This window comes from Leptospirillum ferrooxidans C2-3 (assembly GCF_000284315.1).
In the GTDB taxonomy this organism is placed as follows: Bacteria; Nitrospirota; Leptospirillia; order Leptospirillales; family Leptospirillaceae; genus Leptospirillum; species Leptospirillum ferrooxidans.
Genome location: NC_017094.1, coordinates 2,475,552 through 2,530,521, shown reverse-complemented (window position 1 = coordinate 2,530,521; position 54,970 = coordinate 2,475,552). Strand labels below are relative to the sequence as shown.

Sequence of the window (54,970 nt, the reverse complement as noted above, 5' to 3'; positions counted from 1 at the left end):
ACTTTCTCCGGGGAGACATCCCGAACGGTCAGATGAGCCTCGTCATCCCCCGAAAAGCTGCATAGGGCAATCGTGAAGCAGTCGGTTCCACCGCGAATGATCTTGAGTGCGATATTTGAGTAATGGCAGTGAACGCCAACAAAAAGACAGACATCGATGGCGTTGTGCCAAATTGTGATATTGGGATGGTTCGGATTGATTTCCGATTCCGGGTTGATCTTGGGGTATTTGGGCCGATAGTCCGTCATCGGGATAATGTTCATGTTTCCTGCCTCGGCAAGCTTCCTGACGGCTTTGGCCATTTCCTGTGATTCCTTGCTCCAGTTCCAAATGACGAGAGGACCAGGAAAAAGGGTGGGATTCTTGGCTGCAAGTATTTTATCTGCCGCGATGATGAGAGCCTCTTCTTCGTTAAAAATGCTTCCCTGAACCAGAGACTCCCCTGGATCCGGAAGGATGACTCCCTCGATGGCAGCTGCTGGTGTCAGAAAAGAACTTTCACCGATGGGCATGTGATATCTGGACATAATCCCCTCCTTGTTGTCGCCAAATTGCTTGATGCTTCTGTTCATCTGAGTGTTCATTATAATGAACACTTGAATCTGTTGTCAAACAAGGCCACTGTTTGGGGAGGAAGAATGATTGAAGGGGATAATGATTAAGTATTATTGATTCATTTATTTTTTTATTTCTTGATCAATTCCGGAGTGTCCTGTGTCGGATATGTGTTTCTTTTAAAATACGAATGTGTCCGTTTTTATTATCAATTATTTTTGGAATAAAAATATGATCACATATTGAATTTTGCTTGCAGATCATCATGGGGCCATAACAGAGGCGACCTGAACCACATGATGCCGGTGAAAAGCGCATGTTTTGCGTGGAAATGTTCATTGGAAGGTTCTATTCCTTCAAAGATTCATAAAGAGGATTTTTGTCCATAAAAAGAGTGCTGGGGGAGTGGAATAACCGCCTATTTGTCTTCCGGGGATTGTCCATGATCAATTTTTTCTGTAACTTGAATCTGTTACCACTGATCATCTAGACTTCTTCCATGCAGAAAGTCAGTGAGAGAATCCGAAATCTTCGTTTGGAAAAAAAAATGACCCTGAGGGGGCTTGCGTTGGCCGCGGGCATTTCTCCCAGCGCCCTGTCCCAGATCGAGTCTTCACAGGTGTCTCCTTCCGTTGCCACCCTTGAAAAGATTACCGCGGCTCTTCATCTTCCCATCACCGTTCTTTTTGATGAACCGGATGAAGCGGGAGATCCGGTTCTGATGCCGGCACAGGACCGACGCCGTGTCTACAGCGCACCTTCACATGCCACTCTTGAGCCTCTGGCGAGAGGACTTTCCAAGAAAAAGATGCAGCCTTTCCTTTTAAGGCTTGATCCTGGGGGGGAGGTCGGAGATTATCCCTATTCGGGAAGCGAAGGTGAGGAGTTTGCCATTGTTCTGGAAGGGGAGATTCTTTTTGAACAGTCGAACAGGACCTATACCCTGAAGGACCTTGATGCGGTCTATTTTGACCCCACAAAGCCCCATAACTGGAAAAATACCGGAACAGGACCTGCCACGGTGCTTCTCGTTTCTTCCTCCTGAAAAACAACCAGAAGAAAAAGGGGTTTTGACCAAAAAGCCCACTAGCCCTTCCCGCTCCGAAGGGGGCCATTTTCCGGATGTTTCAGATGTTGTGCATCGGGGGTTGAGGACTGCCGCCCTTCCAGGGACCCAAACCAGCTGAGCCCCTGGGTTTGATCCGGCTGGTCAGCCATGTTGCAGGGTTTTCAGTCAGACGACGTCTTCTTCATCGTCGCTTTCCTTTCTCACCCAATATCTTGAAAATTCCTCAAGGTGGCAAAGGGTTGTCATGTCCTTCATCCGGTCGACAAAGAGCGTTCCCCGGAGATGGTCCGTCTCATGCTGCAAGATGACAGCCGGGAACCCTTCCCAGTCGAGAAGCATCTTTTTTCCATAACGGTCCAAAGCCTCAAGCTTTACTGCCCGGCTTCTGGTCACTTTTCCCCGAAGGTTGTCGACGGACAGGCATCCCTCCCATCCATACCGGGTCTCTTTAGACATATATTTGAAGACCGGATTGACGAGAACCAGAAGGCCGATGGAAGGGGCATCGGGATACCGCTCGTTTTCAATGGACTCCACAACGACGACCTGTTTCGAGACATGAACCTGGGGAGCGGCGAGCCCCAGACCGTCACCATCCCTCATTGTGTCGACAAGATCGTCGATAAAGCTCTGGAACGCGGGCGTTTCGATTTCTGCCAACGGAACCGCCTCGGCAATCTTTCGGAGGATAGGATTTCCCATACGGGCTATTTTCAAGAGGGCCATTAAAATTCGACTCCTTTCTGGGCCATGATCCCTTTTTCATAAGGGTGTTTGATGGCCTTCATCTCGGTCACCAGATCGGCCCGTTCAATCAATCGCGGATGGGCATTTCTTCCGGTCATGACAAGATGAAGGTCCGGAGGTTTTTCATCGATCAGGGCATCGACCTGTTCCATATCGATATAATGGTAACGCATGGCGATATTGATTTCATCGAGGATGACCATGTGGTATTTTCCGGAAAGAATCTCTTCCCTGACCCAGGCAAACGCCTTCTGGGCCACTTCCCGGTCCCGGACAGGGTCCTTGGTTTCCCAGGTAAATCCCTCACCCATCTGCCTGATGGTGAGAATCCCCTCGAATCGCTTGATGGCGTCAAGCTCCCCGTAATGCCAGGATCCCTTGATGAATTGGGCAATCAATACCGGCATTCCGTAACCCGCGGCCCGAAACGCCATTCCCAGGGCAGCGGTGGTTTTCCCTTTGCCGTCTCCCGTATGAACAATGACCAAACCTTTTTTGAGGGCTTCATCCGTCATAGGGTTTTCGACTTTGTCAGCCGGTCTCCTGTATGGATATTGTATTTTTTCTGATAGCCACGCGGGGTGACCATTTTTCCGGCGATGATCCTGGTCTGGGAGTTGCCCACGAGGATGGTGGTGAGCATGCCGATGGGGTGGGTGAGCATCTCCGAAAGGTTCGAGATGACAATGTTTTCCCCTTCCCTCATGGCACTTTTCACAATTCCAACCGGGGTATCATGATCCCGGACCTCCATCATGATTTCCCGGGCTTCCTCGATTTGACGAACCCGTTTTGATGATTTCGGGTTGTAGAGGGCGATGACAAAGTCCGCTTCAGCGGCGGCCCTGAGTCTTTTCCGGATCACTTCCCATGGGGTGAGGAGGTCGGAAAGGCTAATGGAGGCAAAATCATGCATCAGGGGAGCTCCCAGAATCGAAGCGCACGCCGAAAGGGCAGTGACGCCCGGTATGACCTCGACATCGATTTCGGTGCCGGTGTAACCCCGGTCGGCTAAAACCTCATAGGCCAGCCCGGCCATTCCATAGATCCCGACATCCCCGCTGGAGACGAGCGCTACGGTTTTTCCGGAAAAAGCAAGGTCAACCGCCTGGGAGGCACGTTCGATCTCCTCAGTCATCCCGGTCTGGATAATGGTCTTGTTCTGGATCAAAGGGCGGACAAGATCAATATAGGTGCGATAGCCAATGATGATCTCGGCATGCTCAATGGCCCATTTTGCCCGATGGGTCAGGTGTTCTTCCGATCCCGGCCCGAAGCCCACGAGGAGAAGGCTTCCCCGGGGGGATTCGGGGGTAAGGGGTGCGTTATTGGACATGATATGATCTTTTCCTTCCTGGAATGCATATGGAGTTTCCGTGGAGAATGATATGTTGGTGTTCCCTCTAAGGAGAAATCGGCATGGTGCGGACAGACTGCACACATGGGATATGATAAAGCCCGGGCGGGGCATACATCAACTGTCCCCCGATATGACCCCCAATCCTTTAATTTTCGGAGACAAACGTGTGGCAGGAGTTCTGGTTATCCTTTCTACCCCTTTTTGTAGCCATTGATCCACCAGGCATCCTTCCTCTGTTTATCGGGCTGACCGGAGAGCTGGAGGCGGGTCAACGAAAACAGATCGCAAGAACCGCGGTCCTCACCGCTTTCATGGCGAGTGTCCTTTTTGCCGTGGGTGGAAAAATCCTTCTGGATTTTCTGGGGCTTTCCATCTGGGACTTTTCAATCTCGGGGGGAATCCTCCTCCTGGTCCTGTCGATTTCCGATTTGCTGAAGAGCCAGAGTCAGGCGGCAGGATCTGCCCTGTCCTCCCCGCCGACGTTGCCAAAATCCTGGGGAGCGGTTCCCATGGGAATCCCACTGATCGCCGGTCCAGCGGTGCTCACCTCTTCTCTCATTCTTGCCAAGAGCCACGGAATCATTCTGGTTGTCGGGGCTCTTTTTTTCAATATGGCGATCCTGTACCCGCTTCTGTCCATGTCCGATGTGATCAATAAAAAGATCGGGGTGACCTCATCCGCGGTGGCGGGAAAGATTTTCTCCCTCCTCCTGGCGGCGATCGCCGTTCGACTCATCCACTTCGGGATCCTGGGACTGATCCGGACAACCCCCTGATCAGCTTTCGGACGTGGCTTCCCGGGCTTTCCATCTGGCGACGGCCATTGTGGCATTTTCCGATTTGACCTTCTCGATTGAAAGTTCTCCACTACCATCCGGAAAGGGCGCATGGAGACGGATTGCGAGAAGGGCAGCCGGTTCCGAGACTCCGGGCGTCCCGACATGAGACCGGACTACCTCCGATGGGTTGGGAGAATCGATTTGCGAGAGCTCTTCCCGGGTATAAATCTCCAGCGGACGATTGAAAAACCGGGCGGTCTCAAGGATCCCTTCCTCATCTTTTTTCAGGTCGATCGTGGCAAAACGGGCGATCGACGAAACGGACAGATTGGCTTTTTCCAGTGTCTGTTCAACAAGGGAAATGATTTCTTTGGCGGATGTTCCCCGATTGCAACCGATTCCGACGGCAAGGACCCTTGGGTGAATCGTGACATGAACCGGCAGGAGATCCGTCGGCGGGGCAGACGACGAAGAGATCACAATCGCGGCCCGGGCCAGTGGCATGGGATCCGGCCACTCCCCATGAAGAAGTATGTTGGGTTTGAGTGTTCCGGATAGCTGTGTGAACGGGATTTTTTCGGGGTTGAGCACCAAAACCCGGTCTCCGTCGACGATTGCGGAACTGACCCGTTTCAGGAGATCAAAAGGAGTGAGGTCGGCTCCGATCTCTTTTGCCATCATGTCAGGAGCGATGGTGTCCCTGACATCGGTCCCGGTGGTGATGACCGGTATGGCTCCCAGGATTTCTCCCGCTTCCCTCGCAAGAGCGTTGGCTCCTCCAAGGTGTCCTGAAAGGAGGCTGATGGCAAATCGGCCGGTGACGTCGATGACGACAATTCCCGGATCCTTTTTTTTATCCACGATCAGGGGGGCAATGGTTCTCACCACGATCCCAAGGGCCATGACAAGGATTATCCCGTCGTAGGAGTCGAAGAGCCCGGGCAGAAGATTCTTGACGACCCCGTCAAAAATGACTGCGCCTTCCGGCGCTTCGCCGGCATATCTCTCGGAGACGTAAAGTGTGGCATCAAGCCCCTTCAGGAGGGCGGCTGCTTTTTCAAGACCGGGTCGGGTGATGGTGATGATGGCGATTTTTTCTTTGGCAGTTGTCAGAACGGGTATGGATTCCATCAGGATTGTTCTCCGGCTATTTTTTAGGGGGTCTCGGGTTTCTTGGGTGAAAAGGAAATGATGACGACCGGATTCATGGCTTCGATCCTGTGAAGCCCCAGAATGGTTTTTCCTCTTCCTGTCTGGATCTGCCAGATTTCGGGAGAGATCCCCTTGTCCCGGGTCCAGTCGAGAACCTCGGAAATGTTTTCAAAGGTCGCAAGGTTGATGACCACTTTTCCGTCGGGGGGCAGGAGTTCTTGTGACAGGTCGAGAAGGTCTGCGAGCCTTCCTCCGGTTCCACCGATAAAAACCCTGTCCGGGCGGGGATCTCTGGGGAGTTTTTCAGGGGCCTTTCCATGGATCGTCCGGATGCGTTCCTCGAGTCCAAAGGTTGAAACATTTTTGATCAGGCAGTCAAAATCCTCCTGATCTTTTTCGATCGCGGTCACTGTGAGTGTCGGCACCAGGCGTGCGGCTTCAATTCCGACGGATCCGGAGCCCGCGCCGATATCCCACAGGTGCAGGCCGGGAGCGAGGTCCAGTCTGGAGAGGGAGAGAACCCGAATCTCCGTTTTGGTAATGAGTCCCTTTCTGGGAACCGTAAAATGAAAAGCTTCTTCTGGCAGGCCGAACAGGGTTTCCCGGCTCATGGGCGATCTCCTTTGATCCTTGTTTTGAGTGTTCAGTCGGAAGGATTGAGTGTCACGACGACGACATTGAGTGGGGCAAATGGTGTTTCGCGGAGCAAGTCCAATTTCTCGGGAGTGAATAGTCTGATGGTCTGGCCATCGAGTCCGATGTTTTCAAGGACGGTGAATTCGTTCAGCCTTTTTTTGAGAAAAGGATCCTTTTCGATCGCCAAAAGGACCTTACGGGGACCATCTGAGCCATCGGTATAGAAGGCCAGAAGATTGCCAAGCCCGGTATGGGGGATCTCCTCGGGGCTGTCCGGCCGATGGAAGGAAATCACTGTGGATTGTTCCCATGGAAGACCCAAAAGGGAAAAGGCTCTCTGGACGAGTGTCGGGGCGGGATAAAAAGCCAGGCTTTCCTTTCCGATTGCCCGGATGAGGGTCGATCCGATTCCATAATAGAGCGGGTCCCCGGAGGCCAGAATCACCGCGACCTCCGATGAGGATTGCTCCTGAAACGGACGGAGACGATCGATGATCGGCTCCATCTTCCCACGGATGGTGAGTCTTTCAATATCCGGAGGGAGTGGTCCGGTGAGCGTTTTCAACTGGCGGTCTCCACCGACGAGAAGAGAGCAGCGAGAGAAAAGTCCGGAAAATCGGAGATCTTCTGTCGAGAGCCCTTCCGGTTCCATTCCGATGACATGGATGCGGGCTTCCCGGTGAACGGGATTTTGGAGAGCCTCTTTTCCTAGCATGTTTTGTCTCCCTCATGGGAGAGGATGGTCCCATCGAAGTTGGTGAGGAGGACTTCGATGGGAAGCTCGTTCTTTACTGTTTTCTTCAATTGGCTGGTGACCCTTTTTCCCAGGAAGGAGAAAAAACCTGTGCATCCCGCCGACAAGGCGATTTCTCCGGCGTGTCTTGCGGTATTGGCGTGGGCGATCTCATTGCAGACAGCTTCCGGACACCCTGCCTCCCGGGCGACGGAGGAGAGAAATTCAAGATCCACCGATGAGCCTGCCGCATGCGTTTGGGTGACGCCTGCCGCCAGCTTGGAAAATTTCCCGAGAAAACCCGCCATGATCACCCGTCCCACCTTTTTCTTGACCGCCTCCCGAAGGGAGAATCCCGTGAAATCCCCGATCTGGATGAAGGCCTCTTCCGGGAGGTCCGAGCGGATCTTCTGGGCAAATTTTTCACTTTGCCCGCCCGTTGTAAACACAAGTGTAGAGATGTCCCGGGCCAGGGCGACATCGATCGCCTGGGAGATGCTGGCCCTGTAAGCGGATGTGCTGAAAGGAACGACTATGCCTTTTGTTCCCAGTATGGAAAGGCCGCCCAGTATCCCCAACCGTCCGTTCAGTGTCTTTTCTGCGAGAACTTCTCCATTGGGAATGGAGATGGTGACATCCATTCCCGGATCGCTCCATCCGTAATGTTTTGAGGTCCAGGCCTTCAGATCGTCCTGCCGCAGAAGAAACTCGTTTTTGATCATCTCTCTGGGAACAGGATTGATGGCGGGATCTCCGACAGCGAGGCCCAGTCCCGGCTTGGTGACGGTTCCAACCCCTTCTCCCGCAAAAAAGCGCACGCCGGGGACGCACGTGATCCGGACGGAAGTGATGATGGAGGCTCCATGGGTGACATCGGGATCATCGCCGGCATCCTTGACGATGGTTGCCGTTGCGCTGGGACGATCCTTGTCGGAATGGAGGTCCAGGCAAAAATCGGCGAGAGGAAAAACGGCTTTTCTGCCAATGGGAAGCCTGACAGCGATCTCTTGGGGGGGGGCTCCTTCCAGAAAGGCCACCAGACAGGCCGCCACACCGGCCTGGGAGCATGCGCCGGTGGAAAATCCTGTTCTTTGTCCTTTTGGTTTTTCCTTGTTTTCCACTTTGTCAGGGCTATCCCGGTGTTCTGTTTGGACGCAGGAACCGTCCATGGGTTTTGAAAGAAGGGAGGTCATCGGTTTGGTTCAGATCACTTATCCTAGAACGCCATAGCCTCCTTCTTCAAGTCTTGGGACTATTGTGAGGTTGGGGGAGGAGATTGTCGGGAATCGGAAGGGATGAAAACCCGGCTTCCCAAAGGGGGGTCTCACCAAAGGTCCAAATGGCGGAAATCTCTTTCATCTTCTGCCGGTGGTCCGGGGTCAGTCTCGTCAGGAGGGTGTTGAAGGACTCTCCATGGTTGGGATGAAGCATGTGGCACAGTTCATGAACAATCACCAGATCCAGAATCTCTTCGGTCATCTGTGCCAGCCTGAGCGACAGGGACATGACCCCATGACGGTTCATCGATCCCCATTGCCTTTTTGTATTCCGGATCACAACTTTTTTGGGGTAAAGATTAAGTTGCTGTGAGCGATGTTTCAGGATTCCGGAAGTTCTCCGGATCATTTCCGAAAGAAAAAACTCCCTGATGGCCAAAGCCGCTTCATGATCGGAAAGATCTCCGGGGCTTTGGACCGTAATGGTCTGGTCAGGGTTTGTGAAAACCCTTTTTCCGTCCGGTCCGGGATGGTTTTTCTCGATGATGATCCTGTGGAAGATTCCGTCAAAAAGAATCAGTGACTCATGATTCTTTCCGGAATGTTCAGGATGGTTGGCATGGGAATGAAGGATTCCCTGTCGGAATCTCTGGAATCGCGCGTTGATCCATCTCCTGTGGCGATAGAGGATTTCCCGGATCTTTTCTTCGGATGTTCCACGTGGAACTTTCAGATGGAGGGCCCAGCCCACCCCTTTCGGAACGGGCTGAAAAGAAAGTCCATATCGTGTGGGCGAGCGATGGGCCGATATCTCGACCTCAAGATCATTCGGGAGAAATCCTGAGCTCTCCAATTGTTTGTCGGTGGTGTTCGACCTGATCAATTTTAGGACCCATTCTTCAGAAATCCGGGGTGGCTATTCAAAATCGTCCATGTTTTCGGGAAATTCCTGTTGATTATTGACCAGGCGGGATTCTCATATCAACGACCATATAAGACAGGGAAAGGCAGAGGATGACCCCGAGTCCGATTCCGGTATCAAGGATGGGAGTTCCGAGCGGGAGCGACGGGAAAAGGGTTGAAGACAGAATATAAAGACCGACGAAAAGGCTTAAGGAGACAACGGTCCATCCCATTGTCCGGGAAATACGGACGCCTTGCCGGTCCGCCCGGGAAATCAGACGGGCGATCCACAATCCGTTTGTTCCATCGGACAAGACCATACCGATGATAAAGGCCAGCCCGACCAAAAGGGTTTCCCTTATTCCCCCCAACCCGGAGGCGGCCCAGGAGAAAACCAGAGTCTGGGAGATCGTATCGAATGAGACGGCGAACATCATTCCCAAAAGAAGAATGAACAGCGGACGTTCGAGAGGAACGTATCGGAGAAGAAATCGCGATCGGAGACCTGCCGGGACGAAAGGCTTTGACGAATCCGAACGGACCAGTGCCATGGTGTTCATCCCGGCCATACCCAGAAGAAAAGTTGCGGAAAACAGTCCTCCGAAAAGAATCAGTCCTGTCGGGGTTTTCCAGTGGAGGGAGAGAGCCGGGACAGTAAGGCCGATCCCCATGACGACAATCCCGTGTCCCAGGGAGAAGTACAGGCCTGCCCACCGGACAAGCCGGTGTTTGCGGCTCGCCTGAAAGCGCAAGATGGCATCGATCGCTGTGAGATGGTCAGGATCCAGACCATGTCGGAAACCCATGATCAGAGCCATCATGATGAGGACGATGGAGCCCTGGTGAATTGTTCCTGACGAAGATAACAACCCTGTTTCAAGTGACATCGGAATTCCTTTCTCAGCAGATCCGTGGAAGGGGATCTCCCCGCAGCCAGTCCACCATCCGGGTGCCTCCCATGGGAGTGGTCATACGAACCTGACCGCTCCGACCGTTTGGGGCTTCTCCCGTGACATGACCCAAAATAACCGAGTTCCGGCCCAATGGATGATTCTTCATGGTCAAAAGAAGCCTGTCGGCATCCTGTTTCCTGCATACCGCCAGAAGTTTCCCTTCGTTTGCGAGATACAGGGGATCGAGCCCCAGGAGCTCGCAGATTCCCCGAACCTCCTCTCGGACAGGGAGTCGTTCTTCGTCGATCAAAAGGTCGACTCCGGCCGTCTGGGCCCATTCATTGAGAGAAGTGGCAACACCTCCCCTCGTCGGATCCCTCAGACAGACAAGTCCGGGAGCGGATTCGAGCATGCAGGCCACCAGGCCATGGAGTGATGCTGAATCCGAAAGAAGCGATGTGGAGAGCCCCCAATTTTCTCTGGCGGCGAGAACAGCGCTGCCGTGATCACCGATGGATCCCGAGAGCAGAATCGTGTCTCCCGGTCGGATCTTCGAGGGGTCCAGATAAACTCCTTCCGGGATTCGGCCGATTCCTGAGGTATTGATGTAGATGCCATCTCCGCCTTTTCCTTTCTCGACAACCTTGGTGTCGCCGGTCACGAGTGCGACACCTGCCTCCTTTGCGGCAAGGGCCATGCTGTTTGTGATGGTGGCGAGGTCCTTTATCGGAAAGCCTTCCTCAAGAATGAAGGCCGCGGTCAGGTACAACGGAACGGCTCCTCCCATGGAGAGATCGTTGACCGTCCCGTGAACCGCAAGAGATCCAATATCTCCTCCCGGGAAGAAATAGGGAGTAATGACATAGGAGTCGGTCGTCATGGTCCAGGGCCCGCCCTCCAACAAAATCCTGGCCTGATCTCCAAGCGGCCTGAGCCACTGATTGTCGAAGGCCGGAAGGAAAATCTCGTCGACAAGCTGCGCCGAGGCTCTTCCTCCGCTTCCGTGAACCATCTCGATGAGCCCCTTTTCCCGGTCGATAGGAGCTCCGTGGTGGCGCCTTCCGGAAGAGGCGCTCAATGGAGGATCTCCCCGGCATTTTTGGCAACAGTCCCGGATCCATAGTGATAGGCCGCGGCGCAGGCTCCTTCGGCGCTGACCATGCATGAACCGACAGGTGTGTCCGGGGTGCAGAGAGTTCCAAAGATCCGGCAGTCCCGAGGGCGTTTCAGCCCTTTGAGGATCTCTCCGCACTCACAGGCTTTCGGATCGGAGATCGCAGTGATGGTGATATCAAATTGGCAAAGCGCATCGTGGGCTGAATATTCCGGGCGTATTTCCAGAGAACTCTCGCCAAGGATGCCAAGTCCCCGCCATTCGAAAGAGGAAGCCGTCTGAAAGACCTCCCCGACCAGCTTCTGGGCCAGTGGATTTCCCTTGGGAGTGACCGCCCGGCGGTATTCGTTTTCCACAATGGCCTGATGGCCGGAAATCTGATTTGCAAGCATTTTTAATGCGAGAAGAATATCCAGCGGTTCGAATCCGGCGATAACGACAGGGATGTGGAATTCGTCGGCGACAAAAGAATATGCATCTGACCCGATGACGGTGCTGACGTGGGATGGTCCGATAATGCCGTCGAGCTCGGCTCCTGATTTCTGGTTCGACAAGATGGCCCGCATGGCCGGAGGCGTCATGACATGATTGGCGAACACGAAAAAGTTTCCAAGACCGGATTGTCGCGCTTCAATGAGCACTGCGGCTGTTGGAGGAGTCGTCGTTTCAAAGCCGATGGCAAAAAAGACGACTTTTCTTTCCGGGTATTTCCGGGCCAGAGCGAGAGCTTCAACGGCCGAATAGATGATCCGGACATCGGCCCCCCGGGATCTGGCCTTCATGAGCGTCATGCCGGCCGATCCCGGGACACGGAGGACATCTCCGTAAGTGACGAGGATCACTTCCGGTCGAAGGGCGAGGTCAATGGCGGCATCGATGCGTCCCATGGGAAGAATGCAAACCGGGCAGCCAGGTCCGTGGATCATGCGGATCTTTTCGGGCAGAAGATCCAGAAGACCAAAACGATAGAAGGCATGGGTGTGTCCACCGCAGAATTCCATCAGCCGTATCGGACGGGTCACGGCTTTCTTCAGGTGTGCGATAAGGGAGAGCCCTGTCGGAGGATCCCGAAACTCTTCAATGAACCGGAGGGAGGCCTTCATGAAGCCGTTCCGGTTTCTGGCCAATCCTTCATCAATTCCAGCGTTTCAAGAGCTTCTCCGCTGTCGATTTTGCCCAGGGCAAATCCCACATGAACAATGAGATAATCCCCGATATCCACCGAATCAAGAAGAATGGTCGAAACCTCCTGCTCGATCCCTCCAAGACTCACCCGGACCCGGGACTCGTCCAGTTTTTCCGTTACGCATGCCGGAATGGCAAGACACATTCGATTCTCCTTTCAATCTTTTTGATCCGGATATCTGTCAGGATCCTGCTCAATGCGACCCACGCCTGCCCCAAAGACAGACCTCCGTCATTTGTCGGAACCCGGAGCGGTCTGTAAACGGAAAATCCCGATTGTCCCAAAAGAGCCGATACCCGCCGGGAGAGAAGGGTATTTTGGAAAACCCCCCCGGAAAGGACGATTGAACGTATTCCGGTCCGTTCTCTCCCCCAAACCGCAAAGTCCCGAACTCCGAGTGAGAGTGTCTCATGAAAGAGTGCCGCGCCCTTTTCCTTTTTTCTCTCCATCCGTAGTTTTTCAAGGAGGGGAAGAAAGTCAAGAATTCCCTGACCGTCCGCTTCACTGATCACATATCCGTTCCCTGTCTCCTGGTTCTGGCCTCTGAAAGATCGTGCCCATACCTCAAGCTCCATGGCTCCTTGTCCTTCATGGTCCAGCTGCTCTTTTCCCCCAAGAAGTGCGTATGCCGCGTCAAAGAGCCGTCCGGCGCTCGATGTCTTGGGGAAAAAGGTCTGCCCGGCGCTTTTGAGGTGATTTGCAAGATCATGCGCCTGGGGGTGGGAGAAGATTTTTTCGGCATCTTCCCCCCGACCAAGGGCGCAAAGTGCGGAGACCCCCATGCGCCAGGGTTCGCGGGGAACCCTGTCTCCTCCCGGAAGGAACAGGGTCCTGAAGTGACCCAGACGGAAGGCGTCCGTTTGGTCAACCCGAAGAAGCTCCCCTCCCCAGGGGGTTTGATCGACTCCCATTCCAAATCCGTCCAGGGCTATTCCAAGAACAGGTCCTTTGAGACCCCGATCGGCCATCACCGATGCGATGTGTGCGTGATGGTGGCCGACGGGGATCACCGGAACTCCCCACTCCTGCCCCCATTCAAAAGCCATCCTGGTCGTGTAAAAATCCGGATGGAGATCGCAGGCGAGGGCGGTCGGAGTCGCACCTTGTGCGTGAAGGAAAGTACGGACAGAAGAGCGGTATTCCTCTCTGGATCTCTCCCCGTCCAGATCGCCCATATGGGGAAAAACAAGAGCCTTTCCCTCCCTGATCTGGCATGGGGCGGTTTTCATCTGTCCTCCCAGTGCGAGAACGAAGGGTTCTGGAGAGTCTGTTCTTGGGGAGGAAGATCTTTTCTTCCCGACGGGGAAGGCTTGTGGGACCCAGCCCCGGGCTCGTCTGAGAAGAATCCGGTTGTTTCCATCCGCGCAGATCAGGCTGTCGTCTTGACGATGGTGAATGATCCGGTCATGTATGAGAAATCCATCGATCTTGCCTGCGAAGATCTTCAGGACCTCTTTTTCTGCGAGAGCGATCGGCTCTCCCTCGGCGTTGGCGCTAGTCATGACCAGCGCCAGCGGTTCCCTCGAGTCCGGAAGGTGAAAGGACCCTTTTCCGAAGAGAAGGTGCTGGATTGGAGTGCAGGGGAGAAAAACCCCTATTCGGTCAAGATCCGGAGCGATCAGATCATACGGAAGAGGGCCATTTTTTTTGATCGGAAGCAGGACGATCGGTCTCTCGGGGGAAAGAAGCGCTTTTTTGGCAAGGATCCCCATATGGGCAAGCATGGATGCTGTCCATAGATCTCCCGTCATGACAGCCAGCGGTTTATTCGGGCGGTTTTTCAGGTTGCGGATTCGGGTTACGGTCTCCCGGTTCCTGGCATCCCCAGCCAGGTGATACCCCCCGATACCCTTGATCGCGATCACCTCTCCCTTCAGAAGTGCCTGGAGGACATTTTGTACCGGGTCTCCACCGGAAACCGGATTTCCCTCTCCGTCAAGAAAGTGTGTTTTCGGTCCGCACATTGGGCATCCGATGGTCTGGGCATGAAAACGGCGGTTTCCGGGGTCTTCAAATTCTTTTTGGCATTGAATGCAGAGGGGAAATCTCTCGAGAGTCGTCCGGACACGATCGAACGGGGGTTTGATGGCGATTGAAAATCGGGGGCCGCATCTGGTGCATGAAATTAGAGGATATTGATACCGGCGGTTTTTCGGTTCGAACAGTTCGGTAAGGCAATCCGGGCAGGTGGCAGTATCCGGAAGAAGGGAATCAAAGCTGGTCCCACGAGTGTTTTCGTCAAACGCCGGAGAGATCCGGATCAAAAAACTCGACTCTTCCGGGCAAGCTGCCACATTTTCCCGTCGGAGGCTGTCAATGCGGGAAACGGACGGTTTTTGGAGCTCAAGCTGTAACGAGAACTCTGAAAGCGCTTTCCTATCGCCCTGAACCTCGATCGTCACCCCACGGGAATCATTTAAAATGAATCCTGTCAGCCCGAGGGAGCTGGCAAGACTAAAAACAAATGGACGAAAGCCCACTCCCTGAACCTGTCCGGAAATAACCAGACGAACCCTTTCGGAGGAGCAAAATGGCTGTCCGGATTTCGGAAGAAATGGATCTCCTATCCTGTGAGGAGTTTGGTGGAGGGCCGTCGGGTCCACTATGCGTCCGTTCTCATAACGGGATCGCACACCCGTTTTTCGAGAGAAAAGATCCATTCGATCCATTTCTCCAGACCGGCTCCCGATTTGGCGGACACCTCGAGGATCGTTGCCTCGGGATTGATCGCCCGGATGTAGTTCAGCGCCATCTCCCGATCGAAGTCGAGATGAGGAAGGAGGTCGGTCTTTGTCATGAGGACGAGATCGGCCAGCTGGAACATCTGGGGATACTTGATGGGCTTGTCCTCTCCTTCGGTGACGGAGAAAAGGACAACCCTGGCCGACTCTCCCAGATCAAAAAGAGCGGGACAGACGAGATTGCCGATATTTTCGATGAAGAGAACCAGCCCGGGAGAAAGAGGAAGATCCCGGGAGGCGTGACCGATCTGATGGGCGTCGAGGTGGCACCCTTTTCCCGTGTTGATCTGGATTGCCGGAATTCCCAGCTGTCTGATTCGGTCGCTATCCCTGCTTGTTGCTTGGTCTCCCTCGATGACGGCCAGTGGGAAGGACTGACTTCCTGCCCGGGACCGTCTCTCGAGTGCCAGAACGGTCTGTTCTATGAGGGTTGTTTTTCCGGTTCCGGGGCTCGAGAGAATATTTAGAGGCAGAATTCTTTTTTCCTGGAAGAAACGCCGGTTTTCAGCAGCCAGCCGGTTGTTGGCGGCGAGAACGTCCTGTTCCAGGCTGATGCGACGGGTTGTGGAGTGGAGATTGGAAGAAGTGGAGTGATTTCGATGATCATGGCTATGGCCATCATGTTCATGGGAATGGCTCTCATTGGATGAGGTGCAGCCGCAATCGATACACATAAAGCCCCCTTGTGTCTTCAGCAACACATGATCTGATCAGCCAGTACTATGGGTGCGAATGCACCCGGTGAACGCATTTTTACAGGACCACAAGTTCCACGACCATGAATTCCATTCCACCGGTTGGTGTGACAGCGCTTTTTCCGCAATACGGACAGCTTCGGAAGGGATCCCTGAGCGGAACGGTCCGTTCGCAGGTGAAGCACCAGCCTGATCCGGGGGGTTCGATGATATCCATTTTCGCCCCTTCTGCGAGGGTCCCTTTCGTGGCAAACTCAAAGCCCTGGCGGAGGGCCGGAATCGATACCCCGGACAGTTCTCCCACTTTCAGAACGATCTTCTGAACCCGGCTGAAGGCGTCGAGTAAGGCCCGCTCCTCCAATAGCTCTAGAAGGCTTGTTGCAAGTGATAGTTCATGCATTTTTCCGTCCTCCCGTCTTCACCTCTCCGGCAAGCGGACCGGGGTGCAGGGGTCGAAGATCCATAACGCCTGATCGAGGCTTGTCCAGAATTCATTCGTTTCACCCGATTCTTCGCAGGGTCCGGAGAGTCCATGCCAGTTGTTGACCCATCTTTTAAAAGGTCCTCCCTCCGGATGAAAGGTCCATTCGGTCGGGGCGAGGATCCGGTAGATCCCGGTCTGTCCGTTGCGGACAGTCGCCAGGTGGACGAGAACCCCACGGGCTGTTTCAGCCCACGCCAGGCCGGTCCCGGGGGCTGTGGATTCTGAGGCAATTCCGAAGAGAAGGCTTTTCCCGACCATCCGGGGACCTTCTGCTGCCCATGAGGCGAGTTCAAGAAGCCGGGATGCGAGACGGGCGGCAAGAGGACGCTCTGTATCCAGGCTGATGACCAGTGGATGGGAGCTCATTCTGGATTTGGGTCCAGTCTCATGAAAAACTCCCCGAAGATGAGGGTGGGTCAGGAAGTGAACATTGTGGAGACTGTCCATAATGACCTCCCGGGTCTCCATGATCCTCTGTGTTGTCATTTCCGGAAAAAAAACATTCTTCATTCGTTTTTCTTTGAAAAGCTCCCGGGCCAGAAGGGAGACCGGAGTGTTTTTTTCCTTTTTTCCACTTTGCGCCCATTGGTCCCATTGTTCAGGCGAATCCATTTCCATGAAGCGGGAGGATGGACCTCCGAAAACAGAACGTTCGCTTATCTCCCGGAAAGCTCTCCAGAAGGGTGTGTCGGGATTTTCGTCGGGTACCCCGTTGGCCAGCCCCCGAAAATCGTCGAAGTTCCAGCCGCTTGGAGAAAAAGAGGTCCCGGGGAGAGTCAGGACGGTTCTGAGCGACTCGAGAAGACTTTCTTTCAGGACCATCCATTCGGCTTTTCTTCGCTCGTTTGGAAGGATGGGCCGTGACTGGGCACAGCATAAAGCTTCCCGGGCCAAGGTGGTCTGGGCCATGCGACAAAGGGTGAAGAGAAATCCCACCCGGGCGAGGCTCTTCCCGGCATCAATGCCCTCAAGAAGTTTCAGATGGGAAAGGTTCCTGGGAACAATCCCGATCCTCCCCGAAGGCCCGCCCGGGTCACTCTCCAGACAAAGCTCGATCAGTCCGGGGGGAGCTTTTGGAGTTTTGATCGGTCTCAAGAAAGGTCCGATGCGATCCATTTGAGAAATTCCTCATATTGGAGAAGACCATCGGTCATGTCCTCCCCTGTCGCCGCAACCTCATCCGGAACGTCCGTCACACAAATGGCATCGAGAAGCAGGATTCCTTCCGGATTTTTGTAGAGGACCCTCCATAGACCCGGAAAAGCAGTCGAATGGATCTGGCAGGCTCCGTACCCCCTGGAGACCAGAGAGATCCGGTCTTCTTTCAAGAGCCGGTCGATCCATTCGGCATCTGCTTCAGACAGGGGAAGCTTGTTCAGAAAGATTTTATGGGCCCCCTTTCGGGGGGAATGGTTTTCAAGATGCCATGCCAACTCGCCCAGGAGTGGACGAGCATTCATGAGATGGGGAAAGAGGTGCTTGAGTGGGCCTTCATAACGCTCGTCCGGGACGAGGCCGGGCGCCACGACCGGTTTTGTGCGGAGAAGCCGGGGAGATCTTCCCACCTCAATTTCCGAAAGGACCACTCCGTTCGAAGACCCCTCCGGACTGTTTCCCAGAAGCCATAGACCTGGATAGTTTGATTCCCGGACATGGAGTGCCTTGCCTTTTTTTTCCGGATCGTCCGAAAGAATCCTCCCGGAGATCTCTCCTTCTCCCAAGAGTTCGACAAGGTGGCCGCATTCTTCCGGCGTGAGGGATTCAAGGGATAACCCATAGCTTTCATCGGGGTGTTCGATGGCTTTTGCCAGCAGATCTTGAATGGCGACCATGGATTCGTAAAGTCTGGGGGTGATGCGTGTGTGTTCCGGAATGTCCGGAGAGGAGGTCATGCTCATGGGTTTTCTCCATCGGTGAGTCCATTGGCCGCTCCGGAGGAGCGGGAAGGGATGTCCGGAAAAAAGCGCTCAAAGTCAGTCTCCCCGGCAAATGCCGCCTCAAGGGCGTCCAGGGCAAGATTGATCTCCATTGCCTCATCCTCCGTCAGAACCTGGCGGGCCTGACCCAGAAAGGCCATGACCCATGTTCCCGGCGTCTGAGCTCCGACCAGGGCCATCTGAATGGATCGGATTTCCCCACGACCCTCGCATTTCGAAAGGAAAGGGTGGGACTCAAGAACCCTCATGGGCACTCCTAGGCACATGGGAATGTTCTCCGGTCGGATATGGTCATGTGAATAGGGTCGGGAGAGATCCTGTCAAAGGGAATCTCCTTTCCGGGAGACAGGACGAGCCCCCATTCAGCGAGGATCTCCGCTCCTTTTTCCAGAATAAGGGGAATCTGTCCTTCTACCAGAGCGGTGAGTGATCCACCGAATTCATCCCACTCCAATGGCTGCACTCCGACCAGGGCCATTTCCCTCGGAGATGATCCAAGGAGGTCGCACAGGATCAGCACCTCCTGGAAGCCGGTTTGATGAAGGCTCATCTTGCCTGAGTGAAGGTAAGCCGGGACCTCTTCATTTCGGCGCACAACAATGGATCCGGGCTCTTGTTGAAAGTCCACGGCATCAAAGATCAGGAGACGGTCGGTTTCCTGGATGAACGGGGTGAGTGAAAGCCCCTGGGTTCCTCCGTCCATGATGGTGACTCCCTCGGGAAGATGAAACTGTTCCTGAAAGGCCCAGACGGCCCGGACGCCCAACCCCTCGTCTCCCCACAGGAGGTTTCCAATCCCCAGAATCAATGTTTTTGGGAGACTCTCCATTTTTCCGATCACTTTCTGAAGAACCGGAAACCGCTGATCATGGTCCCGACCGAGGTCTGACGTCCCACAATGTCTTCCCTGATCGCCATGTAGATATGTCCCAAAACAAAGACCAGAATAAACCACATGCCGAGGTGGTGGAGCGTTCTCAAATCCTGGGGCTGTCCAACTAGGGGAGTGATCCAGCCAAACAATCGATCGGCCCATGAACCTGCTCCGAGTCCCTCTGCGTACATCGCCCCGCCTGTACCGATCATCACAAGGGAGCCGAGTACGAAAAAGACAAACATGGCCGACTGGGCCACGGGATTGTGTCCATAGTATTTCCTTGGACTCTTTTCCAGAAAGAAGATCCAGCGGATTTCACGGGACAGATCCTTCCACCATTCGCCGCTTGTTACCGGGATGCGGAAAAGTTCCCGGGAATAGGTGTTTCCGATGAAGCTCCATAAAAACCGGATGAGAAATCCCCCGCCGAAGAGATAGGCTGCGACAAAATGGGAGAACCGGATGTCTCCCATCAGGAAATGATGGCTTGCCTCGCCCATGAGACTTGGAAACGGGTGGGCGATTAGATAACCGCTCACCGCCAGGACGAGGATCGATCCGGCATTGATCCAGTGCCAAATTCGGACCGGAGCTTCATAGATGTAGTGGACCCCTTCATCGTTTTCCGGAGCCACCGTGGAAACTTCGACCTCGTACCCCATATTTTTCCTCCATGTCCGGATTTTTACCGGACTTTCACACTGTGAAGAGGTTTCCCCTCTGGCCCGAGGATATGAGTGGAGCAGGCCAGGCAGGGATCGAAGCTGTGGAGTGTCCTGAGTATCTCAAGAGGCTGTTTCGGATCGGCGAGAGGGGTGTTCATAAGGGCGGCCTCGAACGCGCCGATCTGTCCCTTGGGGTCACGTGGAGATCCGTTCCAGGTGGTGGGAACGACCGCCTGATAGTTTTCGATTTTCCCCTCCCTGATCCGGATCCAGTGGCCGAGGGCGCCTCTCGGAGCCTCCGCGAATCCAACCCCCTTGCACTCTTTTGGCCAAGTCCGGGGTTCCCACTTCTCCGTATTGGCGGTCGCTGTATTTCCAGCGCGGATATTGTCCATCAGACGTTTATGGAAATAGCGCATCTTGTGGGCCGACCAGGAGGCTTCAAGACCCCGTGCCGCCGTTCGGCCGAGCGTTGAAAAAAGGGCGCTCACGGGAAGTCCAAGCGAACTCAGGAGTTTGTCGACCGGCTCCTTGAATTCCGGTTTTTTTTGGGCGTATCCGATGATCCATCTGGCCAATGGGCCCACTTCCATGGCATGGCCGTTCCATCTCGGGGCCTTGATGAAGGAGTACTTACCTTCCTCGTCCAGCTCCTTGATGTCGGTCGGTGTTCCCTTGGCGTTTTTCCCCAGAATATAGTTCGGATCGGTGATGCCGTCCCAGGGATGGATTCCTCTGGTTTCATCCGGGTACCGGTACCAGGAGTGGACGACAAACTCTTCGATCTCGGTGGGGTTTTTGAGGTCCACCGGATGGACGGTGGAGAGGTCTCCACCGATGATCGCTCCGCGGGGAAGAAGAAGGTTTCGGGGAGAGTAATCATTCGGGTGGTCCGGAAACTCTCCGTAGGACATGACATTCTGGCTCGACAGGCCTCCTCCGTACAGCCAGTCCTTATAGTAGGACGCGATGGCGACCAGGTCCGGAATGTAGACCTGATCGATGAACGTGATGGTTCTCTCGATGATCTGGGAGACATAGTTCAATCGTTCCATGTTGAGCGGTGCTCCCGCCGAAAGATCTCCGTCGATATTGATCGCGCAGGGAACGCCGCCAACCAGCCAGTTGGGATGGGGATTTTTTCCTCCGAAAATCGTGTGGATCTTGACGATTTCCTTCTGGAAATCCAGTGCTTCAAGATAGTGGGTCACCGCGAGCAGATTGACCTCTGCCGGAAGTTTGTAGGAGGGATTCCCCCAGTAGCCGTTCATGAAGGGGCCTAGTTGTCCGGATTCGACGAATTTTTTGAGCCGGTTCTGGACATCCCGGAAATATCCGGGTGACGAGTTTGGCCAACGGGAGATCTTTTGGGCGATTGCCGAGGTTTGTCTGGGGTCTGCCTTCAGGGCATTGGGCACATCGACCCAGTCCATGGCGTGGAGGTGGTAGAAGTGGACCAGATGATCCTGAACCATGAGAGTCAGATGCATGAGATTCCTGATGATGTTGGCATTGTCGGGAATGGTGATTCCCAAGGCATCTTCGACCGTCCGGACGGAGACGAGGGCATGGACTCCGGTACAAACGCCGCAGATCCTTTGGGTGAAGGCCCAGGCGTCCCGGGGATCTCTCCCTTTAAGGATGGTCTCGATTCCTCGCCACATTGTTCCGGAACTGACCGCGTTTCTGATGATGTTGTTGCTGTCAAGATTCACTTCACAGCGAAGATGTCCCTCGATTCTTGTAACAGGGTCAACCACCACCCTTCGTCCGGAATTGTCCATCCGGAAACCTTGTGTTTCATAGACGCTCATTCTTTCGTCTCCTTCTGAGGCAAGTTCGGTGCCTGATCCTTGCCGGCTGCTTCGGATCGGGAAGCCTTCGTTTTTCCGGATTCGTGACCTCCGCCGGATTTTTGAATGCCTGTGAGGAGAGCGTGGGCGGCAACACCTGCTCCCGCGACACCAAGGGTGGTGAGCCCGATCGTGTCGGCGTCAGCCTCTACACCAAATCCTTCAAGGTTTGAAAGATGTTTGTAGAATGGGCCCTTGTCCCAGAAATCCTTTTCGGAGCAACCGATGCATCCGTGTCCGGACTTGATGGGAAAAGAGACCCCATTATTCCACCCTGTGGTCGAGCAGGCATTGTAGGTCACCGGCCCCTTGCAACCCATTTTGTAAAGGCAATATCCCTTGCGGGCTCCCTCGTCGTCCCAGTGTTCGACGTATTGCCCGGCATCGTAGTTGGGGCGACGGTAGCACTTGTCGTGGATTCTCTGGCTGTAAAACATTTTGGGACGTCCCTCACGGTCGAGCTCAGGGAGTCTGCCAAAGGTGGTGATATAGGTGATGACTCCGGTCATCACCTCGGCGATCGGAGGACATCCCGGAATCTTGATGACCTGCCTGTCGGTCAGGATTTCATGAATGGGGGTTGCCTGGGTGGGGTTGGGTTTGGCCGCCTGAACGCATCCCCACGAGGCGCAGGATCCCCATGCGATCACTGCCTTGGCCTTGGATGCGACTCTTCTCAACTGCTCCACAAACGGTTTTCCGCCGACAATGCAGTACATTCCGTCTTCGTTCATGGGCGGATTGCCCTCGACGGCGAGGATGTATTCCCCCGGGTGCTTTTTCATCACGCTTTCAAGGCAGTCTTCAGCTTCATGTCCCGCTGCAGCCATCAGAGTGTCATCATAGTCAAGGGAGATCATCGAGAGGATCACATCCTTCGCCAGCGGATGCGATGAACGGATGAAGGATTCGCTGCAGCAGGTGCACTCAAGACCATGGAGCCAGAGGACCGGAACTCTGGGCATGGTCTCGAGCGCACTGGCAATGACCGGAACGAATGATGGTGCGAGTGACATTCCCGCCGCCATGAGACTGCAAAATTTGATAAAGCTTCTTCGGGTGATTCCCTGACTTTTCATCACTTCATAAACGGTTTCGGGCATGAGACCTCCTTTGGGAAGGATAGACTTGAAGGACCCGGTAGACCATGGGACGGAGTTCAGGCTTTTGGTCTTCAGGATTCTTTATAAAATGATTTTGGAATGGATCCTGGGGTCTTGTGCATTGGTGCAGGGCTTCTTTGCCGGCAATCGACTATTGGGGAAACCGACAGCGGCGTCGGAGGGGAAAAAGAGAAGGAGAAATCAGAGAAGAGATACCGTTCAAGAATATAATCTCGGGATGGAGAGATTACAAGGGGTTTTTGCGCTCAACAGGAGTTCATGAAATCCATGGCATTTTTCCAGTCTGGTTCTGGCAGAGGCTTTTTTCTATTTTGGGTGGACGTTTCCTATTGGTTTCGGAGTGGTTTTTGCCACCATCCTGTCTTGTCTTCCGCCTCAGAGGTGGAAAACTCGGCCATTTCGTTAGCCACGCAGGCCACCTCATCGGGAGAATGGGTGACCCATATCGCCGGAGTTCCCGTTTCGTCGAGAAGATTCATGATCACGCTGGTCAAAACCCGTCTGGCCGCCGGATCGATGGCTGTCAGGGGCTCGTCGAGAAGGTAGAGGGAACAGGGTTTCAGAAACATCCGGGCCAGGGCGGCCTTTCGGGCTTGCCCTCCGGAGAGTTCTCCCACTTTTTTGTTCATGAGATCTTCGATCCCGAAAAGGGTCGACAACCGTGTCAGCTCCTGATCGCGTTCTTTTGAGATCTTTCCGGTTCGTTTTATTCCGGAAAAAAGGGAAAAAGCCAAGCGGGTTTTTTCTGGTCTTGCTGATTCCGCCGCAAAGACAAGGTTCTCCCGGATCGTCATGTGGGGAAAAAGACAGACATTCTGCGGAAGGTAGGAAATGTCCCGCTGCTCTGTGGGGGCTTCGATTCCTTTTTGCCGGTCAAACCAGACAGAGTTTCCCATGACGATCGATCCGTCATCGGGGGAAAGAAGGCCGGCGAGCATGCGAAGGAAGGAGGTCTTTCCCGATCCGGAAGCGCCACAGACCCCAAGGAGATATTTTTGGCCGAGAGTGATGGAACATCGAATCTCTAGCCTTGGGGATCCCGGTCTTCTGAGCAGAAGATCAACGTCGAGTGACTTCGATGGATTCACGGGATGTTCCCTTTCGGCGTATCAGGTTCAGCGCGGTGAGAGCCAGAAAGGAAAAGAGAAGAAGATAACCGATGGATTCCCAGGCGCTTTTGTCATTCATCGAGAGAAGATCGTCATAGGCTTTAAGGGACAGGGTTCGTGTCGATCCGGGGATATTTCCTCCCACCATCATGACGACCCCAAATTCTCCGACTGTGTGGGCGAATCCCAGTATCCAGCCTGTCCAGAGACCAGAAAGGGAAAGGGGAACGATAATCCGGAAAAAGGTTCTCGCCCGGCTGGCACCAAGCAGCCTGGCCATTTCAATGGTACTTTGGGGGATTTGCCGAAAAGCCTGGGACACTGGCTGGACGGCAAACGGAAGGCTGTAGAGGAGGGATGCGACAAGGAGGCCTTCGAAGGAGAAAGGAAGCGGGTGGCCCAGGATCTTTGCAAAAAAACCCCCAAACGGATTGTCCGGGCTGAAGACAACGAGAAGGAGATAGCCCAGGACGGCCGGGGGCAGCACCAGGGTGAGCGTCAGGATCGCCTCCCCCAGAGTGACCCAACGGCTTCCGGAATAAACGATCCACCATGCAAACGGGAGACTCGAGACGGTCAGTATGGTGGCGGTGAGAAGGGAAAGGGAGACCGTCACATAGAGAGCCGAATGGTTCATCACAGCCTCCTTTTGGGAAATGGCCTAACGGTATCCATGGGCTTTCAGGAAATCCTGTGTTGGTTGTCCCAGAATGAAGGTTTCAAAGTCTCTGGCCGCTTTCAGGTGGGGGCTCGTCTTGATGATGGCCATCTTCTGGTCAAGATCGGGGACGCATCCCGGAGAAAGTTCGATGGAGCTCCCTTTCGAATGCCGGGAAAGAATCATGGCCTGGGCCTTGGACAGAAAGCCTGCATCGGCGGTTTTTGTTCTCATATATTGTGAAACCTGAGCCAGGGTGTTGGCATAAACGAGCTTTGTGCGAAGCGGAGTCCAGAGGTTCCGGGACTTGAGACATTTCATCCCCGCGTGGCCATAGGGAGCAAGGCGAGGATTGGCCAGTGCGATTTTCCGGATCCCGGAGTCCAGAAGGGTTGACGTTCCGATCTTGCCGTTTGTTTTTGGAGGCAGGGCCTTTTGCGAGACCCAGAGGACAAGGATCCCCCTGGTATATGTTTTGACACTGTCTGCGATCACCCAGCCCTGTTTTGAGAGGTTCTCGGGAAAGGATGAATCGGCCGAAAGAAACAGGTCGAACGGAGCATGATGGCGAATCGCGATCGCGGACTCACCGGAAGAACTGTAGGAGATGCGCACTGTCACGTGCGTCTTTTTTGTAAAGTTGTGGGAGATTTCCGGCAAGACAGCCATCAGGTCGGCTGCGGCCGTGATCCTGAGCGTTTCTCCGAAGGCACTGGCCGGGACCCGTAAAAGCGAGACAGCGATCAGCACAAAACACAGGAACAGGGTCATGAAAGGGCTGTCAGGGGTGAAGGACGTATTTCTGACAAGCTTGTTCATCAGGATTTTTCCTTTCTCCAACGGAGGTAATTGATGATCACAGACTCTGGCAGAAAGGACAGGCCTTGTGTCTGACCAGGGAGAAGTTCCTGGTCGACAGGTCCATCCCCTCGAAGAGGGTCATCTGCTCTTCTGCCTGGGATCCATAGCCGGAGAGGATCCGGATGGCCAAAATGGCGGCCATCGCGCCAACCGTTCCCGAGATGGCTCCGAGAACGGGAAAACCGAGCGGATCCCATTCCGGATCTCCTTCGGGAAAGACACATTCAAGACAGGCTCCCCGACCCGGTCGAAGATGGGCGACCATCCCTTCCGTGCCATTCATTGCCGAGAAAATCAGGGATTTTTCGGAGACTGCCGACAGCCTGTTCAGGAGAAATCGTTCCTCAAAGTTTGTTCGTGCATCGATGACGATGTCCGCCGATGAAAGAAGAGGGAGAAGATCGTTTGTCACCTTTGTGTCAAAGGCCTCGATATGGCAATCGGGAACCAGGCTCCTGAGCCGGTTGGCAGCCAGATGAACCCGACTTTTGCCGATTCCGTCAAAGCTCATGAGGGTCTGCCGGTTCAGGTCGGGAAGACAGAGCTCCCCCTCATGGACGAGAGTGATCTCCCGAACGCCGCCCATGACCAGATATTCCGCGACCACTCCTCCGATCCCTCCGATTCCGGCGAGAAAAACCCGGCTTCTGAACAGACGGTCCTGATGCTCCTGGCTCCATCCGGGAAGGTTCATCTGACGGGCTACTCGGGCATTTTCCAGAATGGCGGTCATAGCCTGTGTCCCAGTGGTTCCTGGAATCGTCCCTCGTTCGAATCCAGGATGGCCATGAACTGGTTCAGAATCGTCTGTGCCGGAACAATTCCCTTGAGTTTCCATCCTTCTTCCCTCACAAGGGGAACCAGCCGGTCGAGAATCTCTTTCGACGGCCGATATCCCATGCGTTCCAGAACATTTTTGATCCCGGCCCGGCCTGTCTGGTGGGTCACGATGATTTTTCGCTTGGAACCCACAAGATCGGGGGGGAAAAGCTCATAATTGGCGGGATCCTTGATGACCCCGTCGACATGAATTCCCGAGGAATGATGAAAGATTCGCGAGCCGACCACCGGTCGATAGGGAGAGAGGGTTCTCCGGATAGCCCCATAAAGCCATCGGGAAATATGGGCAAGTCCAGGAAGGTCGATCGTTGAGGATTCGGGAAGCGACGGATCTCCCCTTTCGCAGGCCAGGGCAAAGGCCACCTCTTCCATGGCCGCATTTCCTGCGCGCTCTCCGACACCGGTCACTGTAGTGGAGAGATACCGGGCACCGGAATGATAAGCGGCAACCGTATTGGCGGTCGCCATACCCAAATCATTGTGGCAGTGGATCTCGATCGGAAGACCCTCTTTTGAAATCTCCTCAATTCTTCCAATCAGTTCGGCCGGATGGTGCTTTCCGACTGTGTCGCAGTAACGTACCCGGATTCCCCCGGACTCCCGGACGGCGGCGATGAACTCCTTCAGAAAATCCATGGGGGCCCTCGATCCGTCTTCAAGTCCGATCGAGACCCGGCACCCCTCGCCTGAGAGTTTGAGAACGGTTTTCCGGACCCGCTCGATAATGTCCGGCTGCCCCATGTTCTGGACTGAGGCCCGATGGGCATCCGATGTGGGAAAAGAGACATGGACCCTCTTGAAACCGAGCGTCAGTGCCGTCTCAAAATCGGTATCGAGTGGTCGCAGCCACGGGAAAAGTTCGACCGGAACCGGAAGGGAAAGCAAGGCCCGGAGATCCTCGACCTCGTGGTCTCCCAGACAGGGAGTTCCGACCTCGATTTCCCGAACGCCTATTCTTGCAAGGGTGGTAACGATGACCATTTTGGTGGGGCGATCAAAGAAAACCCCAGGCGACTGTCCGCCATCACGAATGGTCGTATCGACAAAGACAGGATCGAAACCCGAATCCGCCTTGTTATGGACTTCTGTTCCCTCCTCGATCATCTTGTGCCCTCCCCATCAGTTTTCCCTGAGTTGTAAAACAGGTCAGGAAGACTGAGCTTTTTCGAAGGCTTCCTTGGCTTCGGCCCATTCCTGGTGTTTCAAAATCGCCTTTCTGGCCACTTCCTCAATTTTTTGGTATGCCCCGGGAAGCTCCTCCGTCAGGTCGTGAAGCTCCATGGCTGTTTCAGATGCCTGACGTGCGAGTTTTCGGTACTTTCCTTCAAGTTCTTTCAGATCCATCGAGACCTCCTGACTGTTTGACGAAAAAACGGTTTTAGCGCCTATTGCCGGGGAGACCTTTTTCACCGGTTTCATGCTCCCTGTACATCAGATCCTCTCCGAACTCTCCTGACCGGGCCAGAATGTCGATGGCGACATCTTTCATCGACCGTCGCTTTTTCATGCTTTCTGCCCGGATGCGACGATAGGCATTGTCCTCGGAAAGACCTTCCTGCTTCACCAGAATCCATTTGGCCCGTTCGATGATCTTGCGCTCGAGCACCTCCTCCTTGAGTCTCTGGTTTTCCTCGCATACGGCGCAGAAGTCCCGGATATGGAAGACGGCTTCCTTGAACAGGGAGGCAAAGCGGAGGTCGCAAAACGGCTGCAGCATGACTCCGGTGAGACAATCCCGTCCCCCATGCTCATCCCTTCTCTCCATGAGAAGGATGATCGGTATGGGTGGGCCCCCTCCAACACTCTGGACAATCTGAAAGAAGGTTCCCAGGGATTCCCCCCGATCGAGAAGGATCCCGTCCACGCTCTCAGGGTCCGTCCTCGAAAGAAAGGCCTCAAGTGAAAGGACCAGAACCCTCTCCACTCCGATGGCGGTCAGCTCCCGGACGATTTCGGTGTGACGATTGGTGTCTTTTTGAACCAGAACGATCGTACTCATAATATGCCTCTTCCGGTTGAAGATTCAGAAGATAATCGCAAGTTCCATGCCTTCTTTGAAATATCCTGTTTGGGGCCACTTTACAGGCTTATCCCTGTAGGGAAATGGATCCATAAAGACAAAAATGAATACCATTTTGTAAGAATGGTATTCATTTCAGAAGCCAAACCGGTCTACAAGACGGAATCTGTTCCGTGTTCACCTGTCCGGATACGAAGACTTTCCTCGATGGGGCTGACGAAGATCTTTCCGTCACCCATCCAGCCTGTCCTGTTTACACTCATGATCAGATCGATCACCTCGTTTTTCATCGATGTCGGAACGACGATCTGGATCATCCTCTTGGGAATCCAGAACACGGGACGGGTCAACGAATGGGACAGTGCGAAAGACGCAGGGGTCAGATGGTTGACAATTTTGGAGACCGACTCATATTCGGCGGGAACCGCCCGATCGATATCGGTCATCACATTGCCTCCCTGGAGACCCCGTCCGTTGACCGTTGTCAGCGTCATCGCCCCAAGACCCATGGCATCGAGCCCCTTCATTGTGGGACCCACCTTGTCACGGCGCAAAATTGCAGTTATTTCGACCAACATGCTCACATCTCCCTTTCCAGAAAGCGATTATTCGGCTTTTGCCCCGGTTCTGATGGTATAGCTTTCTGTCACAGGCGAGACAAAAATCTTTCCATCCCCTTCGTAGCCCACAAAGGCTGCCTTCTGTATGACATCGATGATGACAGGGACAGATTCATCCTCTGTGACAATCATGAGCATGACCTTGGGAAGTTCGTCATAATGGATCGGGCCAACGGTGATTCCTTTCTGTTTTCCGCGTCCAAACACATGCGTTTTTGTCAACGCGGGAAAACCTTTGGCTTCCAGTGCCAGAACCACGTCGTTTTCTTTCTCAGGACGAACAATTGCCCGAACCATTTTCATCATTTTTTGCTCTCCATGGTGTTGTTGGGGTTGGATGCGTTATCAAGAATCGGGCTAATCCCGATCCTTTGTTCCTTCAGGGTGAAACTCCACATTGAAAACCTGAGCTTCATGCTGGAACACCTTGAACAGTTTTTCATCCTGTGCCGTTGCTGTCAGAAAGGTTTCATAGGCCATTTCAAGAGCCCTCCGGTAAGCTTCGCGCTTTTGTTCCGGAGAGCCGTCCGAAGGCCATTCCTTTTCGATCGCGTCACGGAACTGTCCGAATTTTTTCAGGATGTGCAGTCGATTGACATGGACGACCTTTGGGTCAAATTCCACATTGAAAAAATGGAAATAGTCCTCGGCAGCGCTCAGTTTTCTGGATTCTTCTTCCCATACGACCATCAGAGACCTCCTGATCCAAACGGAATTTTCCGTCAGGATGTTTGCATTTCCTTGTGTTGGTAGCACTTTTTGGGACACACCTTGGCACATGACTCACAGCCGATACACAATTCCGGATGAACGATGTTCATGACTTTCTTGTCGAGTTCGTCTTCGTTTTCAGCCGTAATGACCACCGCCTCTCCATCCTCGTCGATGCCCATGAGGGCCAGGATTCCCCGCCCGCAGACCTTGAAGCAGCGGCCACATCCGATGCACTTGTCGATGTCGATCGTTTCGACAAATCGCGGGGTCCAGGTCAGTTGACCTCTTGTGGTTCCCGTGACACAGGCCGATCCGTCCATGGAAACCCTCCTTTCGTGACCGTTTTTCGATCGGTCAGTCTTTTCCGAGCACTTCCTTGAGTTTCGGGAGAAAAGTGCTGTTGAGAGCCAGGGGAAGAATCGAAATCCCTTCCTGCTCGTAGAAACGCCCTTCTTTTGGGAGCACGGCCCCGTCGGTGACGACAAAGTGCCGGTTTGAGGACCGTTTCATGATCTGGCGGGCAAACATCCGGGTTGTCTGATCGTCAAAATGGCAACCGAGAAAAAGAAAGTGTTTGCCTGTCCGGTGGGTCTTGATCCACTCGGGAATGGGGGTCTGTATGTCGATTTCGGTCAGGACCTCGACAAAGTCGGCGTCGGAGACCAGCACCTCCACATTGGGAATCATCGTTCCGAACGGACGATAGAGGACATGATCAGAGGGAGAGACATGATCTGCCGGCTCCCACCCGTCTTTGGTCTTCCGGTCGATCCGGTACCATTTGTCCCTGTATTCCGCCTTGCTCACGGCGCTGATCTGGATCTCTCCCGTCCTGACCAGACACTTTGACGATATGGTTGAAAACCAGGTATCGACGACGAGAGGCAGGGGATATTCGGATAAAATCCGATGGACGGGAGCTTCGTCCGCGTCTTTTGTAAAAAGCTCCCCCATCAGGGACGTGAGTGTTTTCCTGTGCTTGTAGGACTCTATATACTGGGCGGATTCGTGAAGCTTGCCTTTGAGCCGTCCGGGAACGGTAATTTTTTCACAAAGCCTTGCGCAGAGCTCAGGTTCGCTTGTCGGAAATCCCGGAGGATTAACAAACAGGTCCGGCCCGAGATAGACGACAAGGGATCCATCCTTCCAAAACTTTGCAATTTCTCCGATGGTATTGGTCATCTCTTCCGGCGAAACTTCCATACTGGTTTGGACAATGGCCATGATTTCCCTCATTCCCTGATTGCGAGCAAAATGCCGCCCGCTCTTTTTGAGTCGCTGATAACCGATACGCAATGGTTCTGCGTATCGATGAAATGCAGGTCGATCGATCCGGATCTGCGGGCAGGTTCCTCTATGACGTCAGAGGCCGGAACGGCGATGAAGACAATTCCGGGAAACTGCTCCTTCAAAAGAAGAAGCGTCCTCCGTCCCATTCCCTCCCAATGTTCGGCGACAACCGCCGTGACTTCGTCAAGCATTGTCTCCTCCATCGTTCCTCCTCCATCTTTGCTTGCTCATCCCGAAACTTTCCGTGCCTCGACCGTAATCGGAAGAGATTGGCCATCGGTCAACTCGGGAAGCTCCAGCACCATTCCATTGGCCAAAGTGACATTTCCTCCGAACAAGGCTTCCTTGTCGGACTGGACGATCGGTTCTTCAAGGTCCTTTTTCGGGACATAGACTGAAAAAATACCGTCTGCATTTTTACGGACCATGACTTTCACAGTCGGCCTTTCGTTTAAGGGTTCATGAAGAGAAAAGGTGGTTTCCAGATCATCCGGAAATCAAAGGGTTTCTTCAGGATTCGGGCAAACAGGAAGAACCTGTGTGACGCGATCGTCCTTTGACTTCAGATATTGTTCGATCTGTTCGACAACCGCCCTTTTGTCCATGCAGGATTTCGTAAAGGGGCCCATGAGCCGGACGATGACCCGGCCATCGGTGGCAACACCGGCCAGCCGGACATCTCCTCCCGCAAGAATCAGCTCGCACCGGATGGGATCCATCACGCTGTGCAAAGACCAGTAGAAGTCGCCGACAAAGTCATCCCGGTCGGCATCCGGCTCTTCAAATATTTCGTCCACGGTCCTCTCCTTCAGTGGAAAAAACGTTTCCGAATCATCGGTTCCCCGGATCTGTCCGATCCGGTCATGAGGGGTTTTCGGTTTTGACTGGCTCTTCATCGGGACTGTCGTCGTAATCGAGAGACTCTATCTCCCGGAACTTGCACCCGACGGTGACCCCGGTTTCAGGGATATAGACGGCATAGATATAGAACTGCTGGAGAAAGGTGCCGATACTCCGGATGTATCCCTCATCTCCTTTTCTTGCCAGAATGTCCCCCACTTCGCGGTTCGGGAACGTTCCGTCATTTCGGATATGTTTCTTGAGCTTGACCTTTTCGCCAAATTCAAAAAAAGGTGGTCCGGTCAGTTCGACAATATCGCTTCCACTCATGGAGGTTCTCCTTTCCAATCAAAAAGACGTTCCGGTCCTGTTCAGGCCAGGGCTTTCCGGTTTAGGTCCTCGATCTCTCCCGGTTCGAAGCGAAACACTCCCCGCCCGCCGGAAAGGGGTTCGTACCGGTCCACCGTCGACCTTGAAAGAAAGTTGAACCAGGACTGAAAGCTCATCCCTTCCGGACAATGTGTGATTTTCTGGACCGATCCGTTATTCAGGAACACGACATGAACCATTTCCATTGTGCTCATCCTCCATCTTTTCTCGTCTCCCGGAAATTCCGGGAGAATGGTTTTTCCCATGACCTGATTGTCAGTAAATGGCCGCTCCGGCACCGACATTGATCGCCGCCTCCTTGAATCGTTCGATGATCTGCCCCGCATCTTCGGGATTCATTCCCGGGTGAAATGGCAGGGCGATGGCCCTCTCTGAAAGTTTCTCCGCAATAGGCGCCATTCCTTTGGAATATCCCCGGGCCAAAAACCAGGGATCGAGGTGAAGGGCTTTTGGAAAAGCCATGGCCTCAATACCGGATTGTCTGAGATCATCGACAATGGCGTTTCTCGAGAGAACCGAGAATCGGGTTCCGAGATGGACCATGTAGGTCATCCAGTTGACCCATTCCACATTGGGGGAGAGATAGAGGTCCTTGACCCCCTCGAAGGAGCGCATGGCATCCTGGTAAGCTTCCAGAAGCAGGGCTCTTTTCTTGAGACCTCCCGCCAGTCGTCCAAGAGAAGAAAGACCGGTCATGGCCAGGGCCGGAGAGATTCCGAGGTCCATTGAGAGAATGGGATCCGGTAGCGACAGGGGCAAGGCCCGATGGCTGTCCCTCATGGCCCGGAAAAGGGTGTCCAGCTCCTCCCTGTCGGTGAGGATTGCCGCATAGGATTCGCCAAGATTGGGGTGCGGCGATCCAAAAGCAAGGATCGACACATCTCCGAAACTTCCTGTGCGTCGGCCCCGGTATTCGGAAAAAAGAGCTTCGGTCGAGTCTTCGATCAGGATCACCGGATGATCTTTTTTGATGTCTTCAAAGCGATCCCAGTCCGCCGGATGGCCAAGGGAGTTTCCGATCAGGACGGCGCGGGTTTTCTCGTTGATCCGTTTTGAGACCTTGTCCGGGTCCAGAGTGAAAGACCAGGAGTCGATATCGGAGACAACAAGCTTCGCTCCGCTCCAGGGAATGGCTCTGGCCGTACCGAACCAGGAAAACGGGGAGGCGATGACTTCGCTTCCCTCGTTGATTCCGAGGGAGGTCAAGACAATATGGAGCGCGATGGATGGGCTGGGGACCAAAAGAACCTTGGCCCTCCCAAAGACAAATCCAAGCCGGGCCTCGAGCGTCTCGACCGGCCTGTCGAATCCCTCCCTTCCGAGAAGAGCGACCCACTGTTCTTCCTCTTCCTTTGTCCATTGGCCACGGTCAAAGGCGATGGGGTTTTCCTGGGGCTTTTCCGTATTCATGACGCCCTCCGTTTTTCCTTGAGAATTCCGGACAGAATGGTTGTCGTCCGGTCAATGTCTCTGGCTGTGGTTGATCGTCCCAGGGAAAATCGGAGCGCCGACAGTGCCTCCTCCCGTGTCTGCCCCATTGCGGTCAGGACATGGGAGGGGTCGATCGATCCGGAGGAGCAGGCCGAGCCCATTGACACGTAGATCCCTTCCCGGACCAGATCCATAAGGAGTTTTTCCGCGGCAATGCCCAAAAATCCCAGATTCGTGATATGGGGAGCCCTAAAAGATGGTTCTTTCGGGCCATTTCTCCGGATAAAAGGAAAATAGTCCATCAGGGATTCCTCAAGGTGATCCCTGAGAAGGGTTATTTTTGCGATACTGTTCTGGAGAAATTCGGCCGCCTCCACCGCTGCATATCCCAGTCCGACGATTCCCGGGACGTTTTCCGTTCCTCCCCGTCGTTTTCTTTCCTGCGAGCCCGGCATGAGAGAGGAGAACGTTTCTCCTTTGCGGAGAAAGAGGGCGCCGATTCCCTTGGGTCCATAAATCTTGTGGGAAGACATGGAGAGGGAGTCCACCCGGACCTTTGAGAGATCAATGGGGACCTTTCCTGTCGCTGCGACGGCGTCCGTGTGAACAAGGGCACCCGCCTTGTGGGCATCGGCCACGATTTCCTCGATCGGCTGGATCGCACCTGTTTCGTTATTGACCCACATGACGGAAACCAGGGCTGTATTTTCGGAAAGGGCGTTTCTCACCGTTTCAGGTTCGATTCGGCCACATGGGTTCACGGGAAGGAGCGTGACCTTGTACCCTTCCTTCTCCAGAAAAGGAGCGAGTCCGAGAATGGAGGAGTGTTCGATCGAACTGATCAGGATTTCCTTTTTTCCGGGTCTTGCCGAGAGGGCTCCCCTGACCGCCGTCTGGTTGGACTCTGTTCCTCCGCTTGTGAAAAGGATCTCCCGCGACTGGGCCGAAAGAAGCCATGCAAGTTTTTCCCTTGCCTGGGAGACCGCTTCCTTGGCTCTCTCTCCCAGGGGATATGGGCTTGATGGATTTCCGTAATCTTCCCGGAAATAGGGAATCATGGATTCAAGGACTCCGGGAGATACGGGTGTCGTTGCCGAGGAATCAAGATCGATAAAAGACGGTTTTTGAATGTTCATGACGCGACCCTTTCCGATGCTGTTTCCAACTGTTTTAACCGGCCATTCGCGATGTCTTTGATAAACGAATCAGGATCCGCGGCCATTTTTAGGAGGACGGTCCCCAATGCGCGTTCCGCGAGCCAGAATCGCACCCGGATATCATTGTCTTCCGTCGCATCCATCCAGAGTTCAGGGCTCAGGCGCTCCAGAACCGCTATCCGGACAAGGGGATCCGGATCATCTTTGAGCTTCAGGTGGTGCGGGGAGGGAATTCTCGCCGCCACAACCCTGCGAACCTCGGCATCGCTGTCCTCCATCAGGGAGAACAGGCTGTCGGGACGAACCCGCAGGGCGACCTGAAGACGGACATAGTAGTCCGGATCAAAAAGCATCATCGGAAGAAGTGAAACCGGAATCCTTGCCGCGACCCGGATCCTGACCTCTCGATCGGGGTCAGCGATCATCCGGATAAGGTCTCTGGATTCCATGAAAAGAGCCACATTCATACGGACTGTTTCATCCGGGTCTTCGATCAAACGCTTTAAAATCTTTTGTGGAAGGTAGCGGGTCACGATCGCCCGAACCTCAAAATAAGGGTCTTGCCAGAATCTTTCCGCCCAGGACGGATTGGTCCGGAAAAAACGTTCAATGTGTCTGGCGTAGGTCGTCCTGACACAGGAGCGCCCCGGGTCGCAAAGAGTTTCCATCCGGAAGGGAAAGACCGGACAGGAGGCGCATTCGTTCTGGCAGGAAACGTTCCCTCCGGAAGGGAGAGGGGAGACAGGAGAATCGATCCTGAATGAACGGTCTGTCTTTTGATTTTTCATTCCTCCTCCTCCTTTCCTCCATTTTCAATCACCCCGATCAGGCGGGTGATTCCCATCCGGTCCCGGGAATCCAGCTCCTGGACCTTTCGGAGGATTTCAAGAGCCTTTTCCATTTCTCCAAGCCGGGCGTGGAGGTATCCCGCCGCCTTCATGGCGAACATGTAGAACCTTGGTTCCTGTTCGTATTCTGAAAAAGCCGCATCTTCCGGTCTGACCTGTTCAAAAGAATCGGGAAGTCCGAGACGGTCACCCATGATCCGGGCCGCTTTCAGCGCATAAGGGATCGCTTCCCTGAGCATTCCCTTGTAAAAGTGGAACTTGTAGATTCCGACCACAACCGGTATGGAGTCCCCGTAAAGCCTGTCCGCCTCCTTCAGGTATTCGAGGGCGAGCTCCGTATCCAGATAGGCCATCGCTGCCGATCTGAGAAGGGCCACCGCTTCAGGAGGAGCTAGAAGAATGGCGGCTCCGGCCGCTTCTTCCCAGGAATCAAGGAGCATGTCCGACATCTTCAGCCTGCCGTATTCTCGGGTCCTTTTTTGGAGCACCCTCCTTCGGCAGGAGCTGGTCCTCCCTCGACATTGAACGATGTTCCGCAACCGCAGGAACTGGTTGCGTTGGGATTTTTAAAAACAAGGGACGTGCTCATCATGTTGTCCTCAAAATCGATTTCGCAGCCATCGACGAGAGGCAGACATTCGTTTGGAATGTGAACGGAAAATCCCGGTCCGGGAAAGACATGGTCGCTTGGCAGGGTCGTGTCGGCGAGTTCCATGTCGTAGGAGTAGCCTGAACATCCTCCCGGCTTGACGATCAGACGGATTCCCGACCGGCTGTTGCCTCCGTTGAACTGGATCATCCTTCGAAGATAGACACTTGCCTTTTCTGTCACTGTAACGCCCACGGTGGTTCTCCTTTTTTCAGAATGAACAAAGAAAGCTTCGCCTCAAGATCCGTGCAGCTTGATCTTCCTGGCCATGAGCAGTTCCCGATCCTCCACAATGGCAGGATCGGGAATGCATGTCAGTTCTATCGGACAGACGACGTTACACTGGGCCTCATCGAAATGACCGACACACTCTGTGCACAGGTCAGGGTCGATCTGGTAGAGGCCATCGTCGTTTGAGAAAATGGCGCTGTTGGGACACGCCAGCTCACAGATCGAGCACCCCGTACAGTTTTCGAGAACGATTGTGTAAGCCATCTGCCCCCTCCTTACGACAGGATTGTGATTGGACTACCAGCAGGAGCGGTATAGGCTCCCGACCTGATCTTTGTCTGGCTTGTGACCTCTTTGGGAGTGATCGCTCCCGACTTGACACCCTCGACATATTCCTTGAAATAGTTGAGGAGGGCCGGTTTGATCGACTGGAACGCAAATTTGTCGATTCCGAGAATGTTGGCTTCTTCCAGCGTCTTTTTAGGGCATCCGCCGATTTTTGCGCACATGACGGCGACACAATCGGAGAGGGCTTCGGTGATTCTTGTCAGTGAATCTTCCTCCCCAAAACCTCCCTCGCAGTAAAGGTCGACCCGGCGATGTCCCACAAATTTGGCTTCATTGGCATCGACCTCATAGACCTGGAATTCCCGGGCATGGCCGAAATGCTGGTTGATCTCACCGCCCCCCTGGGTCGCGACCGCGACAAGGATGGGTGGGGCTTTTTCGAGATCCTTGTTTTGTCCAAGTCCCGAGACGATCATTTCCTTGATCCTTCGCTCCGTTTCCCGGATGTTTTCCACCTTGTCCCGGTATTCTTCGCGGGCTGCGAGGTCGTACTGGACATCTGCGATTTCGATGGCCTCAATTTTTTCATTGGTGAATTCGGCGGAACGGTCCTCACCGAGAAGGCCAACGGCATCGGCCCGGCACTGGCGGCAATGGCGCATCATGTTCATCTCCCCTTCGCAGGAATCCTGGAGATGTTTCAGTTCTTCCGCCGTGGGTCCCCGCTGTCCGTTCAAGCCGTAGAATGTTCCATGCTCCGGCTCGGAGATAAGGGGCATGATGTTGTGGAGGAAAGCGCCCCGTCTTTTGACTTCACGGTTCACATCTTTCAGGTGCTCGTCGTTGACACCGGGAATCATCACGGAATTCACCTTCACCAGAATCTTTCTGGCCGTGAGCATCTCGAGACCCAAAAGCTGTCTTTCGGAGAGAATCTTTGCCGCGTCGCGCCCTCTCCAGCGTTTCTTGTTGAAGTAGATCCAGGGATAGATCTGCTCGCCCACTTCAGGGTCGACCATATTGATGGTGACGGTGACATGGTCGACGTTGTAGTCGGCGATCCTGTCGACCATGTCGGGAAGAGCCAGTCCGTTGGTCGAAAGGCAGAGCTTGATGTCAGGTGCCGCCTTCGAGATCAGTTCGAAGGTCTTGAATGTCTTGTCCGGATTGGCAAGGGAGTCCCCCGCTCCGGCGATGCCGACGACCGTCATCTGATGGATTTCCGATGCGACGGCGAGAACCTTCTTGGCCGCGAGTTCCGGTGTAAGGCGCTCTGAAACCACGCCGGGCCTGGATTCGTTGGAACAATCGTATTTGCGGTTACAGTAGTTGCACTGGATGTTGCAGGCCGGCGCGACGGCCACATGCATACGGGCGTAAAAGTGATGCGCTTCCTCGCTGTAGCAGGGATGATTCTTGACCTTGTTCCAGACTTCGGGATCCATGTCGGCCGGACCTCCCGAGCTGCCACAGGTCGATGTCTCCGAACACCCTGACGCTTCTGTTTCCGGTTCTTGAATCATCTTCAGAAAATTCATGTCCTTGGAATCCATCGTCTCCCCCTTTGTCCCTTTCGCGGGACCGGTTAGCCTTTTTCTTTATCCGAATGTTGCTGCCTCTTTGAATTTCTCGATCATTTCCGTCCCCTGGGTGATCAGCTTTTCTGCTTCTTCCAGGAGCTTCTCCCTGGATGCGAACCCGAACCGGTGCACATCCCTGAGATTCTTGTTCACGACGACGAGACGTCCGCCGATCAGGACCATACGGCCAAATCCCTCGTGGGACATCTTCATCATCGGGGTGACCATCACTCCTGTCCTTTTTTCGATGGACAGGGCGATCGTGTTGTAAAAGATTTCGAGCCTCCAGAGAATGTCCGGATCCGGGTCGCCGATGATGGGAATCGCGCGTCTGGCTTCGGCATCGAGAATGAACGGTTTCAAAACCTGCTCGTCGGTCAGCTTGTCCCAGGCGCCGAAGCCGTCATGGGAGCGGAACTGCAGGGCGAGATCCTTGAAAAACTGTTCTGATGCTGCCTGTGTCGATTCTGTATTGGTCATGGAGTGTCTCCCGCTATTTTTGGATTGGAATGATCTGTTGTCGAAAGGATCTTTCCGTTCTGACCTGCTCTGTCAGTCTTCGAGAAAGTCGGCCTGTTTTTCTCCCTTGTCACGGAGAATCTTTCTCATCCAAGGTGGCGGTGTGCCATTGATGAGAAGTCTGAGTTTTTCAAGAAGATCGGTAATCTTTTCGGGCTTTTCGACCTTGATCGGGTGTACTTTCTGGGCGACAACGCGGGCAGCGCCTGATCCCCCGATGGCCGCCACATACAAGATGGCGCAACCTTTCAATGCATCGATCTTCGGAACCAGCTTGTCCTCGTTTCCGTCCTCGGCCAGATTGGATTCAAAGGAGGCCACATGGGAGAGGTTGAAAGAATCCGGCTCGAGATCGTAAATGGCGATATTCTTGGCCCATCCGAAGTGAGCATCGACGGTTTCCATGTCCTGGGTCGCAAAAGCTATCTTCACGGACGTCCTCCTTCACTTCTTTCATTGAGTCCCTGAAAGGTCACGGGAACAAATTCCTCCGGGTCAACGTCCCCGAAGACGATTGGGGTCTTTTCCCCGACTTCGGGGTACCAGGTGTCGGGCTGGTTTTCCGGATCTCTCGACCACATCATGTTGGACAGGCGAAATAATGTTTCCATCGCTCCCCGATACCCCACGAAAAGTCGGTGGGTCGCCCCGAGCCGGTCAAAGATGGGGAATCCCACCCGGAAAAGGGGGATATTGAGTCGGCTTGCCCCCTGGCGGCCATGGGAATGGGTCACCAAAAGACCCGCGTTTGCGGATCTGGCCTGGCGTTCCAGCGTTCCAAGATCTCCAATGACCGGTTTCGGTCCTGGTGTCTTGGGGAGAAGAGTGGAGGTGGTTGTGGTTACCGATCCGACCATCTCCATTCCGTTTTCTGTCAAAAAATGAGCCAGATCGAACAGGTGGTCGGGTTCAAGACCCATGGCCACCTTGACGCCTCCCAGATAGAAGTGGGCGTCGAGCATGGAGTCGGTCAGACGGTTCCTTTCCCGCTTGAGCCCTTCCGGATAGTCCCGTCCGGAAAGGTTTTTGAGAGTGACCAGAAAACGGTCGAAGGCGTTGATTCCCATCAAGCGGTTGACCACGACATAGGGGATACCGCTTTTTTTCAACAGAGCCTCCCCGGCTCCCCGGAGAGACTCACCGATCACCAGGGTGTGTTCTGAAGAGCCCATCTTCCGGATCTCTTCAACGGTTGTTCCCCCCATGGAAACCGGTTCGAAATTGTCCGGGATAATCCCGTCGAGAGAGCGGGAGAGATCCGGAAGGAAGATCGGAGAAAATCCGAAGTCATTCAGAACGTCCCGGAGATAATCGATATCGGCCACCGTGAGGTGGGATCCCGCCAGGACATTGATCTGGTTCTTGATGGTCTTCTCTCCGGTGACCACCAGCTCCTCGATCGTCCGGATCATGGCATCCCTGAAACCGTCTTCATGGGAGCCGCGGAAGTCGGGAGTCGACACCGCCACCAGTGGAACATCGTCGTGCTCCGGATGTTTTTTCCGGAACAGGGCGACCTCCCCGACGATGTCTTCGCCTTTTGTTTCGGTGAGACCGGTGGAGCAGATCCCGATGACACCCGGCTTTCCTTTCTCAAGAATCTTGAGAATCGCCGCCTGTATGTTGTCGCCGCCTCCGAGAACCGTCGTGACCTCGCTCATCGCTGTGGTCTGGAGGGGGATGGATTCCTTGAAATGACGTCCAAGCAGAACCAGCGCGAAAGAGGTGCATCCTTGTGATCCGTGGAAGACCGGCAGGCTCCGGTCGAGTCCGAGAAAGAAAAGGGCCCCTCCGAGGGGAGAACTCATCTTGAGAGGGTTTTCCGACACGAATTCCGTTGGCGTCTGGATGTTTTCTCCTGGTTTTTCTGTCGTGGTCATCATCTTCTCCTTGCCCTACACCAGCGGTGTGGTCCGGCAGCCGGGGGACCACGGAGCCGGATTCTTGAGCGTCTGGAAAATCGGGTTGGTAATGGTGCGATGGAGCTCGGAGACCAGAGTCACCATGCCCTTGTAACCCGCAAAGGCAAATCGTCTTTCCTGGTTGACATCGAGGAAAGGAACCCTGGCCTTGAGCGCGACAAACTGGGATCTCCCTCCGGCCATGAGGATGTCCGCTTCAGCATCCTTCAGCATCCGGTACATCTCTCTCGGGGTCATGGTGTCGATCATGTGCGCATCTTCGCCCATGAGCTCGGTAATGCGCTCCTTGTCCTCTTTCGTGGACTTTTTGACGCTCGTACCCACCACCACAAGACCCGCTTCCATCAGGGCCGATACCACCGACCAGCTTTTGACTCCGCCGGTGATCAGGAGCGCCCGTTTGCCTTCGAGACCTGGCCGGAAACGTTCAATCGCCGCCCATGCTTCCTTCTCTTCCGACACGATCAGGTCTTCCGTGCGTTCGATGAGATCCGAAGGAGCCCCCCTGTCGACCAGCAGACGGGAAATGTTTCGAAGCGATGTGCTCATGTCGGAGATCCCGTAGAACGAACCCTCGAACCATGGAATCTGGTAGCGCTCTTCCATCTTGCTCGCGATGTTGATCATGGCCTTGCTGCAAACCAGCATGGCGGCCCTTGCCCTGTGGGAAGAGGCGACCTCCCGGTAGCGTGCGTCTCCGCTGATGCAGGCCGATACCCGGATCCCGAGTCGGTCGAGAAGGGGACTGACCTGCCAGAGCTCTCCCGAGAGGTTGTATTCTCCGATGATGTTGAGATCGGTCGGCGTTGTTGTCTCCGGCTCCATGGTTCCGATGACATAGTCCAGGAGAGCTTCTCCCGCCAGCTTGTTCCCGAGATTTTTCCCGCCGACGAAACCGGGAGCGTTGACCGGAATGACCGGCTTTCCGAATTTTTCAGTCGCGGCCTTTGCCACGGCCTCGATATCGTCGCCGATAATGGCGGGAACGCATGTCTGGTACAGAAAGACCGCCGGGGGATCAAAGCGTTCGATGATTTGGCGGATGGCCTTGAAAAGGTGTTTTTCTCCGCCATAGATGACGTCCATCTCGTTCATGTCCGTCGTAAAGCCTGTGCGATACAGTCTGGATCCGGAGGACAGCGCAGAGCGGTTGTCCCAGGAGTTCCCCTCGCAGGCGATCGGGCCATGAACCAGGTGGGCGGCATCGACGATGGGCTGGAGGGCAATCTTGGCGCCGTCAAATGCGCATCCGCCAGCTGCTGCTCCTGGTGTTGCCACTTTCGTGCAACCCTTTTTACGATCTTTTTCCGATTTGGCCTTGTTGTGACCGCAGGCCGGTTCTTCAAAAACTTCCTGAACCTTTTGGTTTAGCATGGTGTTCTCCCAAAATCCGGGGAGAGATTTCTTTTCTCCCCGGCATCCGATGCAAGTGTTTCCCGTGTTACCGAATGATGTCGTAGCTGTAGTCCGTCTTGCTGGGAACATTGGTGTTCTTGTCGATTTCGTCGAAGATCTTGTCGAGGATCTTCACGAGGACGTTCATCGCCCCCTGGTAGCCGACTGTCGGGTAGCGGTGGTGATGGTGACGGTCGAAGATCGGGAATCCGATCCGGAGCAACGGCGTTCCTGTGTCTCTTTCAAGGTATTTCCCGTAGGTGTTTCCGATCAGGAAGTCCACCGGTTCGGTAAAGAGAAGGCTTCTCATGTGCCAGAGATCACGGCCCGGGTACGCATGGCATCCGGCTCCGAATGGGGAGGTGGCGAAAAGGGCGTTCATCTTTTCTTCCCAATCCTTGCCGCCGTTTGTGGCCAGGACATGCACCGGTTCGGCACCGAGCTCCATAAGAAACTCGGATAGACCCAGCATCTGGTCGGGATCGCCGTAAAGGGCAAACTTCTTTCCGTGGATATGTGAGGTGGAATCGGCCACGGCATCGACCAATCGTCCTCTTTCAAGCTTGATGGACTCCGGAATTTCCTTTCCGGTCAGCTCGGAGAGCGCCATCAGCCAGCGATCGGTTGCCCGGACTCCGATGGGGTACTGGAACGCCATCGTCTTCTGCCCGAGACTCTGGGCATATTCGAGCGATTTGGGAGTGTTGAACTCCTGGAAAGAGACGGTCGCCTTCGAATGCAGGGCTTCCTTGGCCTCTTCAAGGGTCGTACCGCCCATGTACATCCGGAAGGTTCCGTCTGTCGGGGTGTCGAAGACGTCGCTTGTGTCGGAGAGAATGATGGCCTTGATGCCCATCTCCTTCAAAACCCTTTTCAGCTCCCGGATGTTGCCGACGGCGTAGCCATCAAATCCCATGACGATGTTGATCGTCTCGTTTTCGGTACGTTCTTTCTTGGCCCAGAAATGCTCCATGATTCCTTTCAGGGCATTGTCGTAGCCGGTGATGTGGGAACCGACAAACGCAGGCGTATGAGCGAACGGGACATCATATTCTTCCGGTACGGAACCCTTTTCCTTCGAGGTCTTGATGAAGGCGTTGAGATCGTCGCCGATGACCTCGGCCATGCAGGTCGTCGAGACGGCGATCATCTTGGGCTTGTACATGGCGTAGGCGTTGGCCAGTCCATCGATCATGTTGTTGAGACCACCGAAGACGGCAGCATCTTCCGTCATGGAAGAGGAGACGCAGGAGGTCGGTTCCTTGAAATGACGGGAGAGATGACTTCTGTAATAAGCCACGCAGCCCTGGGATCCATGGACGAACGGAAGCGTATTTTCAAACCCGAGAGCCAGAAAGACGGCTCCCAGGGGTTGACAGGCCTTGGCCGGATTGACCGTCAGGGAATCCCTGTTGAAGTTCAGTTCCTTGTATTCCTCGGTTTTGGTCCACTCGATGATGCGAGAGACCTCATCCTCCGGATGGGGATTTTCAAAGTTCTTTTTCTTGTTCTCGAACATCTCCACATATTCCGGTTCCCGGAAAAGATTGAAGTGATCTAGAACGTGTTTTGGATTCTGGCTCATTGTCTGTTCCTCACATGAAACGGGCGGCAAGCCTGCCCGACCGGACTGGTTGTTGGCATTGCCTCAAAAGGGGGCCTTTGCCATTTGCCAGACTGGATTGTTGATTGCCATGTCCATGTCCCGGGCAAAGATCGTAAAACCGTCGTACCCGTGATAGGGGCCGGAATAATCCCAGGAGTGCATCTGACGGAATGGATATCCCATCTTCTGGAAAACATATTTTTCCTTGATTCCGGAAGCTACGAGGTCAGGCTTGAGGGCCTCGACGAACTTCTCGAACTCGTATCCCGTAACATCGTCGTAGATGATGGTTCCGTCCTTGACGTAGTGAGTGGTGCGCTGGTAGTCGTCGTTATGGCCGAACTCATAGCCGGTTCCGATGACATTCATGCCGAGATCTTCATAGGCGCCGATCACGTGTCGTGGCCTGAGTCCGCCGACGAACAGCATGACCGTCTTGTCTGCAAGCCGTGGCTTGTATTTTTCGATGGTGGCCTTGGTCAGGGCTTCATATTTGGCGATGACCTTTTCCGCATTTTCCTTGATGGTGTCATCGAAGAAAGCGGCGATCTTCCTGAGGGATTCGGCGATCTTCGAAGGTCCGAAGAAGTTGTATTCCACCCATGGAATCCCGTACTTCTCTTCCATGTGACGGGAGATGTAGTTCATGGAGCGATAGCAATGGAGAACGTTCAGCTTGACCTTCGGGGTATTGATGAGCTCCTCGATCGAACCGTCTCCAGACCATTGGGCAACGACCCTGAGCCCCATTTCTTCGAGGAGGATCCTGGAAGACCAGGCATCTCCGCCGATGTTGTAATCGCCGATGATGGCCACATCGTAGGGAGTTGTCTCGATGGGCTTGCCTGTTTTTTTGTCAAAAACCCAGTCGCGGATCGTATCGTTGGCGATATGGTGTCCGAGTGACTGGCTGACTCCCCGAAATCCTTCGCAGCGGACCGGCACGATGGTCTTTCCGTTGTGTTCCTTGCTCTTTTTCTTCGAGACCGCCTCGATGTCGTCTCCAATGAGACCGATCGGGCATTCCGACTGGATGGTGATTCCGTTGTTCAGGGGAAACAGGACTTCGATCTCGTCGATGATTTTCTCGAGCTTCTTGTCTCCACCGAAGACGATATCCTTCTCCTGGAAGTCGGAGGTGAACTGCATGGTGACAAAGGAGTCGACGCCTGTTGTGCCGATGTAGTAGTTTCTGCGCGCGGCCCAGGAATATTGCCCGCAACCCACGGGACCGTGGCTGATGTGAATCATGTCCTTGATGGGGCCCCAGACCACTCCCTTGGATCCGGCATAGGCGCATCCGCGAATGGTCATCACGCCAGGGACGGTCTTGATGTTGGACTTGACTCCGCAATCCGGCTTTCCCTCTTCGAAGACATTCAGGTGCTTTTCGCGTTTTTTCCGGGTTTTTTCGGGGTAGACGCTCAGGACCTCCTCAATAATTTTTTTGGCTTCTTCAATGTTGTTGCTCATGGAACCCTCCGATCGGATGGCGATTCAGGGACATTTCCCTGCATAAGGTGGGACAGAAGGAAGATAGAAGGGGGAGCAGCTCCCCCTTCATGATTGAAAAGAGCGAGAATCAGGCGATGGCAACCTCATCGACTTTTTTGCCGATCAGGGATTCGTCGACGGTCTTCATGATGCCGAAATCCATCAGCAGTTCTTCAAGATCGTCCATGGTGATAGGTGTCGGGATTGTTCCCTTTCCTGCATTGGCATCGATCTTTTTGGCAAGCTGACGATATTCTTCGGCCTGGCTGGATTCCGGTGCGAACTCGAGAACGGTCATGCGGCGAAGCTCAGCGTGCTGGACAATGTTGTTTCTGGGAACGAAATGGATCAGCTGGGTGTTAAGGCGTTTTGCGAGTGCTTCGATCAGTTCGTATTCGCGATCGGTCTGGCGTTCGTTGCAGACGAGTCCGCCGAGACGCACGCCGCCGGAGTTGGCATATTTCAAGATACCCTTGGCGATGTTGTTGGCAGCGTACATGGCCATCATTTCGCCGGAGGTAACGATATAGATTTCCTGGGCCTTGTTTTCCCGGATCGGCATGGCGAATCCGCCGCAGACGACATCACCGAGAACGTCGTAAGAGACATAGTCGACACCTTCGTAGGCACCATTCTCTTCGAGGAAGTTGATCGAGGTGATCACACCGCGACCGGCACATCCGACACCTGGCTCAGGACCGCCGGATTCGACGCAACGGATGTCCCTGAAGCCGACTTTCATGACATCTTCAATTTCGAGATCCTCAACCGTTCCGGCCTCGGCTGCGAGGGAAAGGACGGTGTTCTGGGCCTTTTCGTGAAGGATGAGTCGTGTTGAATCCGCTTTTGGATCACAGCCGACGATCAGGATCTTCTTTCCCATTTCGCTGAGGGCTGCCAATGTGTTCTGGGATGTTGTGGATTTGCCGATGCCGCCTTTACCATAGAATGCAATCTGACGCATAATGTTTCCTCCTGGTTGTCTGCCTCCTCGTTCGGGAGAAGGGCAGAAATGAAAAAAGCCGAATGAAGATATCTTCATTCGGCTTCAGCGCCTGGTCGGCATATTGTACCGACCCCGTTTAGTTTTCTGTTCCTTCAATCCATTTCTTTCAGCTCCTTCCCCGAAAGACTCTGCCTCGAATCTTTCGGAAAATGGCTGGCGTGATATTACTAGCAATGAGCGTGCCAGATCCGCATGTTATGCTTGAAACAGGATTTCTGCTTTTCTGGAAAAAGGAAATGTGATCACAAAATGTCAACAATCGTACCATTTAGGTACAAAAATGGTATGGGGTCAAAGGGACCTCTCACCCCCCTGTCAATTTTCCATAAAATCCAAATGACAAAATAAGTTAAAGATTTTACAGGTCTATCGGAGCATTGTCGTCAGGGAGCATTTTTACTTCCGCTGTCTGTTTCGTTAAAAAGAAGCGCGAGGGATTTCCGGAATCTCGATGAGCGGGAGAGCTCCAGGGCCCGTTGGAAATTTTTCTGGGCCAGACTCTCCGCTCCCTCTTTCTTGTATACAATTGAGAGATATCCCAATACCACCGGATCCCGGGGTCTTTTTTGAATGATTTCGTGAAGGAGAATGGATGCCTCTCCATAATGGCCGGTTCGGATATCCGCATAGGCCATCAGCCTCTTGAATCCTGTGGGCCAGCTTCGGGAGAAGCGCATTCCGTCAAGGATCTCTTTAGCCTGTGGATATTGATGTCGCTCCAGCAACGTATGGGCGCGGCTGATGAGGATATGTTCTCCTGCCGGGGAGTTTTCCATCTGCCCAAGTTCAAGAATCTTTCCCGCTTCCCTTTCCTTCCCTTCCCTGTGAAGGATGATGGAAAGATTATTCCTGTACTTGAGGTTCAGGGGATCAAGATTCGATGCCTGGCGGTAATCCTTTTCCGCCTCGACCCACCGATGGTCCTGATAGGCCTTGTAGCCATCGCGTTCGAACAAATAGGCGGATTCTGTTTTTGTGGGAGTCTCCGCACAACCGGAAAGAACCGAAAAGAGGATGAGACACCCAAAGAAGGCTCGGTAAAGGATTTTTCTTTCCATTTTTTTGGTATTCATTTTATTCTCCTCTGTATCCGAAGACACCGTTATACCAGACAGTCGCCATTCCGAATGGGGTATACATCTGCGGAATATTCGACTGGTAAAGGGGTAACGCTACCCCGACGCTCCATGTGACCGCCATTTTCCCGGTACTGGGATACTTCACTTCAAAGGACGGTGCGACCCATAAATAGCTCCAGGAAGGCACTGTCGCATTTCCGAAGACAAGGCTTGAGCCTGTTTGTGTCTGCCCCACCACCTCCAGGACATATCCGAGTCCGTAGTTGTCGTTCAGAATCTGTTCAACAGCGAGCGAATAGTCGACAAGATTTCCGTCCACCATGTTGAATCGGCCCGATTGGCATTGACCGGACGCCGTACAGGGAATGGGGGTGAAGGTGACATTGTTGGAGGCATAGTTGGCGCCCACTGTGGCCGGGTTTTGCACAATATCTCCCGCCATGAAATACAGACGGAAGGGTTTCGCACTTTTTTTAGCGATCAGGTAGAGCCCTTCGTTGGTGGTTCCGTTTCCCATCTGGTCGAGTCCGTTGGCTGTCGGGCTGAGTTCCGTGTATTTCCCGGTGGGGAGGACAATCTGTGGTTCGATGGTCAGGGATGGCCGGTGCCACAGGGAATAGACATCGTGTTCCAATAGAAAGTTGTATCGGAAAAAGATCACGGTATCTCCCACGCCCCAGCGGGTTATTCTCTGGTTGTTTGTTCCCGCGCTGTCCTGGGAATTGATTCCGACAGGGACGACCAGATCCATCTCAAGGTTTTTCATAAGTCCCACATCAATGCGCGATTCTCCGCTCATGGATGACAGGTTCAGTCCCTGGCCAAACATCAGATTGTCGGACCAGGCACTGCGGACAAAAAAGGATCCGACCGGAACGGTATTGGCGTTCCCTGTAAAAAATGGGCCGCTTGTCAATGGTCCCCATGGGAGGTAGTCCGGTTTCATCAATTTGTCGAACTCCGGGAGAAGATCATCCTCGGAGGGAGGCTGGATATTGGAAGGCGCCCCATTTTGACTGTCCGTTCCGGTCGGGGCAGGAGAGCTTGACCAGGCCGCATTCGGAACGGGCAGTAAAAGCAGAAGAACGGGAATGGCGATGCGTATGCCGGAGAGTATGTCCATCTTCGGGTCCTCCTGTATTTTAAAGAGAAGCATGTTCTGGAGGCTGGTGGATCTTTTCTCCAACCTCCAGAACGTTCACGATAACAACGGAAATCTATCTGGCTACGACATCTCCTCCGCCTGGTCCCCAATACCAGTAAATCGAAAAATTGGGGTTGATCGACTGGTATTGATTGGTTCCGGCGATCGGCAAAAGCACGCCGATGGAACAGATGATGTTTCTGGACAGATTGGTTTCGAAGGTGGGTTGAAGTCCCCAGATGTTGAACGCACCGACATGGGCGCCTCCTCCATTGATCGGGAGGCCGTCGACAGAGAAGGGGAGACCGGACTCCCCGGCAAACTCCAAGATGAATCCGGTGCCTGTTTTGTCATTGATCATGGTTTCGGCTCCCAGCCGGTACTGGGCGATATCTCCGAACTGGACGAGTGGTTTTCCGGGGGATCCCGCTATTGCCGCATTGTTTGGAAAGTCATATGTGTAGAAAAAATCTGCGTAGAGTCGAAATGGTTTGGCAATATAACGGGTCAGAAGAGCCGGGGTGATGGCCGGAGCTCCATAGTGGGTGGATGGAATCCTGGCAAGAGGGGGTAATCCTCCCGGAGGAACAGGAGCATTCGTCCAGCTTGATGTTGGAAGGGTCACATGCATGGCGAATGCCATCGAGGGGATTTTCCGGTCCGGGTGCTGGACAAAGAAACGGTACTTGATCTCCATGGTCAGATCCGAGAATCCGCTTCCGTTGTTGATCCGTCCGTCGGCTCCGGACCAAAGCGAGACCATCGATGGGAAAATGGTGAATTGGGTGTTGTCCGTCAGTCCGACTCCGATTTCCGCAAGGGAAAGAAGCTGTGTCTGGTAAAAGCCGGCAGGAAGGGAATGAATGCCTCCGCTGTCGGTATACTGGGCTTGGGTAAACTGGCCATAGAAGAATGGCCGGATATAGAACTCTCCCGGAGGGGCGGTGTCGGCCATGGGAATGAGCTCCGGTCCTGCAGAAAGAGGGTTCCACATCTTCCGGTAGGCTTTAAGGGCATCTATCCCGTTCCAGGACAATCCGTCACCATCCGGTGATGGGGTGTTACCGGCCTTGTCCGATTTTTTGATTTTGTCGGCTGTGGCGGGAGATGTCTGGCTTTGGGTATCGGCAAAAGCCTGTTTGAATCCGGGTATTGATACAAGGAGAATCAACAGCAAATATTTCACCGGAAAAAGCGGTTTTCCGTGTCTTCTTGTGATATGAAACGGTCTCATGGCGATCCCTTTCGATTCTTGTGTTTTTCGACGGAAGTGAATGTTCCAAAGACAGGACTGTGTCTTTGGAAGTGGTCGCAAGAAATCGGAGGTGATCTATGGAGCGCGGATTCGGGTGGGTCCCGAGAAGAGTCTTTTCTGGGCAAGTGGAATGTTTTTGGATTTTTTGGGAAAGGATTGGGGGCAGGGCAGGACAAAGAAGAAAAAGAGGAACAAAAGGAGAATGGATCCAGGGATGATATCGATCGCTTCTCTTGGGCGACGATAGAGCGATCTCATGGTGCTGATCTGTTCCGGATCTCCCCTTACCGGAGACGAAGATGAAATCTGGGGATCGGAAATCAGGGCGTTCCCGTCGGCAAATACCGGGAAATCGATTCCCTGATTGAACCGGTTGGTCCTTGTGGAGGGCTTGTTTTCAGACAAGGATGGAGTGATTGTTCCTTCCACGAAACGCTTATTGGTAAAGATCCGGTTCTTCTTCATGACCGGTCTGAAATCGCTCTTTGCTTCCCAGATTTTTCCCGGGATCAAAATGTTTTCTGTAATGGTCAGGACGGCTCCTTGTCCAGGGGCTCTTTCCAGACGATGGTTTGTTTTTGAAATGGTCAGGACCGTATTCATTCCCAGAAGAAAAACCATTACCGCCGGAATTCCCCCAAGAGCGAGGAGACCAGAGATCATTCCCCCTGAGAGAATCCAGATCTCAAGAGGGTTTCTCTGTTGATCGGCCTTTGAGACCTTCTCGTAGACTCCGGATTTCAGGAGACCCCTTCGGGCGATGAGATATTCCGAAAAAAGGAATCCGGCGAGGAAAAGGGCGAAAAATGCCGGTCCGGGCAAGGTGATTTTCTCCCGTATCAAAATCGCTCCGAGAGCGATCAGAACGGCGGATGAAGAAAGAGACGGAAGAATGGTCCGGATATCGTGCCTCCGGTAAGAGCGGAGACCCCCGGAGCCGTGGCAGAAGGGAAGCAAACCCAAAAAACCGGCCAGAAGATTGGCAAGACCCAGCCAGCACGAGGTGATGTTTCCTGTCAGTCTGTCTCTGGACTGTTCGGAAAGAGTATCGGATGTCTGCTTTTCCCGGACCGTTGCCAGAATTCCATTGATAAGAGTGACCGGCAATTGGGGAAGAACCAGTAGAAGAACTTCAAGAAGGCTTCCTGGTGCATGGGGGCCGAACCCTGGGTTCGATCCCGTAAATCGGGAAAGGTTGATCCCCGGAATGTGATGAAGACCCCAAAGAAGGAGAGAAATCCCCCCCACGCTGGTGACATAGATGGAGACCGCCCGTTTCACTCCCCTGATGGCGCGATCGTCCAGAATACGGGACAGTCTGTCGGTGAGTCCGGACTGACCGGACAGGAAGAGCAATATTCCCAATAGAACCGCTGAAATGGATGCGATCATGGGTGTCGGGTGCAGGATCAGAAAGAGAAAGGCCCAGACTTTCAGGGGCTGAAGGGGGAGGGGTGTTCTGAAGATCAGCGCGGACATAAGATAGGCGCATCCGAGGTAGAGGAAATTCAGACCCAGACTTCTGGCATCTCCTCCCGACTCGGAATCGACGAGAATTCCGGTAATGGGCACAAGGAACCAGAGGTCGAAGAACGATCCCCATAATTCCCTGGGCCGGAATGTCCCCAGACCGATTTTTGAAAAAGCGCAAAATAAGCGTAAGCGTTCCATTGGCAGTATTCGCCCGCAATTGATGGCGACAGCTCCTTCGCTTTGAATCGTGATTTGTTTTGACAGTGGGATAAAACAGAATTTGAACGACAGGCTTTCGTCAGCCCGGGTGGTTTTTTTGACTAAGCAATATTGATGCCGATGGTTAGAAGAGCTGGAATTCCCTCTCTTCATTCAGAATCTGGTGTGGAAAAGAGACGGCTTTATGAATTCAAAAATGTTTTTTTGTTTACAATTGTTGTAGGTTGCCCTTACCTCAATATCTGGGGTCATCCAGACCCGGAAAAGGGGTAGGCGTTTTGGATTTTCCAATTAGGATTGACTCGATTGTCCAGATCTGATAACTTTCCCCGGTTAAGGATTAAAGGAGGAGCCATGAGCAAAGTTTCTGTCATTTTAAAGCAAGATGTTGAAAAATTGGGAAAAGCTGGGGATCTCGTTCAGGTGTCAAAGGGCTTTGCCAGAAACTTCCTGATGCCCAAGCAGTTGGTCATTGAAGCGGACAGGCATAATCTTGAGCTTGTTGAACTTCATCGGAAGCAGGCCAAGGAGCGTGCCGAGAAACACCATCAGTCACTTCTCGTTCTCGCAGGACGCCTTTCAGAGATGGAGCTTACCCTTTCCGTCAAGGTTGGGGATGCTGACCGTTTGTTCGGTTCGGTTACGGCTCAGGATATTGTCGACGGTTTGCAAAAACACGAGATTCATCTTGATCGCAAACAAATCCATCTCGAGCGTCCCATAAAGGAACTCGGACATTGTGTTGTTCCCGTCAGGCTGGGAGAGAAAGTCCAGGCCAACCTCAAGGTTGAGCTGGTTCCTTCTGCCTGAACCTGTCCGGACAGAAACAATCGTAATCAGGGGGGCTTTCGCCCCCCAATTCATAAGGGAGAAATTGCACCATGTCCATTACATTCAAGCCGAGCAATCTTCGGCGCAAGAGAACACATGGTTTTATGAAGAGAATGTCCACGCCACAGGGACGCAATGTGATCAAAAGACGCAGGGCAAAGGGTCGTCATCGCCTGACCGTTTGACTCAGGTTTTCGTATCTTGAAGTGGGTCCCTCTGCGAAAATCCCAGATTCAGGAGATGATCCGGAGTCCTTCCCGCAAGATCTCCCTCCAGGAATGTGTCGTATTTTATCAGCCAGGTGATGCTTTACAGGTTTCAGTCATCTCCGGCCGCAAGCTTGGCAAAGCTCATGAGAGAAATCGTATCCGCCGCCGGATACGCGAAGCGATCCGGCCTCTTGGACTCATTTCGGAGGGGCAATGGATTTTCATGGGAAGACGTCCGGCCATCAAGGTCGAGTTTCTCCTGATGCAGGCTCACCTGCAGAAAGCCCTGAAGGAGATCCTGCGGGAACGGCCAGACGGGTCTCCATCGGTCTGATTGTCGCTTACAAGCGCTTCATGTCCCCATGGTTGGCTCCATCGTGCCGTTTTGAACCCTCATGCTCATCCTATTCTGCCGAGGCTTTTCGGAAATACCCTTTTTTGAAGGCTTTTCGGAAATCCCTCTGGAGAATCCTCCGGTGCAATCCGTTCCATCCCGGTGGCAGGGACGATCCCTAGGTTCCCCTTCTGAGCTTTCTCCCCCTATTCATTGGATATGAAGGAAAGGTCCTTACCTCAATGTTAAAAAAACTCCTTCCGGTTGTCTTGATCGTTCTGGCTTTCAATTTTCTGATCTATACCATCTGGGAAAAACCAAAAACCAAGGATCTTCCTCCTACCGCACAAAAAACATTGGAAGCCCTTTCGATCCCGATGGTTGATGATCCATTGACGGCACTAGCCCCGATCAATGGCTCCGATGTCCACTGGACCGTTTCCCTGAAATCCGGACAGGTTGTCGGTTGGCAACTGGCCCATTATTCTCACATTTCCAATGGTAAACCGCTGGAACTTCTTCCCCGGAAACCCGGTTTCTCTTCCATGGGGCTTTACACCAAATCTTCCGGAACACTGATTCCTCTTTATCCGGCCACGATCACCCTCAACGGAAATCCTCTTTCCATGACCGCCCAGTCGATTTCGACCGGATCGGCGCTTCTTGAAGAAAAGTTCATGGTGAACGGGAACCCCGTCACATTGTCATTGACGCTTCCTTCATCCGGATATGAAGTCGCTGTCGCAATCAAAAACCCCGGCAAGGCGGCCGTTGTATTCGGGTCGGGCGAGAATTTCGGCCTTTCGCAAATTACCCAGAGCTACGGAACGGAGTTTCAGGGCCCAATTCACTCGACCGAAGGGAAGATGGAAGAGGTCAAGAAGGACGGAGCTTTTTCTTTTGATCATCCCCTTGCATGGCTTGGAAACGAGGACAAGTACTTTATCGGGCTTTTCGCAAATCCAAAGGGAGTTTCCCTTTCCGATATCCATCGCTCGGGAGCAAACTCCTGGATTCAGATGGAAACACTGGGAGACGCTACCTTTTCCGTTATCGGTGAACCCAAAAGATACTCGCTTCTAAAAGCCCAAAACCCTTCGCTGATTGATACGATCGATTTCGGATGGTTCATGTTTGGCCGGATCATGTTCATCAGTCTCATTGCCAAACCGCTTTTTCTCCTGATGACCTATCTTCACCATGTTTTTCATAATTATGGTCTGGCGATCATTCTGGTGACGATCATCATCAAGCTGATCTTTTCTCCACTGGCGTTCATGAGTTATCGAAGCATTCACCAGATGCAGACACTTCAGCCAGAAATCAAGAAACTCCAGAATCAGTATAAAGACGACAAGGCAGCCCTCAATCAGGCTTTAATGGCGCTTTATAAGGAACGGCGGGTCAATCCCCTTGGCGGATGTTTGCCAATGTTGGTCCAGATCCCTGTTTTCGTCGCCCTTTATAATATTCTGAACAATACGGTGGAGCTTCGTCAGGCCCCCTTTATGCTCTGGATCCATGATCTTTCCCTGAAGGATCCTTACTATATCCTTCCTGTACTGATGGGTTTGACAATGATTCTCCAATACCGTCTGAATCCGGCCTCTCCGGATCCTGTACAGCAGAAAGTCATGATGGTCGTTCCTGTCATCATGACTTTTTTCTTCTTGAATTTTCCGTCTGGACTTGTTCTTTATTGGCTGGTCAACAATATGCTGACGATCCTTCAGCAATATCTGACGACGAGTTACCTGAAAAAACAGTCCGCCTGACATCAGGAGAAAGTCATGGACCAGATCGTTGCCCTGGCGACACCCTTGGTTCCCGGTCCCTTGGGGATCGTGCGTCTGTCGGGGCCCGATCTGCTCTCCACCTTTGGGAAGGTTCTTTCTCCCTTTCCGGAATCCCCTACCCCCCGACACGCTTATCTGACTTCTGTTATCAATTTGGACGGGATTCCTGTTGATGAAGGGATTGTTTTGTATTTTCGAGCGCCCGACAGCTTTACAGGGGAAGATATCCTAGAGTTCCAGATGCATGGAAATCCCCATTCTCTCCGCAAAATCCAGAATCTGCTCATTTCCCTTGGTGCCCGTACGGCAAAGCCTGGAGAGTTTTCCTACAGGGCTTTTTTGCACAAGAAGATGACCCTTTTAAAGGCTGAATCCCTGAACAGGATGATTCAGGCTCCTTCCTATCAAACTTATCTGCAGGGTTTAAAAAACTTTATATCTC

Annotated in this window: 66 protein-coding genes (2 of these 66 only partly in view); 8 read left to right on the top strand and 58 right to left on the bottom strand. The window is 53.6% G+C overall.

The features are described 5' to 3' along the window. Positions 1 to 527 carry the 5' portion of a carbon monoxide dehydrogenase beta subunit family protein gene (locus LFE_RS12610; RefSeq protein WP_014450606.1) on the bottom strand. Its footprint begins 64 nt before the window's first position, so 527 of the gene's 591 nt are visible here — the first part of the coding sequence; its start codon is at positions 525 to 527; its stop codon lies beyond the left edge, outside the window. Positions 528 to 1,054: 527 nt separating this feature from the next. Between LFE_RS12610 and LFE_RS12605 the strand changes: the two genes are divergently transcribed. Further along, positions 1,055 to 1,600 (top strand): helix-turn-helix domain-containing protein, encoded by a 546-nt coding sequence (locus LFE_RS12605; RefSeq protein WP_041774512.1) that lies wholly within the window; start codon positions 1,055 to 1,057, stop codon positions 1,598 to 1,600. Between the two features lie 189 nt (positions 1,601 to 1,789). Here the strand turns inward: LFE_RS12605 and def are convergent, their stop codons facing one another. Genes def through cobJ form a run of 3 tightly spaced genes read right to left on the bottom strand, consistent with a single transcriptional unit; the run spans position 1,790 to position 3,707 of the window. Then, positions 1,790 to 2,350, bottom strand: coding sequence for a peptide deformylase (gene def / locus LFE_RS12600; protein ID WP_014450604.1), 561 nt, complete (start codon positions 2,348 to 2,350; stop codon positions 1,790 to 1,792). Continuing rightward, entirely contained in the window at positions 2,350 to 2,886 is a 537-nt protein-coding gene (gene cobO / locus LFE_RS12595) for a cob(I)yrinic acid a,c-diamide adenosyltransferase (RefSeq protein WP_014450603.1), read from the bottom strand. Before cobO ends, def begins: the two co-directional genes overlap by 1 nt. Continuing rightward, positions 2,883 to 3,707: a precorrin-3B C(17)-methyltransferase gene (cobJ, locus tag LFE_RS12590; protein ID WP_014450602.1), complete on the bottom strand. Its 825-nt coding sequence runs from the start codon at positions 3,705 to 3,707 to the stop codon at positions 2,883 to 2,885. The genes cobO and cobJ overlap by 4 nt, the downstream gene beginning before the upstream one ends. 188 nt (positions 3,708 to 3,895) lie before the next feature. Here cobJ and LFE_RS12585 point away from each other — a divergent pair, with 188 nt between their 5' ends. Continuing rightward, a complete protein-coding gene (locus LFE_RS12585; RefSeq protein WP_014450601.1) occupies positions 3,896 to 4,507 on the top strand; it encodes a MarC family protein in 612 nt (203 codons plus the stop codon). On the opposite strand, the gene LFE_RS12580 is transcribed toward LFE_RS12585, so the two are convergent. The 54 genes from LFE_RS12580 to LFE_RS12310 form a co-directional block, all read right to left on the bottom strand. Further along, positions 4,508 to 5,641, bottom strand: coding sequence for a cobalt-precorrin 5A hydrolase (locus tag LFE_RS12580; protein WP_014450600.1), 1,134 nt, complete (start codon positions 5,639 to 5,641; stop codon positions 4,508 to 4,510). 23 nt (positions 5,642 to 5,664) lie between these two features. Further along, on the bottom strand, positions 5,665 to 6,273 hold the full coding sequence (cbiT, locus tag LFE_RS12575; RefSeq protein ID WP_014450599.1) for a precorrin-6Y C5,15-methyltransferase (decarboxylating) subunit CbiT: 609 nt from the start codon (positions 6,271 to 6,273) through the stop codon (positions 5,665 to 5,667). Positions 6,274 to 6,305: 32 nt separating this feature from the next. Further along, the gene (locus LFE_RS12570; protein ID WP_014450598.1) at positions 6,306 to 7,013 is read right to left on the bottom strand and encodes an SAM-dependent methyltransferase; all 708 of its coding nucleotides are present in this window, start codon (positions 7,011 to 7,013) and stop codon (positions 6,306 to 6,308) included. Next, positions 7,007 to 8,152 carry a cobalt-precorrin-5B (C(1))-methyltransferase gene (locus tag LFE_RS12565; RefSeq protein WP_232502532.1) on the bottom strand — a complete coding sequence of 382 codons (1,146 nt, stop codon included), beginning with the start codon at positions 8,150 to 8,152 and terminating at the stop codon, positions 7,007 to 7,009. Before LFE_RS12565 ends, LFE_RS12570 begins: the two co-directional genes overlap by 7 nt. A 118-nt stretch (positions 8,153 to 8,270) precedes the next feature. Further along, complete coding sequence (locus tag LFE_RS13385) at positions 8,271 to 9,131, bottom strand: M48 family metallopeptidase (RefSeq protein WP_014450596.1); 861 nt, start codon at positions 9,129 to 9,131, stop codon at positions 8,271 to 8,273. Positions 9,132 to 9,204: 73 nt separating this feature from the next. Further along, entirely contained in the window at positions 9,205 to 10,038 is an 834-nt protein-coding gene (locus tag LFE_RS12555) for a HoxN/HupN/NixA family nickel/cobalt transporter (protein ID WP_014450595.1), read from the bottom strand. Positions 10,039 to 10,051: 13 nt separating this feature from the next. Continuing rightward, a complete protein-coding gene (hypE, locus tag LFE_RS12550; RefSeq protein ID WP_014450594.1) occupies positions 10,052 to 11,122 on the bottom strand; it encodes a hydrogenase expression/formation protein HypE in 1,071 nt (356 codons plus the stop codon). After that, entirely contained in the window at positions 11,119 to 12,261 is a 1,143-nt protein-coding gene (gene hypD, locus LFE_RS12545; RefSeq protein WP_014450593.1) for a hydrogenase formation protein HypD, read from the bottom strand. Before hypD ends, hypE begins: the two co-directional genes overlap by 4 nt. Beyond that, complete coding sequence (locus LFE_RS12540) at positions 12,258 to 12,488, bottom strand: HypC/HybG/HupF family hydrogenase formation chaperone (RefSeq protein ID WP_014450592.1); 231 nt, start codon at positions 12,486 to 12,488, stop codon at positions 12,258 to 12,260. The genes hypD and LFE_RS12540 overlap by 4 nt, the downstream gene beginning before the upstream one ends. Further along, the gene (gene hypF / locus LFE_RS12535; RefSeq protein ID WP_158310280.1) at positions 12,461 to 15,004 is read right to left on the bottom strand and encodes a carbamoyltransferase HypF; all 2,544 of its coding nucleotides are present in this window, start codon (positions 15,002 to 15,004) and stop codon (positions 12,461 to 12,463) included. Before hypF ends, LFE_RS12540 begins: the two co-directional genes overlap by 28 nt. Further along, positions 14,947 to 15,759 carry a hydrogenase nickel incorporation protein HypB gene (gene hypB / locus LFE_RS12530; RefSeq protein ID WP_014450589.1) on the bottom strand — a complete coding sequence of 271 codons (813 nt, stop codon included), beginning with the start codon at positions 15,757 to 15,759 and terminating at the stop codon, positions 14,947 to 14,949. Before hypB ends, hypF begins: the two co-directional genes overlap by 58 nt. A gap of 79 nt (positions 15,760 to 15,838) precedes the next feature. Then, entirely contained in the window at positions 15,839 to 16,180 is a 342-nt protein-coding gene (locus LFE_RS12525; RefSeq protein WP_014450588.1) for a hydrogenase maturation nickel metallochaperone HypA, read from the bottom strand. Between the two features lie 18 nt (positions 16,181 to 16,198). Further along, positions 16,199 to 17,380, bottom strand: coding sequence for a hypothetical protein (locus LFE_RS12520; protein WP_014450587.1), 1,182 nt, complete (start codon positions 17,378 to 17,380; stop codon positions 16,199 to 16,201). Beyond that, positions 17,356 to 18,162, bottom strand: a complete 807-nt coding sequence (locus tag LFE_RS12515; RefSeq protein ID WP_014450586.1) for a hydrogenase expression/formation protein — start codon at positions 18,160 to 18,162, stop codon at positions 17,356 to 17,358. The genes LFE_RS12520 and LFE_RS12515 overlap by 25 nt, the downstream gene beginning before the upstream one ends. Then, positions 18,159 to 18,449, bottom strand: a complete 291-nt coding sequence (locus tag LFE_RS12510; protein WP_014450585.1) for a HypC/HybG/HupF family hydrogenase formation chaperone — start codon at positions 18,447 to 18,449, stop codon at positions 18,159 to 18,161. The genes LFE_RS12515 and LFE_RS12510 overlap by 4 nt, the downstream gene beginning before the upstream one ends. An 8-nt stretch (positions 18,450 to 18,457) precedes the next feature. Continuing rightward, positions 18,458 to 19,030, bottom strand: coding sequence for a HyaD/HybD family hydrogenase maturation endopeptidase (locus LFE_RS12505; RefSeq protein ID WP_014450584.1), 573 nt, complete (start codon positions 19,028 to 19,030; stop codon positions 18,458 to 18,460). An 8-nt stretch (positions 19,031 to 19,038) separates the two neighbouring features. Next, positions 19,039 to 19,740 carry a Ni/Fe-hydrogenase, b-type cytochrome subunit gene (gene cybH, locus LFE_RS12500; protein ID WP_014450583.1) on the bottom strand — a complete coding sequence of 234 codons (702 nt, stop codon included), beginning with the start codon at positions 19,738 to 19,740 and terminating at the stop codon, positions 19,039 to 19,041. A 23-nt stretch (positions 19,741 to 19,763) separates the two neighbouring features. After that, positions 19,764 to 21,557 carry a nickel-dependent hydrogenase large subunit gene (locus tag LFE_RS12495; protein WP_014450582.1) on the bottom strand — a complete coding sequence of 598 codons (1,794 nt, stop codon included), beginning with the start codon at positions 21,555 to 21,557 and terminating at the stop codon, positions 19,764 to 19,766. Further along, positions 21,554 to 22,699 (bottom strand): hydrogenase small subunit, encoded by a 1,146-nt coding sequence (locus LFE_RS12490; protein ID WP_014450581.1) that lies wholly within the window; start codon positions 22,697 to 22,699, stop codon positions 21,554 to 21,556. Before LFE_RS12490 ends, LFE_RS12495 begins: the two co-directional genes overlap by 4 nt. A gap of 347 nt (positions 22,700 to 23,046) precedes the next feature. Continuing rightward, entirely contained in the window at positions 23,047 to 23,808 is a 762-nt protein-coding gene (locus LFE_RS13380; protein WP_014450580.1) for an ATP-binding cassette domain-containing protein, read from the bottom strand. Then, a complete protein-coding gene (gene modB, locus LFE_RS12475; protein WP_014450579.1) occupies positions 23,780 to 24,466 on the bottom strand; it encodes a molybdate ABC transporter permease subunit in 687 nt (228 codons plus the stop codon). The genes LFE_RS13380 and modB overlap by 29 nt, the downstream gene beginning before the upstream one ends. Positions 24,467 to 24,490: 24 nt before the next feature. Then, positions 24,491 to 25,306 carry a molybdate ABC transporter substrate-binding protein gene (gene modA / locus LFE_RS12470; protein ID WP_014450578.1) on the bottom strand — a complete coding sequence of 272 codons (816 nt, stop codon included), beginning with the start codon at positions 25,304 to 25,306 and terminating at the stop codon, positions 24,491 to 24,493. A 37-nt stretch (positions 25,307 to 25,343) separates the two neighbouring features. Continuing rightward, positions 25,344 to 26,081, bottom strand: coding sequence for a HesA/MoeB/ThiF family protein (locus tag LFE_RS12465; RefSeq protein ID WP_014450577.1), 738 nt, complete (start codon positions 26,079 to 26,081; stop codon positions 25,344 to 25,346). Continuing rightward, positions 26,078 to 27,292, bottom strand: coding sequence for a homocitrate synthase/isopropylmalate synthase family protein (locus tag LFE_RS12460; RefSeq protein ID WP_014450576.1), 1,215 nt, complete (start codon positions 27,290 to 27,292; stop codon positions 26,078 to 26,080). The genes LFE_RS12465 and LFE_RS12460 overlap by 4 nt, the downstream gene beginning before the upstream one ends. Before the next feature lie 42 nt (positions 27,293 to 27,334). Then, positions 27,335 to 27,532: a CCE_0567 family metalloprotein gene (locus LFE_RS12455; RefSeq protein ID WP_014450575.1), complete on the bottom strand. Its 198-nt coding sequence runs from the start codon at positions 27,530 to 27,532 to the stop codon at positions 27,335 to 27,337. A gap of 34 nt (positions 27,533 to 27,566) precedes the next feature. Beyond that, positions 27,567 to 28,187, bottom strand: coding sequence for an ANTAR domain-containing response regulator (locus LFE_RS12450; protein ID WP_014450574.1), 621 nt, complete (start codon positions 28,185 to 28,187; stop codon positions 27,567 to 27,569). Positions 28,188 to 28,360: 173 nt separating this feature from the next. Then, complete coding sequence (locus LFE_RS12445) at positions 28,361 to 28,786, bottom strand: P-II family nitrogen regulator (protein ID WP_014450573.1); 426 nt, start codon at positions 28,784 to 28,786, stop codon at positions 28,361 to 28,363. Between the two features lie 27 nt (positions 28,787 to 28,813). Then, positions 28,814 to 29,131, bottom strand: coding sequence for a P-II family nitrogen regulator (locus LFE_RS12440; RefSeq protein WP_041775123.1), 318 nt, complete (start codon positions 29,129 to 29,131; stop codon positions 28,814 to 28,816). Positions 29,132 to 29,185: 54 nt separating this feature from the next. Next, entirely contained in the window at positions 29,186 to 29,518 is a 333-nt protein-coding gene (nifW, locus tag LFE_RS12435; RefSeq protein WP_014450571.1) for a nitrogenase-stabilizing/protective protein NifW, read from the bottom strand. A 32-nt stretch (positions 29,519 to 29,550) separates the two neighbouring features. Beyond that, positions 29,551 to 29,862 (bottom strand): ferredoxin III, nif-specific, encoded by a 312-nt coding sequence (gene fdxB / locus LFE_RS12430; protein WP_014450570.1) that lies wholly within the window; start codon positions 29,860 to 29,862, stop codon positions 29,551 to 29,553. A gap of 34 nt (positions 29,863 to 29,896) precedes the next feature. After that, positions 29,897 to 30,766 carry an SIR2 family protein gene (locus tag LFE_RS12425; RefSeq protein WP_014450569.1) on the bottom strand — a complete coding sequence of 290 codons (870 nt, stop codon included), beginning with the start codon at positions 30,764 to 30,766 and terminating at the stop codon, positions 29,897 to 29,899. Between the two features lie 8 nt (positions 30,767 to 30,774). Beyond that, positions 30,775 to 31,035: a hypothetical protein gene (locus LFE_RS12420; RefSeq protein ID WP_014450568.1), complete on the bottom strand. Its 261-nt coding sequence runs from the start codon at positions 31,033 to 31,035 to the stop codon at positions 30,775 to 30,777. A 24-nt stretch (positions 31,036 to 31,059) separates the two neighbouring features. Further along, entirely contained in the window at positions 31,060 to 31,269 is a 210-nt protein-coding gene (gene nifT / locus LFE_RS12415; RefSeq protein WP_014450567.1) for a putative nitrogen fixation protein NifT, read from the bottom strand. 60 nt (positions 31,270 to 31,329) lie between these two features. After that, positions 31,330 to 31,629 carry a NifU family protein gene (locus tag LFE_RS12410; protein ID WP_014450566.1) on the bottom strand — a complete coding sequence of 100 codons (300 nt, stop codon included), beginning with the start codon at positions 31,627 to 31,629 and terminating at the stop codon, positions 31,330 to 31,332. A gap of 64 nt (positions 31,630 to 31,693) precedes the next feature. Next, positions 31,694 to 32,002 (bottom strand): nitrogen fixation protein NifZ, encoded by a 309-nt coding sequence (locus tag LFE_RS12405; RefSeq protein WP_014450565.1) that lies wholly within the window; start codon positions 32,000 to 32,002, stop codon positions 31,694 to 31,696. Positions 32,003 to 32,043: 41 nt separating this feature from the next. Continuing rightward, positions 32,044 to 32,346, bottom strand: coding sequence for a hypothetical protein (locus LFE_RS12400; protein ID WP_014450564.1), 303 nt, complete (start codon positions 32,344 to 32,346; stop codon positions 32,044 to 32,046). Then, on the bottom strand, positions 32,318 to 33,472 hold the full coding sequence (locus LFE_RS12395) for a DegT/DnrJ/EryC1/StrS family aminotransferase (RefSeq protein WP_014450563.1): 1,155 nt from the start codon (positions 33,470 to 33,472) through the stop codon (positions 32,318 to 32,320). Before LFE_RS12395 ends, LFE_RS12400 begins: the two co-directional genes overlap by 29 nt. Beyond that, positions 33,469 to 34,629 (bottom strand): cysteine desulfurase family protein, encoded by a 1,161-nt coding sequence (locus tag LFE_RS12390; protein WP_014450562.1) that lies wholly within the window; start codon positions 34,627 to 34,629, stop codon positions 33,469 to 33,471. The genes LFE_RS12395 and LFE_RS12390 overlap by 4 nt, the downstream gene beginning before the upstream one ends. Continuing rightward, complete coding sequence (locus LFE_RS12385) at positions 34,626 to 35,438, bottom strand: 4Fe4S-binding leucine-rich repeat protein (protein ID WP_014450561.1); 813 nt, start codon at positions 35,436 to 35,438, stop codon at positions 34,626 to 34,628. The genes LFE_RS12390 and LFE_RS12385 overlap by 4 nt, the downstream gene beginning before the upstream one ends. After that, positions 35,435 to 35,938, bottom strand: coding sequence for a tetratricopeptide repeat protein (locus tag LFE_RS12380; protein WP_014450560.1), 504 nt, complete (start codon positions 35,936 to 35,938; stop codon positions 35,435 to 35,437). The genes LFE_RS12385 and LFE_RS12380 overlap by 4 nt, the downstream gene beginning before the upstream one ends. 11 nt (positions 35,939 to 35,949) lie before the next feature. Continuing rightward, a complete protein-coding gene (locus LFE_RS12375) occupies positions 35,950 to 36,342 on the bottom strand; it encodes a HesB/IscA family protein (RefSeq protein WP_014450559.1) in 393 nt (130 codons plus the stop codon). Between the two features lie 42 nt (positions 36,343 to 36,384). Continuing rightward, positions 36,385 to 36,642, bottom strand: coding sequence for a YfhL family 4Fe-4S dicluster ferredoxin (locus tag LFE_RS12370; protein ID WP_014450558.1), 258 nt, complete (start codon positions 36,640 to 36,642; stop codon positions 36,385 to 36,387). Positions 36,643 to 36,653: 11 nt separating this feature from the next. Next, a complete protein-coding gene (gene nifB, locus LFE_RS12365) occupies positions 36,654 to 38,219 on the bottom strand; it encodes a nitrogenase cofactor biosynthesis protein NifB (protein WP_014450557.1) in 1,566 nt (521 codons plus the stop codon). 45 nt (positions 38,220 to 38,264) lie between these two features. After that, positions 38,265 to 38,726, bottom strand: a complete 462-nt coding sequence (locus LFE_RS12360) for a NifX-associated nitrogen fixation protein (RefSeq protein WP_014450556.1) — start codon at positions 38,724 to 38,726, stop codon at positions 38,265 to 38,267. A gap of 72 nt (positions 38,727 to 38,798) precedes the next feature. Next, complete coding sequence (nifX, locus tag LFE_RS12355; protein WP_014450555.1) at positions 38,799 to 39,197, bottom strand: nitrogen fixation protein NifX; 399 nt, start codon at positions 39,195 to 39,197, stop codon at positions 38,799 to 38,801. Continuing rightward, entirely contained in the window at positions 39,194 to 40,645 is a 1,452-nt protein-coding gene (gene nifN, locus LFE_RS12350) for a nitrogenase iron-molybdenum cofactor biosynthesis protein NifN (protein ID WP_014450554.1), read from the bottom strand. Before nifN ends, nifX begins: the two co-directional genes overlap by 4 nt. A 15-nt stretch (positions 40,646 to 40,660) precedes the next feature. After that, positions 40,661 to 42,061 (bottom strand): nitrogenase iron-molybdenum cofactor biosynthesis protein NifE, encoded by a 1,401-nt coding sequence (gene nifE / locus LFE_RS12345; protein WP_014450553.1) that lies wholly within the window; start codon positions 42,059 to 42,061, stop codon positions 40,661 to 40,663. 67 nt (positions 42,062 to 42,128) lie between these two features. After that, positions 42,129 to 43,667, bottom strand: coding sequence for a nitrogenase molybdenum-iron protein subunit beta (gene nifK / locus LFE_RS12340; protein WP_014450552.1), 1,539 nt, complete (start codon positions 43,665 to 43,667; stop codon positions 42,129 to 42,131). A gap of 63 nt (positions 43,668 to 43,730) precedes the next feature. Further along, the gene (gene nifD / locus LFE_RS12335; RefSeq protein ID WP_014450551.1) at positions 43,731 to 45,161 is read right to left on the bottom strand and encodes a nitrogenase molybdenum-iron protein alpha chain; all 1,431 of its coding nucleotides are present in this window, start codon (positions 45,159 to 45,161) and stop codon (positions 43,731 to 43,733) included. A 109-nt stretch (positions 45,162 to 45,270) separates the two neighbouring features. Next, positions 45,271 to 46,146, bottom strand: coding sequence for a nitrogenase iron protein (nifH, locus tag LFE_RS12330; RefSeq protein WP_014450550.1), 876 nt, complete (start codon positions 46,144 to 46,146; stop codon positions 45,271 to 45,273). A 425-nt stretch (positions 46,147 to 46,571) separates the two neighbouring features. Beyond that, positions 46,572 to 47,261 carry a tetratricopeptide repeat protein gene (locus tag LFE_RS12325; protein WP_014450549.1) on the bottom strand — a complete coding sequence of 230 codons (690 nt, stop codon included), beginning with the start codon at positions 47,259 to 47,261 and terminating at the stop codon, positions 46,572 to 46,574. 1 nt (position 47,262) lies between these two features. After that, complete coding sequence (locus tag LFE_RS12320; protein ID WP_014450548.1) at positions 47,263 to 48,390, bottom strand: hypothetical protein; 1,128 nt, start codon at positions 48,388 to 48,390, stop codon at positions 47,263 to 47,265. A 94-nt stretch (positions 48,391 to 48,484) separates the two neighbouring features. Further along, entirely contained in the window at positions 48,485 to 49,645 is a 1,161-nt protein-coding gene (locus LFE_RS12315) for a hypothetical protein (RefSeq protein ID WP_014450547.1), read from the bottom strand. 96 nt (positions 49,646 to 49,741) lie between these two features. Beyond that, complete coding sequence (locus LFE_RS12310; protein ID WP_041774504.1) at positions 49,742 to 51,337, bottom strand: putative sulfate/molybdate transporter; 1,596 nt, start codon at positions 51,335 to 51,337, stop codon at positions 49,742 to 49,744. 375 nt (positions 51,338 to 51,712) lie between these two features. On the opposite strand from LFE_RS12310, the gene rplI reads away from it, so the two are divergent. From rplI to LFE_RS12290, 6 genes are all read left to right on the top strand, one after another. Then, positions 51,713 to 52,168: a 50S ribosomal protein L9 gene (rplI, locus tag LFE_RS12305; protein WP_014450545.1), complete on the top strand. Its 456-nt coding sequence runs from the start codon at positions 51,713 to 51,715 to the stop codon at positions 52,166 to 52,168. A gap of 71 nt (positions 52,169 to 52,239) precedes the next feature. Beyond that, on the top strand, positions 52,240 to 52,374 hold the full coding sequence (rpmH, locus tag LFE_RS13840) for a 50S ribosomal protein L34 (protein ID WP_081495440.1): 135 nt from the start codon (positions 52,240 to 52,242) through the stop codon (positions 52,372 to 52,374). A 16-nt stretch (positions 52,375 to 52,390) separates the two neighbouring features. Beyond that, a complete protein-coding gene (rnpA, locus tag LFE_RS14450; protein WP_041774502.1) occupies positions 52,391 to 52,732 on the top strand; it encodes a ribonuclease P protein component in 342 nt (113 codons plus the stop codon). A 20-nt stretch (positions 52,733 to 52,752) separates the two neighbouring features. Next, complete coding sequence (gene yidD / locus LFE_RS14445) at positions 52,753 to 52,914, top strand: membrane protein insertion efficiency factor YidD (RefSeq protein WP_232502531.1); 162 nt, start codon at positions 52,753 to 52,755, stop codon at positions 52,912 to 52,914. A 60-nt stretch (positions 52,915 to 52,974) separates the two neighbouring features. Further along, on the top strand, positions 52,975 to 54,507 hold the full coding sequence (gene yidC, locus LFE_RS12295; protein WP_014450544.1) for a membrane protein insertase YidC: 1,533 nt from the start codon (positions 52,975 to 52,977) through the stop codon (positions 54,505 to 54,507). 15 nt (positions 54,508 to 54,522) lie between these two features. After that, positions 54,523 to 54,970, top strand: the start of a protein-coding gene (locus tag LFE_RS12290; RefSeq protein WP_014450543.1) for a tRNA modification GTPase. Its footprint extends 905 nt past the window's final position; 448 of the gene's 1,353 nt are visible here — the first part of the coding sequence; the start codon lies at positions 54,523 to 54,525; its stop codon lies beyond the right edge, outside the window.

Bases quoted from the DNA above. Each gene is read 5' to 3' on its own strand.
- LFE_RS12605 (WP_041774512.1), top strand. From the start codon at position 1,055: ATGCAGAAAGTCAGTGAGAGAATCCGAAATCTTCGTTTGGAAAAAAAA.
- def (WP_014450604.1), bottom strand. From the start codon at position 2,350: ATGGCCCTCTTGAAAATAGCCCGTATGGGAAATCCTATCCTCCGAAAG.
- cobO (WP_014450603.1), bottom strand. From the start codon at position 2,886: ATGACGGATGAAGCCCTCAAAAAAGGTTTGGTCATTGTTCATACGGGA.
- cobJ (WP_014450602.1), bottom strand. From the start codon at position 3,707: ATGTCCAATAACGCACCCCTTACCCCCGAATCCCCCCGGGGAAGCCTT.
- LFE_RS12580 (WP_014450600.1), bottom strand. From the start codon at position 5,641: ATGGAATCCATACCCGTTCTGACAACTGCCAAAGAAAAAATCGCCATC.
- cbiT (WP_014450599.1), bottom strand. From the start codon at position 6,273: ATGAGCCGGGAAACCCTGTTCGGCCTGCCAGAAGAAGCTTTTCATTTT.
- LFE_RS12570 (WP_014450598.1), bottom strand. From the start codon at position 7,013: ATGCTAGGAAAAGAGGCTCTCCAAAATCCCGTTCACCGGGAAGCCCGC.
- LFE_RS12555 (WP_014450595.1), bottom strand. From the start codon at position 10,038: ATGTCACTTGAAACAGGGTTGTTATCTTCGTCAGGAACAATTCACCAG.
- hypD (WP_014450593.1), bottom strand. From the start codon at position 12,261: ATGAAGGCCTCCCTCCGGTTCATTGAAGAGTTTCGGGATCCTCCGACA.
- LFE_RS12540 (WP_014450592.1), bottom strand. From the start codon at position 12,488: ATGTGTCTTGCCATTCCGGCATGCGTAACGGAAAAACTGGACGAGTCC.
- hypF (WP_158310280.1), bottom strand. From the start codon at position 15,004: ATGGATCTTTTCTCTCGAAAAACGGGTGTGCGATCCCGTTATGAGAAC.
- hypB (WP_014450589.1), bottom strand. From the start codon at position 15,759: ATGTGTATCGATTGCGGCTGCACCTCATCCAATGAGAGCCATTCCCAT.
- LFE_RS12525 (WP_014450588.1), bottom strand. From the start codon at position 16,180: ATGCATGAACTATCACTTGCAACAAGCCTTCTAGAGCTATTGGAGGAG.
- LFE_RS12520 (WP_014450587.1), bottom strand. From the start codon at position 17,380: ATGGATCGCATCGGACCTTTCTTGAGACCGATCAAAACTCCAAAAGCT.
- LFE_RS12515 (WP_014450586.1), bottom strand. From the start codon at position 18,162: ATGAGCATGACCTCCTCTCCGGACATTCCGGAACACACACGCATCACC.
- LFE_RS12510 (WP_014450585.1), bottom strand. From the start codon at position 18,449: ATGAGGGTTCTTGAGTCCCACCCTTTCCTTTCGAAATGCGAGGGTCGT.
- LFE_RS12505 (WP_014450584.1), bottom strand. From the start codon at position 19,030: ATGGAGAGTCTCCCAAAAACATTGATTCTGGGGATTGGAAACCTCCTG.
- cybH (WP_014450583.1), bottom strand. From the start codon at position 19,740: ATGGGGTACGAGGTCGAAGTTTCCACGGTGGCTCCGGAAAACGATGAA.
- LFE_RS12495 (WP_014450582.1), bottom strand. From the start codon at position 21,557: ATGAGCGTCTATGAAACACAAGGTTTCCGGATGGACAATTCCGGACGA.
- LFE_RS12490 (WP_014450581.1), bottom strand. From the start codon at position 22,699: ATGCCCGAAACCGTTTATGAAGTGATGAAAAGTCAGGGAATCACCCGA.
- modB (WP_014450579.1), bottom strand. From the start codon at position 24,466: ATGAACCATTCGGCTCTCTATGTGACGGTCTCCCTTTCCCTTCTCACC.
- modA (WP_014450578.1), bottom strand. From the start codon at position 25,306: ATGAACAAGCTTGTCAGAAATACGTCCTTCACCCCTGACAGCCCTTTC.
- LFE_RS12465 (WP_014450577.1), bottom strand. From the start codon at position 26,081: ATGACCGCCATTCTGGAAAATGCCCGAGTAGCCCGTCAGATGAACCTT.
- LFE_RS12460 (WP_014450576.1), bottom strand. From the start codon at position 27,292: ATGATCGAGGAGGGAACAGAAGTCCATAACAAGGCGGATTCGGGTTTC.
- LFE_RS12455 (WP_014450575.1), bottom strand. From the start codon at position 27,532: ATGGATCTGAAAGAACTTGAAGGAAAGTACCGAAAACTCGCACGTCAG.
- LFE_RS12450 (WP_014450574.1), bottom strand. From the start codon at position 28,187: ATGAGTACGATCGTTCTGGTTCAAAAAGACACCAATCGTCACACCGAA.
- LFE_RS12445 (WP_014450573.1), bottom strand. From the start codon at position 28,786: ATGTTGGTCGAAATAACTGCAATTTTGCGCCGTGACAAGGTGGGTCCC.
- LFE_RS12440 (WP_041775123.1), bottom strand. From the start codon at position 29,131: ATGAAAATGGTTCGGGCAATTGTTCGTCCTGAGAAAGAAAACGACGTG.
- nifW (WP_014450571.1), bottom strand. From the start codon at position 29,518: ATGGTCGTATGGGAAGAAGAATCCAGAAAACTGAGCGCTGCCGAGGAC.
- fdxB (WP_014450570.1), bottom strand. From the start codon at position 29,862: ATGGACGGATCGGCCTGTGTCACGGGAACCACAAGAGGTCAACTGACC.
- LFE_RS12425 (WP_014450569.1), bottom strand. From the start codon at position 30,766: ATGGCCATTGTCCAAACCAGTATGGAAGTTTCGCCGGAAGAGATGACC.
- LFE_RS12420 (WP_014450568.1), bottom strand. From the start codon at position 31,035: ATGGAGGAGACAATGCTTGACGAAGTCACGGCGGTTGTCGCCGAACAT.
- LFE_RS12405 (WP_014450565.1), bottom strand. From the start codon at position 32,002: ATGAGTGGAAGCGATATTGTCGAACTGACCGGACCACCTTTTTTTGAA.
- LFE_RS12400 (WP_014450564.1), bottom strand. From the start codon at position 32,346: ATGTCGGTGCCGGAGCGGCCATTTACTGACAATCAGGTCATGGGAAAA.
- LFE_RS12395 (WP_014450563.1), bottom strand. From the start codon at position 33,472: ATGAATACGGAAAAGCCCCAGGAAAACCCCATCGCCTTTGACCGTGGC.
- LFE_RS12390 (WP_014450562.1), bottom strand. From the start codon at position 34,629: ATGAACATTCAAAAACCGTCTTTTATCGATCTTGATTCCTCGGCAACG.
- LFE_RS12385 (WP_014450561.1), bottom strand. From the start codon at position 35,438: ATGAAAAATCAAAAGACAGACCGTTCATTCAGGATCGATTCTCCTGTC.
- LFE_RS12380 (WP_014450560.1), bottom strand. From the start codon at position 35,938: ATGCTCCTTGATTCCTGGGAAGAAGCGGCCGGAGCCGCCATTCTTCTA.
- LFE_RS12370 (WP_014450558.1), bottom strand. From the start codon at position 36,642: ATGGCTTACACAATCGTTCTCGAAAACTGTACGGGGTGCTCGATCTGT.
- nifB (WP_014450557.1), bottom strand. From the start codon at position 38,219: ATGGATTCCAAGGACATGAATTTTCTGAAGATGATTCAAGAACCGGAA.
- LFE_RS12360 (WP_014450556.1), bottom strand. From the start codon at position 38,726: ATGACCAATACAGAATCGACACAGGCAGCATCAGAACAGTTTTTCAAG.
- nifN (WP_014450554.1), bottom strand. From the start codon at position 40,645: ATGACCACGACAGAAAAACCAGGAGAAAACATCCAGACGCCAACGGAA.
- nifE (WP_014450553.1), bottom strand. From the start codon at position 42,061: ATGCTAAACCAAAAGGTTCAGGAAGTTTTTGAAGAACCGGCCTGCGGT.
- nifK (WP_014450552.1), bottom strand. From the start codon at position 43,667: ATGAGCCAGAATCCAAAACACGTTCTAGATCACTTCAATCTTTTCCGG.
- nifD (WP_014450551.1), bottom strand. From the start codon at position 45,161: ATGAGCAACAACATTGAAGAAGCCAAAAAAATTATTGAGGAGGTCCTG.
- nifH (WP_014450550.1), bottom strand. From the start codon at position 46,146: ATGCGTCAGATTGCATTCTATGGTAAAGGCGGCATCGGCAAATCCACA.
- LFE_RS12325 (WP_014450549.1), bottom strand. From the start codon at position 47,261: ATGAATACCAAAAAAATGGAAAGAAAAATCCTTTACCGAGCCTTCTTT.
- LFE_RS12320 (WP_014450548.1), bottom strand. From the start codon at position 48,390: ATGGACATACTCTCCGGCATACGCATCGCCATTCCCGTTCTTCTGCTT.
- LFE_RS12315 (WP_014450547.1), bottom strand. From the start codon at position 49,645: ATGAGACCGTTTCATATCACAAGAAGACACGGAAAACCGCTTTTTCCG.
- LFE_RS12310 (WP_041774504.1), bottom strand. From the start codon at position 51,337: ATGGAACGCTTACGCTTATTTTGCGCTTTTTCAAAAATCGGTCTGGGG.
- rplI (WP_014450545.1), top strand. From the start codon at position 51,713: ATGAGCAAAGTTTCTGTCATTTTAAAGCAAGATGTTGAAAAATTGGGA.
- rpmH (WP_081495440.1), top strand. From the start codon at position 52,240: ATGTCCATTACATTCAAGCCGAGCAATCTTCGGCGCAAGAGAACACAT.
- yidD (WP_232502531.1), top strand. From the start codon at position 52,753: ATGTCCCCATGGTTGGCTCCATCGTGCCGTTTTGAACCCTCATGCTCA.
- yidC (WP_014450544.1), top strand. From the start codon at position 52,975: ATGTTAAAAAAACTCCTTCCGGTTGTCTTGATCGTTCTGGCTTTCAAT.